At 67.7% G+C, this 57671-nt stretch carries 49 protein-coding genes, 2 tRNA genes and 1 pseudogene (2 of these 52 only partly in view); 21 read left to right on the top strand and 31 right to left on the bottom strand.

Annotated features, from left to right (window positions below; genetic code table 11):
• From AC1D2F_RS10600 to AC1D2F_RS10665, 14 genes are all read right to left on the bottom strand, one after another.
• Positions 1-541, bottom strand: partial view of a fumarylacetoacetate hydrolase family protein gene (locus tag AC1D2F_RS10600; protein WP_364748032.1) — the 5' portion only. It extends 236 nt beyond the left edge of the window; only the first 541 of its 777 coding nucleotides appear in the window; it begins with the start codon at positions 539-541; its stop codon lies off the left edge, out of view.
• 50 nt (positions 542-591) lie between these two features.
• A complete protein-coding gene (locus AC1D2F_RS10605; RefSeq protein ID WP_476966688.1) occupies positions 592-1383 on the bottom strand; it encodes an MBL fold metallo-hydrolase in 792 nt (263 codons plus the stop codon).
• A gap of 24 nt (positions 1384-1407) precedes the next feature.
• Positions 1408-1782 carry a DUF1304 family protein gene (locus AC1D2F_RS10610; protein ID WP_476966689.1) on the bottom strand — a complete coding sequence of 125 codons (375 nt, stop codon included), beginning with the start codon at positions 1780-1782 and terminating at the stop codon, positions 1408-1410.
• A 142-nt stretch (positions 1783-1924) separates the two neighbouring features.
• Positions 1925-3037 (bottom strand): branched-chain amino acid aminotransferase, encoded by a 1113-nt coding sequence (locus tag AC1D2F_RS10615; protein ID WP_364748036.1) that lies wholly within the window; start codon positions 3035-3037, stop codon positions 1925-1927.
• A 141-nt stretch (positions 3038-3178) separates the two neighbouring features.
• Positions 3179-4231, bottom strand: coding sequence for a 3-isopropylmalate dehydrogenase (locus AC1D2F_RS10620; RefSeq protein ID WP_364748037.1), 1053 nt, complete (start codon positions 4229-4231; stop codon positions 3179-3181).
• 125 nt (positions 4232-4356) lie between these two features.
• On the bottom strand, positions 4357-5916 hold the full coding sequence (gene metG, locus AC1D2F_RS10625) for a methionine--tRNA ligase (protein ID WP_476966690.1): 1560 nt from the start codon (positions 5914-5916) through the stop codon (positions 4357-4359).
• Positions 5917-5925: 9 nt separating this feature from the next.
• Positions 5926-6693, bottom strand: a complete 768-nt coding sequence (locus AC1D2F_RS10630) for an ABC transporter ATP-binding protein (protein WP_414645550.1) — start codon at positions 6691-6693, stop codon at positions 5926-5928.
• Entirely contained in the window at positions 6690-9476 is a 2787-nt protein-coding gene (locus AC1D2F_RS10635; protein WP_364748041.1) for an ABC transporter permease, read from the bottom strand. Before AC1D2F_RS10635 ends, AC1D2F_RS10630 begins: the two co-directional genes overlap by 4 nt.
• A 205-nt stretch (positions 9477-9681) precedes the next feature.
• Complete coding sequence (serA, locus tag AC1D2F_RS10640; protein WP_476966691.1) at positions 9682-11277, bottom strand: phosphoglycerate dehydrogenase; 1596 nt, start codon at positions 11275-11277, stop codon at positions 9682-9684.
• A gap of 136 nt (positions 11278-11413) precedes the next feature.
• A complete protein-coding gene (ilvC, locus tag AC1D2F_RS10645; RefSeq protein WP_026538933.1) occupies positions 11414-12439 on the bottom strand; it encodes a ketol-acid reductoisomerase in 1026 nt (341 codons plus the stop codon).
• An 85-nt stretch (positions 12440-12524) separates the two neighbouring features.
• Entirely contained in the window at positions 12525-13037 is a 513-nt protein-coding gene (ilvN, locus tag AC1D2F_RS10650; protein WP_018773531.1) for an acetolactate synthase small subunit, read from the bottom strand.
• 2 nt (positions 13038-13039) lie between these two features.
• A complete protein-coding gene (locus tag AC1D2F_RS10655; RefSeq protein ID WP_364748045.1) occupies positions 13040-14938 on the bottom strand; it encodes an acetolactate synthase large subunit in 1899 nt (632 codons plus the stop codon).
• Positions 14939-15385: 447 nt separating this feature from the next.
• A complete protein-coding gene (gene ilvD / locus AC1D2F_RS10660; protein WP_229994596.1) occupies positions 15386-17107 on the bottom strand; it encodes a dihydroxy-acid dehydratase in 1722 nt (573 codons plus the stop codon).
• Positions 17108-17236: 129 nt separating this feature from the next.
• Complete coding sequence (locus tag AC1D2F_RS10665) at positions 17237-18175, bottom strand: LysR family transcriptional regulator (protein ID WP_229994595.1); 939 nt, start codon at positions 18173-18175, stop codon at positions 17237-17239.
• 109 nt (positions 18176-18284) lie between these two features.
• On the opposite strand from AC1D2F_RS10665, the gene AC1D2F_RS10670 reads away from it, so the two are divergent.
• The 3 genes from AC1D2F_RS10670 to AC1D2F_RS10680 all read left to right on the top strand — a co-directional run bounded on the left by AC1D2F_RS10670 (position 18285) and on the right by AC1D2F_RS10680 (position 20679).
• A complete protein-coding gene (locus AC1D2F_RS10670) occupies positions 18285-19319 on the top strand; it encodes a sunset domain-containing protein (protein WP_229994594.1) in 1035 nt (344 codons plus the stop codon).
• A 45-nt stretch (positions 19320-19364) separates the two neighbouring features.
• The gene (locus AC1D2F_RS10675) at positions 19365-20486 is read left to right on the top strand and encodes a PQQ-dependent sugar dehydrogenase (RefSeq protein WP_476966692.1); all 1122 of its coding nucleotides are present in this window, start codon (positions 19365-19367) and stop codon (positions 20484-20486) included.
• Between the two features lie 117 nt (positions 20487-20603).
• A tRNA-Lys gene (locus AC1D2F_RS10680) sits at positions 20604-20679 on the top strand.
• Between the two features lie 787 nt (positions 20680-21466).
• On the opposite strand, the gene AC1D2F_RS10685 is transcribed toward AC1D2F_RS10680, so the two are convergent.
• Positions 21467-21655, bottom strand: coding sequence for a hypothetical protein (locus tag AC1D2F_RS10685; RefSeq protein ID WP_229994592.1), 189 nt, complete (start codon positions 21653-21655; stop codon positions 21467-21469).
• A 370-nt stretch (positions 21656-22025) separates the two neighbouring features.
• On the opposite strand from AC1D2F_RS10685, the gene AC1D2F_RS10690 reads away from it, so the two are divergent.
• Positions 22026-22655, top strand: a complete 630-nt coding sequence (locus tag AC1D2F_RS10690; RefSeq protein ID WP_229995742.1) for a DUF2510 domain-containing protein — start codon at positions 22026-22028, stop codon at positions 22653-22655.
• A gap of 53 nt (positions 22656-22708) precedes the next feature.
• Here the strand turns inward: AC1D2F_RS10690 and AC1D2F_RS10695 are convergent, their stop codons facing one another.
• Complete coding sequence (locus tag AC1D2F_RS10695) at positions 22709-23227, bottom strand: MarR family winged helix-turn-helix transcriptional regulator (RefSeq protein ID WP_356815854.1); 519 nt, start codon at positions 23225-23227, stop codon at positions 22709-22711.
• A gap of 109 nt (positions 23228-23336) precedes the next feature.
• Here AC1D2F_RS10695 and bcp point away from each other — a divergent pair, with 109 nt between their 5' ends.
• The 6 genes from bcp (at position 23337) to AC1D2F_RS10725 (ending at position 31661) form a co-directional block, all read left to right on the top strand.
• Positions 23337-23813 carry a thioredoxin-dependent thiol peroxidase gene (bcp, locus tag AC1D2F_RS10700; protein ID WP_229995737.1) on the top strand — a complete coding sequence of 159 codons (477 nt, stop codon included), beginning with the start codon at positions 23337-23339 and terminating at the stop codon, positions 23811-23813.
• A gap of 60 nt (positions 23814-23873) precedes the next feature.
• Positions 23874-23955: transfer RNA gene (locus AC1D2F_RS10705), tRNA-Leu, on the top strand.
• A 236-nt stretch (positions 23956-24191) separates the two neighbouring features.
• Positions 24192-24869 carry a fasciclin domain-containing protein gene (locus AC1D2F_RS10710; RefSeq protein WP_476966693.1) on the top strand — a complete coding sequence of 226 codons (678 nt, stop codon included), beginning with the start codon at positions 24192-24194 and terminating at the stop codon, positions 24867-24869.
• A 254-nt stretch (positions 24870-25123) separates the two neighbouring features.
• Positions 25124-26779 carry an ABC transporter substrate-binding protein gene (locus AC1D2F_RS10715; RefSeq protein WP_414645559.1) on the top strand — a complete coding sequence of 552 codons (1656 nt, stop codon included), beginning with the start codon at positions 25124-25126 and terminating at the stop codon, positions 26777-26779.
• A gap of 78 nt (positions 26780-26857) precedes the next feature.
• On the top strand, positions 26858-28360 hold the full coding sequence (locus AC1D2F_RS10720) for a malate:quinone oxidoreductase (RefSeq protein WP_364748052.1): 1503 nt from the start codon (positions 26858-26860) through the stop codon (positions 28358-28360).
• Positions 28361-28478: 118 nt separating this feature from the next.
• Positions 28479-31661: an efflux RND transporter permease subunit gene (locus AC1D2F_RS10725; RefSeq protein WP_476966694.1), complete on the top strand. Its 3183-nt coding sequence runs from the start codon at positions 28479-28481 to the stop codon at positions 31659-31661.
• A gap of 377 nt (positions 31662-32038) precedes the next feature.
• Here the strand turns inward: AC1D2F_RS10725 and AC1D2F_RS10730 are convergent.
• Positions 32039-32242: pseudogene (locus AC1D2F_RS10730) on the bottom strand (MFS transporter); the annotation flags it as partial.
• A 234-nt stretch (positions 32243-32476) separates the two neighbouring features.
• Here AC1D2F_RS10730 and AC1D2F_RS10735 point away from each other — a divergent pair.
• Together AC1D2F_RS10735 and AC1D2F_RS10740 are read left to right on the top strand one after the other, a co-directional pair.
• Complete coding sequence (locus AC1D2F_RS10735; RefSeq protein ID WP_476966695.1) at positions 32477-33607, top strand: LLM class flavin-dependent oxidoreductase; 1131 nt, start codon at positions 32477-32479, stop codon at positions 33605-33607.
• Positions 33607-34068 (top strand): MarR family winged helix-turn-helix transcriptional regulator, encoded by a 462-nt coding sequence (locus AC1D2F_RS10740; RefSeq protein WP_229995744.1) that lies wholly within the window; start codon positions 33607-33609, stop codon positions 34066-34068. The genes AC1D2F_RS10735 and AC1D2F_RS10740 overlap by 1 nt, the downstream gene beginning before the upstream one ends.
• 54 nt (positions 34069-34122) lie before the next feature.
• Here AC1D2F_RS10740 and AC1D2F_RS10745 read toward each other — a convergent pair whose 3' ends face one another.
• From AC1D2F_RS10745 to AC1D2F_RS10755, 3 genes are all read right to left on the bottom strand, one after another.
• A complete protein-coding gene (locus tag AC1D2F_RS10745) occupies positions 34123-34926 on the bottom strand; it encodes a transglutaminase-like domain-containing protein (RefSeq protein WP_476966696.1) in 804 nt (267 codons plus the stop codon).
• Between the two features lie 87 nt (positions 34927-35013).
• A complete protein-coding gene (locus tag AC1D2F_RS10750) occupies positions 35014-35847 on the bottom strand; it encodes a hypothetical protein (RefSeq protein WP_364748059.1) in 834 nt (277 codons plus the stop codon).
• Positions 35848-35877: 30 nt separating this feature from the next.
• Entirely contained in the window at positions 35878-37323 is a 1446-nt protein-coding gene (locus AC1D2F_RS10755) for a M20/M25/M40 family metallo-hydrolase (protein WP_229993868.1), read from the bottom strand.
• Positions 37324-37435: 112 nt separating this feature from the next.
• Here AC1D2F_RS10755 and AC1D2F_RS10760 point away from each other — a divergent pair, with 112 nt between their 5' ends.
• Together AC1D2F_RS10760 and AC1D2F_RS10765 are read left to right on the top strand one after the other, a co-directional pair.
• Positions 37436-38110 (top strand): DUF1684 domain-containing protein, encoded by a 675-nt coding sequence (locus AC1D2F_RS10760; protein WP_476966697.1) that lies wholly within the window; start codon positions 37436-37438, stop codon positions 38108-38110.
• Positions 38111-38114: 4 nt separating this feature from the next.
• Positions 38115-38600, top strand: a complete 486-nt coding sequence (locus AC1D2F_RS10765; RefSeq protein ID WP_476966698.1) for a GtrA family protein — start codon at positions 38115-38117, stop codon at positions 38598-38600.
• Here the strand turns inward: AC1D2F_RS10765 and AC1D2F_RS10770 are convergent.
• The 5 genes from AC1D2F_RS10770 to AC1D2F_RS10790 form a co-directional block, all read right to left on the bottom strand.
• Positions 38554-39741: a cysteine desulfurase family protein gene (locus AC1D2F_RS10770; RefSeq protein ID WP_476966699.1), complete on the bottom strand. Its 1188-nt coding sequence runs from the start codon at positions 39739-39741 to the stop codon at positions 38554-38556. The two genes, AC1D2F_RS10765 and AC1D2F_RS10770, sit on opposite strands and share 47 nt — an antisense overlap.
• An 8-nt stretch (positions 39742-39749) precedes the next feature.
• Positions 39750-40604 (bottom strand): carboxylating nicotinate-nucleotide diphosphorylase, encoded by an 855-nt coding sequence (gene nadC / locus AC1D2F_RS10775; protein ID WP_229993873.1) that lies wholly within the window; start codon positions 40602-40604, stop codon positions 39750-39752.
• A 116-nt stretch (positions 40605-40720) separates the two neighbouring features.
• Positions 40721-42478, bottom strand: a complete 1758-nt coding sequence (nadB, locus tag AC1D2F_RS10780; protein ID WP_476966700.1) for an L-aspartate oxidase — start codon at positions 42476-42478, stop codon at positions 40721-40723.
• Positions 42475-43782, bottom strand: coding sequence for a quinolinate synthase NadA (gene nadA, locus AC1D2F_RS10785; protein WP_476966701.1), 1308 nt, complete (start codon positions 43780-43782; stop codon positions 42475-42477). Before nadA ends, nadB begins: the two co-directional genes overlap by 4 nt.
• Entirely contained in the window at positions 43779-44495 is a 717-nt protein-coding gene (locus tag AC1D2F_RS10790; protein WP_229993872.1) for an NUDIX hydrolase, read from the bottom strand. The genes nadA and AC1D2F_RS10790 overlap by 4 nt, the downstream gene beginning before the upstream one ends.
• 217 nt (positions 44496-44712) lie before the next feature.
• Between AC1D2F_RS10790 and AC1D2F_RS10795 the strand changes: the two genes are divergently transcribed.
• Complete coding sequence (locus AC1D2F_RS10795) at positions 44713-45357, top strand: maleylpyruvate isomerase N-terminal domain-containing protein (protein WP_229993862.1); 645 nt, start codon at positions 44713-44715, stop codon at positions 45355-45357.
• A gap of 13 nt (positions 45358-45370) precedes the next feature.
• Here the strand turns inward: AC1D2F_RS10795 and AC1D2F_RS10800 are convergent, their stop codons facing one another.
• A complete protein-coding gene (locus tag AC1D2F_RS10800; RefSeq protein ID WP_229993861.1) occupies positions 45371-45859 on the bottom strand; it encodes an Lrp/AsnC family transcriptional regulator in 489 nt (162 codons plus the stop codon).
• A 186-nt stretch (positions 45860-46045) separates the two neighbouring features.
• Here AC1D2F_RS10800 and AC1D2F_RS10805 point away from each other — a divergent pair, with 186 nt between their 5' ends.
• The 5 genes from AC1D2F_RS10805 (at position 46046) to AC1D2F_RS10825 (ending at position 50830) form a co-directional block, all read left to right on the top strand.
• A complete protein-coding gene (locus AC1D2F_RS10805; RefSeq protein WP_229993860.1) occupies positions 46046-47446 on the top strand; it encodes an amino acid permease in 1401 nt (466 codons plus the stop codon).
• Positions 47447-47572: 126 nt separating this feature from the next.
• On the top strand, positions 47573-48610 hold the full coding sequence (locus tag AC1D2F_RS10810; RefSeq protein WP_229993859.1) for a thiamine pyrophosphate-dependent enzyme: 1038 nt from the start codon (positions 47573-47575) through the stop codon (positions 48608-48610).
• On the top strand, positions 48603-49676 hold the full coding sequence (locus AC1D2F_RS10815) for an alpha-ketoacid dehydrogenase subunit beta (protein ID WP_476966702.1): 1074 nt from the start codon (positions 48603-48605) through the stop codon (positions 49674-49676). The genes AC1D2F_RS10810 and AC1D2F_RS10815 overlap by 8 nt, the downstream gene beginning before the upstream one ends.
• On the top strand, positions 49669-49998 hold the full coding sequence (locus AC1D2F_RS10820; protein ID WP_018775751.1) for a biotin/lipoyl-containing protein: 330 nt from the start codon (positions 49669-49671) through the stop codon (positions 49996-49998). Before AC1D2F_RS10815 ends, AC1D2F_RS10820 begins: the two co-directional genes overlap by 8 nt.
• A 4-nt stretch (positions 49999-50002) precedes the next feature.
• The gene (locus AC1D2F_RS10825) at positions 50003-50830 is read left to right on the top strand and encodes an alpha/beta fold hydrolase (RefSeq protein WP_229993857.1); all 828 of its coding nucleotides are present in this window, start codon (positions 50003-50005) and stop codon (positions 50828-50830) included.
• Between the two features lie 97 nt (positions 50831-50927).
• On the opposite strand, the gene AC1D2F_RS10830 is transcribed toward AC1D2F_RS10825, so the two are convergent.
• The 3 genes from AC1D2F_RS10830 to AC1D2F_RS10840 all read right to left on the bottom strand — a co-directional run bounded on the left by AC1D2F_RS10830 (position 50928) and on the right by AC1D2F_RS10840 (position 54477).
• Positions 50928-52262, bottom strand: a complete 1335-nt coding sequence (locus AC1D2F_RS10830; RefSeq protein ID WP_229993856.1) for an MFS transporter — start codon at positions 52260-52262, stop codon at positions 50928-50930.
• A 163-nt stretch (positions 52263-52425) separates the two neighbouring features.
• Positions 52426-53880: a 4-hydroxyphenylacetate 3-monooxygenase, oxygenase component gene (gene hpaB, locus AC1D2F_RS10835; protein WP_476966703.1), complete on the bottom strand. Its 1455-nt coding sequence runs from the start codon at positions 53878-53880 to the stop codon at positions 52426-52428.
• A gap of 57 nt (positions 53881-53937) precedes the next feature.
• Positions 53938-54477 carry a flavin reductase family protein gene (locus tag AC1D2F_RS10840; protein ID WP_229993854.1) on the bottom strand — a complete coding sequence of 180 codons (540 nt, stop codon included), beginning with the start codon at positions 54475-54477 and terminating at the stop codon, positions 53938-53940.
• Positions 54478-54678: 201 nt separating this feature from the next.
• Between AC1D2F_RS10840 and AC1D2F_RS10845 the strand changes: the two genes are divergently transcribed.
• Complete coding sequence (locus AC1D2F_RS10845) at positions 54679-55395, top strand: IclR family transcriptional regulator (RefSeq protein WP_229993853.1); 717 nt, start codon at positions 54679-54681, stop codon at positions 55393-55395.
• Between the two features lie 112 nt (positions 55396-55507).
• Here the strand turns inward: AC1D2F_RS10845 and AC1D2F_RS10850 are convergent, their stop codons facing one another.
• Both AC1D2F_RS10850 and AC1D2F_RS10855 read right to left on the bottom strand, forming a co-directional pair.
• On the bottom strand, positions 55508-56917 hold the full coding sequence (locus AC1D2F_RS10850; RefSeq protein ID WP_476966704.1) for an MFS transporter: 1410 nt from the start codon (positions 56915-56917) through the stop codon (positions 55508-55510).
• A 136-nt stretch (positions 56918-57053) separates the two neighbouring features.
• Positions 57054-57671, bottom strand: the 3' end of a protein-coding gene (locus AC1D2F_RS10855; RefSeq protein ID WP_364748080.1) for an SMC family ATPase. 2454 nt of this gene lie beyond the right edge of the window; only the last 618 of its 3072 coding nucleotides appear in the window; its start codon lies beyond the right edge, outside the window; it ends in the stop codon at positions 57054-57056.

Genomic DNA, 57671 nt, shown 5'->3' on the forward strand with positions numbered 1-57671 from the left:
CCTCTGTGTCGAGCTCGGTCTCGATCCACGGCCCGAGCGGGGCCGAGGTGTCGAAGCCCTTGGCCCGGGCCCACTGCAGGTCCGTCTTCTGGACGTCGCGCGCGGTGAGGTCGTTGCCGCAGGTGTAGCCGAAGATCACGTCATCCACCCGGTTCTCGGGCACGTCCTTGCAGATCCGGCCGATGACGACGCACAGTTCGGCCTCGAAGGAGACGTCCTCGGAGAACTCCGGCAGGACAATCGGATCGTTCGGCCCGATCACGGAGGTGTTGGGCTTGAGGAACAGCAAGGGCTGCGCCGGGACCTCGTTGCCAAGTTCCCGGGCATGCTCCGCGAAGTTGCGGCCGACGCCGATGACCTTGCTGCGCGGGATGATCGGCGCCAGCAGGCGGACATCCTCCAGCTTGTGCCTCATGGGGGTTCGTTCCACGCCATGGAAGAACGGGTCGCCCTTGATGACAGTGACTTCCTCACTGCCGGGCTCACCTTCCACGATGCCGTAGAGGGGATCAGAATCGACTACAAACCGGGCGATACGCATGGTTCTTAGCCTACCGTCCCGCAGGCCGGGCCCGGGGTCAGTCTGTCCGTTCAGCGCCGCCCGCTGCGCAGGTAGTCCAGCTGCGCCGCGACGGAGAGCTCCGCGGCGCGGCGGACGGAGGGACCGACGTCGGCGTACACGGCGTCCGTGACGGCGCCGATGCCGGCATCGGCCCCCAGCGCCGCCAGTGCCGCCCGGACCTGCTCAAGCCGGCCCAGCCGGTGATCCCGGTAGGCGCGGGCGACGGCGTCCAGAGCCGGCAGCACCGGGCCGTGGGCCGGCAGCACCGTGGCCGGACCGAGGCGCTCCAGCCGGTCCAGCGATTCGAGGTAGTCGCGGAGGGTGCCGTCAGGGTAGTCCAGCACGGTGGTTCCGGAGCCCAAAATCGTGTCCCCGGTCAGCACCGAGCCGTGCGGGCCGTCCTGCGGCAGGTGGAAGCACAGCGAATCCGCGGTGTGGCCCGGCGTCGCCAGAACCCTGATCTCTGTTCCGGCCGCCAGGATCGTTTCGCCGTCCTGCAGCGCGGGTGCGCCATGGCAGTGGGCGGGATCCGCGGCCCGGACAGGTGCGCCCGTCAAAACCGAAAACCGTGCGGCGGCCGCGGTGTGGTCCGCGTGCCGGTGCGTGATCAAGATCAGTTCGATTCGCCCGTCCCCGGCCAACGCCTGCAGGTGCGGCTCGTCGAGGGGCCCGGGGTCGACGGCGACCCTGCCTGCCGCCCCCGGGGCGGCAATGAGATAGGAGTTGGTTCCGTCCAGGCTCATGGGACCCGGGTTCGGGGCGAGGCGGAACCGGGTCAGCTCGCTGCTGCGGACAAAGTCGCGGGATTTCTCGGTGGTCACGGTCCCATCCTTGCAGAGGCGTCCTCAGACGAGCAGCAGGATGGAGATCAGGAGCGGCAGGAGGGCCTCGGCAATGGCATTTCCCCAGAGCCGACGCTCGGAAAGGAACAAAATGAGGCCCAGGGCCACATGAGCCACGCATGTGAACAGCAGGAGTGACTCACCGGCCGCGACGTCGGTTCCCCCCAGCATGAGGGCGCCCGCAATGGCGCCGATCCCCCAAATGACGTTGTATATGCCGAGGTTGAACGTCCACAGCCTGACTGCTTCGACGTCGTCCGGTTCGACGAGGAACAGGCGGTGCAGGCGCTGGTGCCGGATGAAGAAGGACTCCATGATGCCGACACTGATGAGCAGGACGCCAAAGACCACGCCCAGAACTTGGATCAGCCCCGTCATGTGCCCATTGTGCACGCCGGGCGGACGGGTGAAAAGGGCCCGAAGACTGCCGGGCGTGCGGATGCAGACGCCGACGGCGGCCGCCACCGGAAGGTGGGGACCGCCGTCGTGCCGGACGCTCCGGCTCTAGATGCCTTGGGTGCTAGGCGAGGCGGGTCAGCCAGCCGTGGGTATCCTCCACGGTGCCGGTCTGGATCCCCAGCAGCTGGGCGCGGATGGCCAGGGTGGTCTCACCCGCCGTGGCGTCTTCGGAGCCGATGAACTCGGTGGCGTCCTTGAGCACGCCGATGGGGGTGATGACCGCGGCGGTGCCGCAGGCGAAGACCTCGGCGATGTCCCCGGAGGCAACGCCGTCGCGCCACTCATCCAGGGTGATCTTGCGTTCGGTGACTTCCCGGCCCATGTCCCGGGCCACCTGCATCACGGACATCCTGGTGATCCCCTCCAGGATGGTTCCGGACAGCGCGGGGGTGACCAGCGAGCCGTCCTTCATGACGAAGAAAACGTTCATGCCGCCGAGTTCCTCGACGGCGTTGTCGTTGAACTGGTCCAGGAACAGGACCTGCTTGCAGCCGTGTGCCTCGGCTTCCTGCTGGGCGATCAGCGAGGCGGCGTAGTTGCCGCCGCACTTGGCGGCGCCTGTTCCGCCGCGGCCGGCGCGGGCGTACTCACGCGAGATCCAGATGGAGACGGGCTTGAGTTCGCCGCCGAAGTAATTGCCGGCCGGGGAGGCGATCACGCGGAAGGAGACCTCGCGCGCTGCCCGCACGCCCAGGAACGCCTCGGTGGCGATCATGAAGGGCCGCAGGTACAGGGCTTCGCCGTCACCGGAGGGCACCCAGTCCTTGTCTGCCGCGACCAGTTCGCGGATGGCGCCGAGGAAGTACTCTTCCGGGAGTTCGGGCAGGGCCAGGCGCCGCGCGGACTTGTTCAGCCGGGCGGCGTTGGCCTCGGCCCGGAACGTCCAGATCGAGCCGTCGGCGTGGCGGTAGGCCTTGAGGCCCTCGAAGATCTCCTGGCCGTAGTGCAGCACTGCGGCGGACGGGTCCAGGGAAATCGGGCCGTAGGGCTCAACCCGAGCGTTGTGCCAGCCACCGTTGCCTTCGGCGTCGACGCTGTAGTCGACAATCGAGGTGTGGTCGGTGAAATAGTCGCCGAACCCCGGGTTCGCCAGGATGGCTGCACGCTCTTCAGCAGACTTCGGGGTCTCCGACAGGTGCTGGGTGAATTCGACGCCATGGGCAGTCTGAGTCATGGTTCCTCCACGATCGGCTGCCTGGTGTGGGAACGTCGTTCACCCTCGGACCACGGCAGCATATTGGTGATTCGAAACAAGCTTACGCCCGTTGGCAGCGGGGTTTAGCGGCACCTGCAGGGCAGAGAATACGGCCAGGACCTACAGCGCCGCCGCGATGGCGTCGCCCACCGCGCTGGTGGTGCGGACGGCGCCGTCGCGGGCCTCGACGTCGGCCGTCACGGCCGCCTCGATCTTCCGGGCGGCGCCGGCGAAGCCGAGGTGGTCGAGCAGGAGCGCCGCGGAGAGGATGGCCGCGGTGGGGTCGGCCTTCTGCTGGCCGGCAATGTCCGGGGCGGACCCGTGGACCGGTTCGAACATGGACGGCGCGGTGCGGTCCATGTTGAGGTTGCCGGAGGCGGCGAGGCCGATCCCGCCGGTCACGGCTGCCGCGAGGTCGGTGATGATGTCGCCGAACAGGTTGTCGGTGACGATCACGTCGAAGCGGGCCGGATCGGTGACCATGAAAATCGTGGCGGCGTCGACGTGGAGGTAGTCGTGCGTGACCTCGGGGAACTCCTGGGCCACAGCCTCAACCGTGCGCTTCCAGAGCTGGCCGGCGAAGACCAGGACGTTGTGCTTGTGCACCAGCGTTAGCTTCTTGCGGGGGCGTTCGTTGGCCCGGCGGAACGCATCGCGGACCACGCGTTCCACGCCGTGGGCCGTGTTCACGGAGACCTCGGTGGCCACCTCGTGGGGGGTGCCGGCGCGCAGTGTGCCGCCGTTGCCCACATAGGGGCCTTCGGTGCCCTCGCGGACCACGATGAAATCGATCTTGCCCGGGTTGGCGAGCGGGCTGCCGACGCCGGCGTACAGGCGGGAGGGCCGCAGGTTGACGAAGTGGTCCAGGCTGAAGCGCAGCTTGAGCAGGAGCTCACGCTCGATGATGCCGGACGGGATCCGGGTGTCGCCGGGGGCCGCCCCGACGGCGCCGAACAAGATGGCGTCGCGCGTGCGAAGATCGGCGAGGGTGGCCGCGGGCAGGGTCTCCCCCGTCTCGAGCCAGTGCTCCGCGCCCAGCTTGTAGTGGGTCTGCTGGAGCACGATCCCCTCGGCGGCCGCGGCCTTCTCAAGGACCTTCAGGGCTTCGGCCGTGACCTCCGGACCAATGCCGTCGCCCGGGATGACTGCCAGATCAATCGTGGATGCGCTCATGTTTTCAGCGTAGCCAAGTGATCCACATTCTGGTCAAGTCGTCTCACTATCCGATCATGCCTCCTGACGAAGAACGCTCCCACACCCCAATTCAGGGGTGCGGGAGCGTCAGGCGGCKGACCGGCTCAGGCCTCGGCGGGTTCCTCGTACTTCGGGAACACCGGGGCCGGGGCCGGCAGTTCCGTGCCGGCGACGATCGGCGAGCCGACGGCCGTGAACTGGCGCGCCGCGCCTTCTGGCTGGCCGAGCGTGTGCAGGATCGCCGCCGTCGCCGTCGGCATCACCGGCTGGGCCAGGATCGCGACGATCCGCAGCACCTCGAGCGTCACGTAGAGCACCGTGTTCATGCGTTCGACGTCGGTCTTGCGCAGCACCCAGGGAGCCTGCTCGGCGAAGTAGGCGTTGGTGTCCCCCAGGACAGTCCAGATGGCCTCCAGGGCGCGGCTGAACTCCTGCTTCTCGAACGCGGCCCGGGCGGCGTCCAGCAGCCCGTTGGCCTGGGCCAGAATCGCGGTGTCCTCGGCCGAGGACGCGCCCGGCGCGGGCACGCGGCCCTCGCAGTTCTTGGCCACCATCGACAGCGACCTCTGGGCCAGGTTGCCGAAGTTGTTGGCGAGGTCGGAGTTCATCCGGCCCACGATTGCCTCGTGGTTGTAGTTGCCGTCCGCGCCGAAGGGGACCTCGCGCAGGAAGAAGTAGCGCACCTGGTCCAGGCCGTACTGGGCCACGAAGTCCGCGGGCGCCACCACGTTGCCCAGCGACTTGGACATCTTGACGCCGTTGTTCTGCAGGAAGCCGTGGATCATGATCCGCTTCGGCAGCTCCAGTCCGGCGCTCATGAGGAACGCCGGCCAGTAGATGGCGTGGAAGCGGGAGATGTCCTTGCCGATCACGTGGACGTCGGCCGGCCAGAACTTTTTGAAGGAACCCGAGTCGACGTCCGGGTAGCCGACCCCGGTCAGGTAGTTGGTCAGCGCGTCGACCCACACGTACATGACGTGCTTGTCGTTGCCGGGCACGGGAACGCCCCAGTCGAAGGTGGTGCGGCTGATGGACAGGTCCTCCAGCCCGCGCCTGACGAAGCTGATGACCTCGTTGAAGCGGGACTGCGGGGCGCCGAATTCGGGGTGGGCCTCGTACAGCGCCAGCAGTTTGTCCTGATAGGCGGACAGCCGGAAAAAGTAGCTCTCCTCGGCCGTCCAGGTGACCTCGGTGTCCGATTCGCGCGAGTAGCGGATGCCGTCGTCCTTGACCACGGTCTCGTCCTCGACGTAAAACGCCTCGTCGCGGACCGAATACCAGCCCTCGTACTTGGACAGGTAGATGTCCCCGTTGGCCTCCATCTTCTTCCAGATGGCCTGCGACGCCGCGTAATGGTCGGCGTCCGTGGTGCGGATGAAGCGGTCGTACGAGACTCCCAGGGCGGCGTGCGCCCCCTTGTAGATCTCGGCGTTCCGGTCCACCAGTTCCTTGGGCGTGACGCCTTCCTTCTCGGCGGCCTGGGCGATCTTCATGCCGTGCTCGTCCGTTCCGGTCAGGAAGAAGACGTCGTACCCGTCCAGGCGCTTGAAGCGGGCCATCGCATCGGTGGCGATGTACTCGTACGCATGGCCGATGTGCGGCACCCCGTTGGGGTACGTGATGGCCGTGGTGATGTAGAACGGGGTCTTATCAGTTGAAGTCACGGTCTAAATCTAGATCAGTTCTGTGAGGGTATCGCTCTGGCGGACCAGTTCGTGGTCATGTGAAGCCACCAGCACGGCAATGCCGTCCGAGGTGGTGTCCTTGAGGATGCTGATGATGCGGTTGGCCGCGGCACGGTCCAGGCTGGCCGTGGGCTCGTCGACCACCAGGACGCGGGTGCCGAGGATGAGCGCCCGGGCGATCGCCACGCGCTGGCGTTCACCGCCGGAGAGCTGCGCCGGGCGGTGGCGCATGCGCCGGCCGAGGCCCACGAGGTCCAAAAGGTCCTTGGCCATGTCGCGGCGCTGCTCAACCTCGCCGTCGGGCACGGCCGGCAGCAGGACGTTCTCGAGTGCGCTCATCCCGTCGATCAGGGCGCCGCCCTGGTCCACGTAGCCGATCAGGGCGCGGCGGCGGTCGGCGATCTCGTCGTCGCCCATGGTCTCCAGCGAGTCGCCTTCCCAGAACACCCGGCCCGACGTCGGCAGGGTCAGTCCCGCGCCGACGGTCAGGATGCTGGTCTTGCCCGAGCCGGAGCGGCCCGCGACGCAGTGCATTTCGCCGGCGTGCAGCGTCATGTTGAAGTCGTCCACCACGTTGACGGCCTCGGCACCGCCCTTGCCGCCGCCGTAGTGGATGGTGATGTTGCTCAGTTCCAGCGGCGTGGCGTGGTCCGTGGCCTTCACGATCGTGTTKGCGCGGGTCTTGTGTGCACCGCGACGGGTGCTGGCGGTCATCCGGTCGTGTGCCTCCCGGTCAAGGTTCAGCTCGTTAGTCATTGGACCACTTTCGTTGCAATCGGAATCCAGCAAAGTACAGCTACGAGACCGGCAATTGCGGCCCACAGCGCGGCATAGGGGGCGAGGAGGAGGCCGATGCCGAGGGCGCCCACGACACCGAGGGGCAGCGCGACGGTTCCCACCATGGCGTTTTCAAAGAAGCGGACCTGGCCCAGCATGTCAGGGTTCCAGCCCATGGCCCGCAGCGTGCCGAGGTACTGGCGCTTGGCCTGCAGCTCGAAGCGCCCGGTGACCATGGTCAGCAGCAGCCCGACGGCAACGCCGGACACAGCCAGGATGATGCTCGGGAGCGCGATGCTGGCCGCGGCCAGCCCGCTGAGGGCGCTGGCGCCGGCGGCCCGGGGAATGTCGATCAGCAGGGCGACCAGTCCGCCGACGGCCGCGGCGAAAACACCGACGGCAACGGCGAGTGAGATGGTGTTGAACTTGTTGGCGCTCAGCTGCCGGTTGGCGAAGGTCAGCGGGGAATCGACCGCAATGAGCCGTTCATCGTGTTGCGGCTCCTGGTCCACTACCTCGCGGTGGCGCAGCTGCTGCGCAGCGACGAACGCCGCACCTACGTACAGCACCAGGACCGACGCCGAGACCACCGCGGTGGCGGTGCTCCAGCTGATCAGGCTCAGGGCGATTCCGGCGACGGCCAGCAGCGCGGCGCCGACGCCGAATTCGGCCAGCACCCAGGAGCGGATCCTGCGCTGGGTCCAGCCCATGGCACGCAGGGTTCCGGCCTCGCTGCGCCGTTTGCGGATGTAGCTGACGGTGGAGGCGCCGGTCAGGAGGGCGGCGCCGCAGAGGGTCAGGAACAGCAGGGTCAGGTTCGTGGCGGTCAGGGAGCCGGAAACGGCGTCCGCGGCGTCCTGGCGGACCCACGACTGCTGCACGGTGCCCAGCGGCGATTCCTTGCCGGCGTCGTCCTTGGAGTAGCCGGGAACGGCGATGCTGGCGTCCTCGCGGGCCGAACCGGCCACCACGGTGGCCTGCAGGCCCATGTCGCGGATCTCGTTGGCGAGCTTCTCCACCTCGGGCTGCGCCTGCTTCCAGCTGCCCGGAACCTTGGCGCGGACCCGGACGGCGTCGATCACGGAGGCGTTCTGCTCATAGCCGCGGGCGGCGGCGAGGCCGTAGAAGTCGGTGATGGCACCGGCGGACTGGCTGACCAGTCCCGTGGCGCTCAGCGAAGGCTTGAGCTCGGTGTTGACGTCGGTGCCGGACGCATCCTTGGTCAGGGTGAACGGCGCGGGGTCGTAGCCGCCCAGGGGCAGCCGGTTGACGTCGCCGGCGGCATCCTTGACGCTCGCGGCGTCGAACGTGCCGTAAACCATGGCCAGCGGCGTGGCCAGCTTCTTGCCGGTTTCGAGGTTCTCCCGGTAGGAGCGCTCATCGACAGGATTGCGCTGGGTCTGGTCGACGGCGGCACCGTTGGCGGCCTTGTCCGGCAGGCGGTTCACGGTGACCCAGTCACCGGGCGAGGCGCTCTTGTCCACGGCGCCGTTGGCGGCGGTTTCGCCGTCCTTGTACGCCGGGGCGGCGGCAAAGTTGGTGCTCCAGGTGGCGGGGTTGTAGAGGCCCTGGCTGAAGGAGCCGGTGTCGCCCATGAGCTGGGAGAGGTCCTTGGACCCGGGCCAGGCGAGGGCGAACGGGGACTTCGAAACGAACGGCAGGTAGTCCTTGTCCAGCGAGCGGGTCACGGTGCCGACGTCGTTGGTGACGTTGCCGGAGTCGTCGATTTCCTCGATCTTGACCGAGTACTTCAGATCCACGGCGGTGCCGGAGCGGACGATCAGCGGGATGGCCTGCGAATCGGCGGTGAGCTGGCCGTCACGCTTGGCCTGCTGGTACTGGGTCATCAGCGGTGCCCAGTACTTGAGTTTGACGCCGAGGAAGTCCGGGCCTTCCTTGAGTTCGTCCATGGAGATGCCGTTGGTGAAGAGGCTCTCGAAGTGCCGGCCAATGGCGCCGGCGTTGCGGGCGTCCGCGGGCGGGGCTTTCTCCAGCGGGGCCAGGAAGTCACCGGCCGTGCCGAGCAGTGCGCGTTCGGAGACGGGGTCGACGGCGACGACGGACTCGGTCACCTGCGGCGCCATGGGCAGGGAAACGGAGAGGTTGAATAGGTTGTGCTCGGAGCCGCCGGCCGGGGTGGGGAACTTGATGCCGGTCTCGCCCTCCGGGCCCTGGATGCGGACGTTCTGGCCGCCGGCGACCTGTTCCTGGATCAGCTTCGCCTTGCCGACGGAGCCCTCGGCCGTGGTCTTGAACAGGGTCTGGTCCGAGTGGCCGTCGGAGCTGACGGCGCTGGCGGTCAGACGGTACTTCTTCGGCGTGTCGCTCAGCACCGATTCCGCGGCCGGCCACTTGCTCGGGTCCGTGGCGGTCGGGTCGCCGGAAGTGCCCGCGAGGCCCGCGTTGAAGCCGAGGTAGTCGGTGGCATCCAGCCGCGGCGATTCCAGGTTCTGCGTCACGCGCGAGACCAGGCTGATGGGCGCGGCCACCGAGGTGCCGGAGAGCTTGCGGATCGAATCCAGCTGCTCGAAGCTGACGCCGCCCTGGCCGGTGGCGATGTCCGGCTGCATCAGGCCGCCGTTATCATCGGCCTTGGCCTGGACCAGGACGTCATAGAGCCCCCGCGAGTTTTGGTCCACGGTCCTGTTCAGCGCCGCCTGGGACTGACCCTGGACGAGCACGGACAGGCACATGGCCACGATCAAAATGGACGCGGTCAACAGAAGCACTCTGCTTCTGATGAACCTCTGGACGGCGTTCATTGGGCTCCTGAAAGCTGGATTGCGTGCGCACGCCGCAGTTCATTTCCTGCGGAATTGAGGGCGTCCCGTGCCGGGCGTGCAAAAGTAAAGGCCGGTCTGCCGGCCGCGGACCGAAATTCGGTCCTAGCCATTGTACGCAGACCGGCCGGCCGCTTGTGGCCGCCGGCGGCGGTCATGCCGCCGCCGGCGGCCTGCGGGGAGGATTTTAGTCCTCGAGGTCAACCTCACGGACCATGTCAGCGCCGATCCCGGCCTTGATCGCGTCAAGGACCTGCTGGGGAACGGAGCTGTCGATGGTCAGCAGGGCCAGCACCTGGCCGCCCTCTGTCTGGCGTGCCACCTGCATGCCGGCGATGTTGATGTTGTTCATGCCCAGGATGTGGCCGATTGTGCCGATCACGCCGGGGCGGTCCGAGTAGGCAACCACCACGAGGTGTTCGCTGATCGGGATCTCCACCTCGTAGCCGTTGACGCCGACCAGTTTCTGGATCTGCTTCGGGCCCGTCAGGGTTCCGGCGACGGAGATCTGGCTGCCGTCGCTGAGGGCGCCGCGCAGGGTCAGGACGTTGCGGTACGACTCGGTGTCCGGCGTCGTGATGAGCCGGACGTTGATGCCGCGCTGCTCGGCGATCACGGGGGCGTTGACGTAGGAGACCTGCTCGGTCACGACGTCGGCAAAGATGCCCTTGAGTGCCGCGAGTTCCAGCACCTTGACATCGAGCGAGGAGATCTCGCCTGCCACCTCGACGTCGAACTGCGTGAGGGAGGCATGGGTCAGCGCGGTGAAGATGCGGCCCAGCTTTTCCATCAGCGGGATGCCGGGGCGGACGTCCGGGGCGATGACGCCGCCGGCGACGTTGACGGCGTCGGGGACCAGTTCGCCGGCCAGGGCCAGGCGGACGGACTTCGCGACGGAAACGCCGGCCTTTTCCTGGGCCTCGTCGGTGGAGGCGCCCAGGTGCGGGGTCACCACGACGTTGTCGAGCTTGAAGAACGGCAGGTCGGTGCTGGGTTCCTTGGAAAAGACGTCGACGCCGGCGCCGGCGATGTCACCGGCCTGCAGCGCGGTGTAGAGGGCTTCCTCGTCCACCAGGCCGCCGCGGGCGACGTTGACGACGTACGCCGTGCTCTTCATCTTCTTGAAGGCGTCGGCGCCGAGCATGCCGACGGTCTCCGGGGTCTTGGGCATGTGGATGGTGATGAAGTCCGACTGTGCAAGGAGCTCATCGAGGGTCACCAGCTGCACGCCGAGCTGGGCGGCCCGGGCGGAGGTGATGTAGGGGTCGTACGCGAGGATCTTGGTGTCGAAGCCCTTCAGGCGGGCCGCGACCAGGGCGCCGATCCGGCCCAGGCCGATGATGCCGATCTTCTTCTCGAAGAGCTCGATGCCGGTGTACTTGGAGCGCTTCCACTCCCCGTCCTTGAGGGCGGAGCTGGCCTGCGGGATGTGGCGGGCGAGGCTCAGGATGTGCCCGACGGTCAGTTCGGCGGCGGAGACGATGTTCGAGGTCGGCGCKTTGACCACCATGACGCCGGCCTGCGTGGCCGCTTTGATGTCGACGTTGTCCAGGCCGACGCCGGCGCGGGCGATCACCTTGAGGTTCTTGGCGGCGGCGATGGCCTCGGCGTCCAGCTGGGTGGCGGAGCGGACCAGGATCGCGTCGACGTCGGCGATCGCGGAGAGCAGCTGGGAACGGTCGGAGCCGTCAGTCTGGCGGATTTCAAAGTCCGGGCCGAGGGCCTCGACTGTGGCGGGCGAAAGTTCCTCAGCGAGGAGTACGACAGGTTTGGTGCTTGTCACCGGTGACCTCTTTAGCTCTCTTGTGTATCTGGTGGGGATTTTGGTGAATCGGGTGATGCTGGTGATGCGCGTGGTGCTGGACAGCAGGGAAGCCGGACCCCAGGATGTGGTGTCCGGCTCCCCTGCCGGGCAATGCCTAGCGGGCGACTGAACCTTCGGTGTAGTCGTCCTCGTTCTTGATCCAGGAGAACAGCTTGCGCAGTTCGCGGCCGGTGGCCTCGATCGGGTGGTCCTCACCCTTCTTGCGCAGGGCCTTGAACTCCGGCGCGCCGGCGTCCTGGTCATCGATGAAGCGCTTGGCGAAAGTGCCGTCCTGGATGTCCGCCAGGACAGCCTTCATGTTTTCCTTCACCTGCGGGGTGATGACGCGCGGGCCGGAGACGTAGTCGCCGTATTCCGCGGTGTCGGAAACGCTCCAGCGCTGCTTGGCGATGCCGCCTTCGACCATGAGGTCGACGATCAGCTTGAGCTCGTGCAGCACCTCGAAGTAGGCGACCTCGGGCTTGTAGCCGGCCTCGGTGAGGGTCTCGAAGCCGTACTGGATCAGCTGCGAGGCGCCGCCGCAGAGGACAGCCTGCTCGCCGAAGAGGTCGGTTTCGGTCTCTTCGGTGAAGGTGGTCTCGATGACGCCCGCACGGGTGCCGCCGATGGCCTTGGCGTAGGACAGGGCCAGTTCCTTGGCCTTGCCGGACGGGTTCTGCTCGACGGCGATCAGGTCCGGCACGCCGCGGCCGGCTTCGAACTCGCGGCGCACGATGTGGCCCGGGCCCTTGGGGGCAACGAGGGCGACGTCGACGTCGGCCGGGGGCTGGATGTAGCCGTAGCGGATGTTGAAGCCGTGGCCGAAGAACAGGGCGTCGCCCGGCTGCAGGTTCGGGGCGATGTCCTCGGCGTAGACGTGGCGCTGGACCTGGTCCGGGGTCAGGACCATGATGAGGTCGGCCTCGGCGACGGCGTCGGCAACGTTCAGGACCCGCAGTCCCTCGGCCTCGGCCTTGGCACGGGACTTCGAGCCTTCCTTCAGGCCGACGCGGACGTCAACGCCGGAATCGCGCAGGCTGAGGGCGTGGGCGTGGCCCTGGGAGCCGTAACCGATGACGGCGACGGTGCGGCCCTGGATGATCGACAGGTCGGCGTCGTCGTCGTAAAACATTTCAGTCACTGGGGTGTCTCCTTTTGAGTGGATTCTTCGTAGATATTCTCTGTGGTGCTGCGGTACAACGGGGCGCCTCCGTCTATGCGGTGTCTTAGGCGCTGCGGAGGGCCCTGTCACTCATGGAGCGGGATCCCCGCCCAACTGCCAAGGTGCCGGACTGCACGATTTCGCGGATGCCGAAAGGCTCCAGCACTGACAAGAGTGCCGTGAGCTTCTCGGGGTGGCCCGTTGCCTCAATGACCACCGACTCTGTGGAGACGTCGACCACTGAAGCGCGGAACAGGTCTGCAGCCTGGGTGACCTGCAGGCGTGTTGCGGCATCCGCACGTACCTTGACCAGGATGTGGTCGCGCTGTACGGAAGATTCTGAGGTGAGCTCGACGATCTTGATCACGTTGACCAGCTTGTTCAGCTGCTTCGTGACCTGCTCGATCAGCTCGCCATCGGCGTCGACCACCACGGTCATCCGGGACATGCCCGGGACTTCGGTGGGGCCGACGGCCAGGGAATTGATGTTAAAGGCCCGGCGGGCGAAGAGGCTGGCGACGCGGGTCAGCACACCGGGCTTGTCTTCGACCAGAACGGACAATGTGTGGCGGGTCATGTTCAGTCCTCCTCTTCCCATTCCGGGGTCATGTTGCGGGCAACCTGGATCTGGTCGTTGCTGACCCCGGCGGGGACCATCGGCCACACCATCGAGTTGGGGCTCACGACGAAGTCGATGACCACCGGGCGGTCATTGATCTCCAGGGCCTTCTGGATGGTGGCGTCGATGTCTTCGTCGCGTTCGCACCGGAAGGCAGCGCAGCCGTAGGCGTCCGCCAGCTTGACGAAGTCCGGGATGCGGACCGTGTCATGTCCCGTGTTGAGGTCGGTATTGGAGTAGCGGCCCTCGTAGAACAGGGTCTGCCACTGCCGGACCATGCCGAGGGAGGAGTTGTTGATGATGGCGACCTTGATCGGGATCTTGTTGATCGCGCAGGTGGCCAGTTCCTGGTTGGTCATCTGGAAACAGCCGTCGCCGTCGATCGCCCAGACCACGCGGTCCGGTTCGCCCACCTTGGCGCCCATGGCCGCCGGAACGGCGTAGCCCATGGTGCCGGCGCCGCCGGAGTTGAGCCAGGCGTGCGGGCGTTCGTACTTGATGAACTGCGAGGCCCACATCTGGTGCTGTCCGACGCCGGCGACGTAGACGCCCTCGGGTCCGGTCAGGGCGCCGATGCGTTCGATGACGCGCTGGGGGGCACTGAGCCCGTCCTCGGGTTCGGTCCAGCCGAGCGGGTAGGTTTCCTTGAGGTTGTTAAGGAACGCCCACCAGGTGGTCAGATCCGGGGTGCCGAAGGCCTCGAACTGCAGGCGCAGGGCCTCGGTCAGCTCCGGGATGATCTCCTTGACCGAGCCAACGATCGGGACGTCGGCCGTACGGTTCTTGGAAATTTCCGCCGGATCGATGTCGGCGTGGATGACCTTGGCGTTCGGGGCAAAGGACTTCAGGATGCCGGTCACGCGGTCATCGAACCGGGCGCCGAGGGTGATCAGCAGGTCCGACTGCTGCAGGGCCGTCACGGCGGAAACCGTGCCGTGCATGCCCGGCATGCCCACGTGCTGCGGGTGCGAGTCCGGGAACACGCCCCGGGCCATCAGGGTGGTCACCACGGGAGCGCCCGTCAGCTCAGCGAGTTCGCGCAGTTCGGCCGAGGCGTGGGCCTTGACCACACCGCCGCCGACGTAGAGCACGGGCTTGCTGGCACCGGCAATGAGCCGGGCGGCCTCACGGACCTGCTTGCTGTGGCCGCGCACCACCGGCCGGTATCCCGGGAGATCGATCTTGGGCGGCCAGGAGAACGTCATCTGGCCCTGCTGGGCGTCTTTGGCGACGTCCACGAGGACCGGGCCCGGGCGTCCGGTGGAGGCCAGGTGGAAGGCTTCGGCCATCACATGCGGGATGTCGTTGGGGTCGGTGACCAGGAAGGAGTGCTTCGTGATCGGCATGGTGATCCCGACGATGTCCGCTTCCTGGAAGGCGTCGGTGCCGATCACCCCGCTGGAGACCTGTCCGGTGATGGCCACTATCGGCACGGAGTCCATGTGGGCATCCATGATGGCGGTGACGAGGTTGGTGGCACCGGGGCCCGAGGTGGCGATGCAGACGCCAACCCGTCCGGTGACCATGGCGTAGCCTTGCGCGGCGTGGCCGGCTCCCTGTTCGTGACGGACCAGAACGTGGTTCATTTTGGAGGCCATCAAGGGGTCGTAGGTGGGCAGGATCGCGCCACCGGGCAAACCGAAAATGTCCTGGACGCCGAGTTCTTCGAGCGAACGGACAATTGCTTGCGAACCGGTCATGACCGTCGGGGGTACGACGTTGTTCGGTCCGAGGACAGGAGAGACGGCAGCAGAGTCGACGCCGGCGTCAGCCGGACGTTCGACGCGTTCCGGAGCCTTGTGGGCTCCAGTGGACTTGGTGGCCATCAGCGAGGGGCTGATCGGCGATCCTTTGCTCATCGGACTCTTCCTTTGTGGATCTTCGGTGATCGTGGAACTACGGTGTCTTACTGGTGGTGCGGCTGGTGATGCAGGAAATAAAAAAACYCCTCAGCCGGCGGGCTCTTCGAGGGGTTGCGCGTGACGGTTCGTTACCAGTGAAGGCTATTGAGCCACGCGCTTGGTAAGTACGACGACGACGCCGGCGGTAACGATCTCGATCATGCGTTCAGTTTTCCCTCTGAGTGAGACAGGTGTCAACGGGCCCGGCCTCTGTCTCACTATTTGGACAACACTGTCCACTGATTGGTCCTCCTAGTTTCCCTCTTGCCTTGGACGCCAAAACGGCGAGCCGCCCAATTTGGCGGCAGGCGGGAGTCTCCTACCCCGAGTGGACGGCGCGGACGCCGCCCACTCGGGGCCCCTCGGAGCCTCCCTTATTAAGCGTGGTCACCCACGCTTAGAGAATCAGCCGCAGTAGGCGCCGGTGGAGGCGCTGTGGACGAGCTTGGCGTACTTGGCGAGGACGCCCTTGGTGAACTTGGCCGGGAGCGGCTCCCAGCCGACCTTGCGGGCCTCGAGCTCGGACTCGTCGACCAGGAGGTCGAAGGTGCGGGCCGCGATGTCCACGCGGATCCGGTCACCGTCCTTGACGAAAGCGATGGGGCCGCCGTCGACCGCTTCCGGCGCGACGTGGCCGATGCACAGGCCGGTGGTTCCGCCGGAGAACCGTCCGTCGGTCAGCAGCAGGACGTCCTTGCCCAGGCCAGCGCCCTTGATGGCGCCGGTGATGGCGAGCATCTCGCGCATGCCGGGGCCGCCCTTCGGGCCTTCGTAGCGGATCACCACGACGTCGCCCTTATGGATCTCGCCCTTGTCCAGGGCGTCCAGGGCACCCTGTTCGCGCTCGAACACGCGGGCCGTGCCCTCGAAGACGTCGGCGTCGAAGCCTGCGCTCTTGACGACGGCGCCTTCAGGGGCCATCGAGCCGTGCAGGATGGTGATGCCGCCGGTCTTGTGGATCGGGTTGTCCAGTGCACGCAGGATCTTGCCGTCCAGGTCCGGCGGGTTGATCGCGGCGAGGTTCTCCGCCACGGTCTTGCCGGTGACGGTGAGGCAGTCGCCGTGCAGCAGGCCGGCGTCGAGCAGGGCTTTCATGATCACCGGCACGCCGCCGATCTTGTCGACGTCGGTCATCACGTAGCGGCCGAACGGCTTGAGGTCGCCCAGGTGCGGGATCTTGTCCCCGATCCGGTTGAAGTCTTCCAGCGTCAGCTCCACCTCGGCTTCGCGGGCGATCGCGAGCAGGTGCAGCACGGCGTTGGTGGAACCGCCGAAGGCCATGGTGACGGCAATCGCGTTCTCGAACGCCTTGCGCGTCATAATGTCCCGGGCCGTGATGCCCAGGCGCAGGAGGTTGACCACGGCCTCGCCGGACTTGTGCGCAAAGGCATCGCGGCGGCGGTCCGCGGAGGGCGGTGCGGCGGAGCCGGGCAGTGACATGCCCAGGGCCTCGCCGATGCAGGCCATGGTGTTCGCCGTGTACATGCCGCCGCAGGCGCCTTCGCCCGGGCAGATTGCTTTTTCGATGCGGTCCAGGTCCTCGCGGCTCATCTTGCCGGCCGCGCACGCGCCGACGGCTTCAAACGCGTCGATGAGGGTGACTTCCTTTTCGGAGCCGTCCTCAAGCTTGACCCAGCCGGGCATGATGGAGCCGGCATAGAGGAACACAGAGGCCAGGTCCAGGCGGGCCGCCGCCATCAGCATGCCGGGCAGCGACTTGTCGCAACCGGCCAGGAGCACAGAGCCGTCGATCCGTTCGGCCTGCATGACCGTCTCGACCGAGTCGGCAATGACTTCGCGGGACACCAGGGAGAAGTGCATGCCCTCGTGGCCCATGGAGATGCCGTCGGAGACGGAGATGGTGCCGAACTGCATCGGGAACCCGCCGCCGGCGTGGACGCCTTCTTTGGCGCCCTGGGCCAGCCGGTTCAACGAAAGGTTGCAGGGGGTGATCTCGTTCCACGAGCTCGCCACGCCGATCTGCGGCTTGGCGAAGTCGTCGTCGCCCATGCCGACTGCCCGGAACATGCCGCGCGCCGGGGCGGCGTGGATTCCATCGGTAACGACCCGGCTGCGGGGCTTGATGTCCGGCTTGGTGTCTGCTGCTGTTTGGGTGTCCTGACTCATGGCTCAAAGTCTAGGGCTCCGCCGCAGACGCCAACGACCCCACAACGGAGCGTTAAGCGGAAAACCGGGAATATTTCGATCAAATAGTGGACTCTCGTCTCACATCATGAACCGCGAGGCCGGTTTGCCTCAGATCCGGTGAGCCGTGTCACGCAGTTCCGGGGCTTCGGCGACACTCTGGGCTTCGGCCTTGAGCATCGCCAGGACCTGCTGGATGGTGGTCCGGGCCGCGACATCCGGACGGGCCAGCGCAACGATGCTCCGGCTCGCCTTCACGCCCTTGAGCGGGCGCAGGACGAACCCCCGGCCCTGGTTGCTGACCGCCGTGTACCGCGGCAGCAGGCTCAGCCCATGCCCGGCGCTGACCAGGGCTTCCAACACCCGCAGATCCGGGAACTGCTGGGCACGGACGGCTTGCGAGTCGGCACGCACCTCGATCTGGCGCAGCACGGTGTCGAAGGGAAAGCCCTCGGGAACTCCCATCCACGGGAAGCCGACGACGTCCTCGGCGCACAGCGTGGCCTTGCCGGCCAAGGCGTGCCCGGCCGGCAGTGCCACATCCAGCGGTTCGTCCAGCAGCGGCACCACAGTCAGGCCCTGGCCGCCGAAAACCTCCGGACCGTCGACGCTGTGCGCCAGGACGATGTCGTAGTCCGCGGTCAGCCCGGCGAACCCGGCAACGCCCGGGTCCTCGAAATGCGCTTCGAACCGCAGCCCTTCCACGGACTTGACCCGGTGGAGCATGCCCGGAAGGAACATCTCCGCGGCGCTGGGAAAGAAGGCCGCCACCACCCTCGTCTGCCAGCCGCGCCGGTACGTGTCGATTGTTGCTTCTGCCCGCGCCATGGCCGTCGACACGTCGGCGGCGGCCCCGGCCATGGCCAGCCCTGCCTCGGTTAGCCGAACTCCCCGGCCGGACTTCTCCACCAGTACGACGCCCAGTTCCTCCTGCAGGGTCTTTAGCTGCTGCGACACGGCCGATGGCGTGACCTTCATGGCCTCGGCGGTGGCGCCGACGGTCCCCCGGCCGGCGAGTTCGCGCAGAATCTGCAGTCGCTTGAAATCCATGAGGCGAGGCTACACGCCGGGGCCAGGTTTGATTGCTGGACAGCCGGCTTCGCCCGGACGTAACGTCAAGCATCGGCAACCCATGCCTCCTGGACTGAAAGGCTCTGCTATGGACTGGATAGTCTGGCTCGTCGTCATCATCGTGGTGGTCGCTGTCATTTGGTGGCTGCTGAACCGCAATAAGAGCCGCCCGGGCGCAGGATCCGCATCCGCTGCAGGCACCGGCACCAGTACCCCGGCCGGCACTTCTGCCGGTCCGACGGCGGCGGCAGGATCTGCTGCCGGTCCGACGGCGGCAGCCATGGCCGCGCCGGACGCAGCGCCGGCGCCTGAGCCGGCCGCGACTGCCCGGGAGTCGGCGCCCGCCCCCGAGGCGCCCGAGTCCCCGGCGGCCACAGCCGCCCCTCCGATCGAGCCGGCCGCCACCGAGGCGGCACCGGAAGCAGCAGGCACATCGGGCAATGCCGAGTGGGAGACCCAGTGGTCCGAGACCGCCCCGCCGGCGGACACCCATACTCCAGCGGCCCATTTTGATCCGGCCCACGGCGCACACGCTGCGGCGGCGGAACCTGGTGCGGGTGCGGAACCGGCAGCCGCGGCGGGCCTTCCGGTCCACCACCCCGAATACACCGAGCCCCACGCGCCGACGCTGCCCGGAGCCGAATCGGCAGCCGCGGAACCGGTCGAGGACGAAAACGCCGCTGCCGGCGGCACCGGCACTGTGTCCGGTACCGGCAGGAGCACGAGCACCGGCACTGGCACCGGCACTGGCACCGGCACCGGCACCGGCACCGGCACCACGATGCCTGCCGCGGCCGGCCCCGTGACGCAGCCCGCGCCCCTCCCTGGCGCAGAAACGATGCAGACAGCAGCATCGTCCGCGGCGGCCGAGGCCTCCGCAAGCCACACGGCCGAGCCCACCGGCCATCTGGCCACTGAGCAGCCCTACGGCGAGGGGTCAGCGGCTCCGGCGGCGGACGGAAGCGGCCCCGAAGGATTCACCGTCAAGGGCAATGCCTCGTCGATGATCTACCACGACGAGACCAGCCCGGCGTATGACGAAACCCGGGCGGAAGTGTGGTTTGCCTCCGCGGCGCACGCCGAAGCGGCCGGGTTCCGGCCGCCGCGCCGGACGCGGCAGTAGCCGCCGGCCCGGCCGGCGTCCCGCACGTTCTCACCATCTCCCTTGATGCTCCCCCGCTTCGCTGGCAGGCGCTTCTTTTCCAGGGCAGCAGCCCGGGCCACCGCCCTGGCCGTTGCGCTGTTGTTCCTGGGCGCCTGTACAGGTGGCGGCCCAACCACGCCCGTGGTTCAGTCAGGCGACGGCACCGCAACCGGCCCAGCAGCCACACCGCCTGAACCGACCGTTGCGGGCCGGATCGACGGGCTGAAACTGCCGTGGTCCACGGTCTACCTGCCCGACGGCACCGCGGTGATCTCCGAGCGCGACACCGCACTGCTCAGGACCATCAAAGGCGGCCAGCTGGGTACGCTCGGCAAAGTGCCCGGCGTCGTACCCGGCGGAGAAGGTGGCCTCTTGGGCCTTACCCTTTCCCCCGACTTTGCCGCGGACCGGTACCTTTACGCGTACTTCACCGCGCCGGCGGACAACAGAATCGCCCGCATGCGGCTGGAGGAGCGCGGCGGCCGGCTGGAGCTCGGTGCCCTGCAACCCGTTTTCACCGGGATTCCAAAGGCCGGCACGCATAACGGCGGACGGATCCGCTTTGGGCCCGATGGCTTCCTGTATGTGGGAACGGGCGACTCGCAGCGCCGCGAACAGCCGCAGGACAGCGGCGCCCTGGGCGGAAAGATCCTCCGCCTCACCGCGGACGGCCGGCCGGCGCCGGGAAACCCGTTCGGCGAGAACCCGGTCTACAGCCTTGGCCACAGGAACGTCCAGGGGCTGGCCTGGGACAGCGCGGGCCGGCTGTGGGCCAGCGAATTCGGCCCCGACGTCAACGACGAGCTCAACCTGATCGTGCCCGGCGGCAACTACGGCTGGCCGGACGTAACAGGCGCCCCGCACCGCTCCGGCTTCCTGGACGCCAAAGTGGTGTGGCCGTCGACGGCGGAGTCGTCCCCCAGCGGACTGGAAATTGTCGGCAGCACCGCCTACCTGGGCGCCCTGCGCGGCCAAAGACTCTGGATTGTTCCCCTCAGGGGCGAATTTGCCGAAGATCCTGTGAGCTATTTCACGCGAGAGTACGGCCGGGTTCGCAACGTTTCACTCGCTCCTGACGGCCGGCTATGGCTCCTCAGCAACGGCCAAAACCCTGATTTTGCGCTGATTTTGGACCTTCACAGCTAGCCGCAACCGGCCCGCACCCTCCGATTTCACAGGACAGCCAATCTCGTGTAGAGTTTCATGTCGTTGCGGAGAACAACGAGGGAAATAAAAAGCCCGCGGTGAACGAAAACAACAGATGCACCTCTAGCTCAACTGGCAGAGCAATTGACTCTTAATCAATGGGTTCCGGGTTCGAGTCCCGGGGGGTGCACCACCGAGAATCCCCGTCCTGCAGGCCTACCGGCCCGCGGGACGGGGTTTCTTTTTTGTTGGCGAAAGCAGCCTCACCGGGCCCAGCTTCCCGACCGGCCGGAGGTGTAACCCTACGATGGTGAGGATGAACTCCATCCGGAAGGCCTGTTACGTGTCCGCCGTGGCAGTGGTGCTCGGGGCATCGCCTCTCGTCCTGGCGTTGCCCGCAGCGGCCGATCCTTGCGGGCCAGCCGGCCTCCTCCCGGCGAAATTCTGTCCGGCACGGCCGACGCCGGGGCCGCCGGCCGCCTCCCCGACGCCCAGCCCGACTGTCCCGGGCAACGTTGCCCCGCCACCGTCGGGAGCCGTGCCTCCCCCAGCACCCTCCCAAAGGCCGACGCCAGCGCCGTCCCAGGGGCAGCCCGTCCAGCCCCCGCAGGTCCCGGCGCCGCCGACGTCGGACCCAGTTCCAGCAGCGGACCAAGACAATGCGGCCCCACCGGCCACGGCGTCTGTTCCGGCTGCTGTCACGACTGGGACCTCCGCGCCTCCAGCGGCGGATGCGAGCCAGCACCCGGACCCCTCAGCGGAGCAGCCGCTGGGTGCCGTGGGCAGCCAAGGTGATTCGGGACCGGACGGGCAGCTCGGCATAGCCGGGTCCCTGCTGGCACTAAGTGGCCTCCTCATCGGGCTCTCCGCGGCAATTGGCCTCCGCCGGCCGGCCCAACCGTGAATCGGCCGCCGGACCGTCACATTTCGGCTGTCACACTTCAATGTGGGGTCGGCGGCCGTCGAGTCACGCCGTGTCCCTAGACCTTCTCGCGGGGCCGGTCAACTACCGTGTCCGGCTCTTCGACTGTGAACTCCTTGCTGCGGCGCGGGAAGCCCCAGAACCTGCTGTCCTTTGCCTCCACGCGGGGCTCCGGGCGATCCTCAGATTCCTTTGCGGCATCCTTCCGGACATCCCGCCAGGAATCCCTGTTGTACGGATAGCACATCACTGACCTCCTTCATGGTGATTGCCCTTTAATCGTCCCTCCGATGCGGTGGCGCGTCGATACTCCGGGCCTGCCCATTTCCGCCTGAACGGCGAGCCGGGCCTGGGGTTCTCTGGGAGCTGTCCGTCGACGCCGCGCGGTCTTCCCGCCGCCATGGGCCGCGGCTAGACTCGACCCAACACACCGGCAAATGGGGGAATCATGGATTTCGTCAGTCTCGACAACACCGGTCACCGCCGCTGACGGCCACTCCCCGCGCTCACAGCCGTCCCCATGTACCCTCTGACCTAGAGAACCAGAGAGTGCATGGAACAACCGCACTCGCCCTGCCACGCCCCGCCCCGCCCCGCCCCACGAAGGATGAACAGCCATGACCGTCCCGCCCAACGCTTCAGCCCCTGGCCCGGGCTGGTATCCAGACCCTGCCGGCTCCGGCCGGCTTCAGTGGTGGAACGGTTCGGCCTGGACCGGGCAGTTCAGTGCACCCCAGTTCCATGCGGCGCCGGCCCAACACCCGGTGGCACTGCGCAGGCGCATCAGTGACCGGACGCCGGTCTACAACCCGTACATCTGGACGATTGTGGCTCTGCCGCTGGTCTCGCTCATCCTGCTCATGTTCTGGAACCCGGCGCTCCGGCTGCGAACCGTGGGCACGCGGCAGATCCCGACAATTGATCCGGCGTCGATCTTCACGGCGCCGTATTTCCTCCTGGTGGCCACCAGCTTCGTGATCTTCGGCGTGTCCGCACTCCTGGCTTATCTGGACTGGGACCGGCTGCGCAAGGACGGCGTGGTCCGTCCGTTCCACTGGGCGTGGGTGTTCCTCAGCCCTGTGCTCTACGTGATTGGCCGCTCCGTGATTGTCCACGAGGTGGCCCCGCGGCGCGGGCTGGCCCCCGTGTGGGCCACCATCAGCGTCACTCTGCTCACCGTGGTGCTCACCGGACTCAAGATGTCCGCCATCTTGGCCACCCTGGCGAACCAGGCCGCGACGATATAGGACTTCGTCGGGCGAGGTTGGCCTGAGGGATGTGCAGCCCCTTGAGCCGGCGGCTAGTTCAGCGGGGCGGTCTCGGCGGCAACGCCCGACTCGGTAGCGGCACCCGGCGCCGCAGCGGCGCCCGGCTCGGCGCCCGTAACGATGGCCGTGGCCTCCGGGGACGTGGATTTGGTTGCCAGCACCCTGACCACGGCCTGGAGCTCCTGGCGCAGCAGATCCGGGTCAATGGGCGTCGCGGCGAGCACGGAGCGTTCCATGTCGGCGGCCGCCGTGACGGCCTGGCGCCCCTGGTCAGTCAGCGACACCACATGGCTGCGCCGGTCGGAGGTGCTGCGCTGCCGCGAAATGTGGCCGTGCGCTTCCAGCCGGCTCAGTGTCTTGCCCATGGTCTGGGCCTGGACCCGGACGAGTTGGGCCAGTTGGGCTTGTGTCATAGGCCCATTCGCCGAGAGCACCTCCATGGCGATCACCCCGGCATGGGTCAGGCCAATGGCCCCCAATTTTTCGTTCCAGGAGTGTTCTACAAGACGTGCTGCCGTGGACAATAGGCGGCCCGTGGGCCAGCGATCCATATCAGGCATACCCAAGAGTATAGCGAGCAGCGGATTCGTCCGGCGCCGATCGCCTCACTAGGCTGGATGATCACCCCACTTCACGACACACCTCACCAAGGAGATACCCGTGCCTGAGCAACTCACCGCCGGTGCCACAGCACCGGATTTCACCCTCAAGAACGCCGAAGGACAGGACGTCAGCCTCCGCGATTTCCGGGGCCGGAAGACAGTGATCTACTTCTACCCGGCGGCCGCCACACCCGGATGCACCAAGCAGGCCTGCGATTTCCGGGATTCCCTCGGCGCGCTTCAGGCCGCAGGTTATGACGTGGTGGGCATCTCCCCTGACCCTGTCCGGAAGCTTGCGGCCTTCGCGGCCGCCGAAGGGCTGACCTTCCCGCTCCTCTCCGACGAGGACCACTCCGTTGCCGAGGCGTACGGGGCCTGGGGCGAAAAGAAAAACTACGGCAAGACCTACCAAGGCCTCATCCGTTCCACCATCGTTGTCGACGCCGACGGCCAGGTCGCCGTCGCGCAGTACAACGTCCGGGCCACCGGGCATGTCGCCAAACTTCGCCGGGACCTGAAACTCGACGCCGGATAGGTACAATAGAGCCTGGCGTCCGCCGCCGGGGTTCTTATCCCGGGACGACGACGGCGCCGCGCGCGAGTGGTGAAATTGGCAGACACGCAGGATTTAGGTTCCTGTGCCTTCGGGCGTGGGGGTTCAAGTCCCCCCTTGCGCACAGAGAGAACCCCGGTCTTCGGACCGGGGTTCTCGTGGTTTCCGGCGTTATTCCGGGGTTTTTCAGGAGTTTTGAAGAGGCCAAAAAGAATTTCACATCCGCACCCATCCGTTTCCTCCGAGCAGCCGAATACCCATTGAGACACCAACCAAGGGTCGGTGCCCAACAGTCGGGAAAGGGCCGCAGCGGCAAAGTTCGCCGCCGGCAAACATCGGCACAACAAAGGAGAAACCGAAATGCAGAACATCAAGCGCACCACGTTCGCCGTTGCAGGTATCGCAGCTGCCGCCATGCTCAGCCTCAATGCCTGTGGTGGGGCCACCGCCTCGTCGGCCCCCGCCTCCTCGGCACCGTCCTCCGCACCGGCGGAATCCAGCATGGCATCCCCTTCCACGACCGCCTCCGCCGCAGCCATGGATCCGGCCGCCAACCTTGTCGGCTCCGGTTGCGCCGCCTACGCCGCCCAGGTTCCCAGCGGTGCCGGCTCCGTCTCCGGCATGGCACTTGACCCGGTGGCCACCGCGGCGTCCAACAACCCGATCCTCACCACCTTGACCGCCGCTGTTTCCGGCAAGCTCAACCCCAAGGTCAACCTGGTGGACACGCTCAACGGCAGCGAATTCACCGTCTTCGCCCCGACGGATGACGCCTTCAAGAAGATCGACGCCGCCACGATCGAGGCCCTGAAGACGGATGACGCCACGCTGAGCAAAATCCTGACCTACCACGTAGTCCCCGGCAAGATCACCCCGGACCAGATCGTCGGCACCCACAAGACGGTTCAGGGCGGTTCGGTAACGGTAACCGGCACCAAGGATGCCCTCAAGGTTGACGACGCCAACGTTGTCTGCGGCGGCGTCCAGACTGCCAACGCCACTGTCTACATGGTCGACTCAGTCCTGATGCCCAAGTAGGCAGCTTCAAGCCCTCCTGCCCGGCTCCAGCCTGACTCCCTGGACCACTAGGAGAAGCGAAGGCCCGCACCCCCAGGTGCGGGCCTTCGCTTTTTGTGGTGCCGTGCCGCAGGGGGCTGATGGCAGGAGACGGTGTGCCACAAAAGCTGGCGGACCCGGCCGTCAACTAGACTGGGGCTGTTCCGCAGCCGGCGGACCATCCAGTTCTTAGAGGTGATTCTCGAGTGCCCAGCAGTACAGTGCCCAGCAGGACAGTGCGGCGGATTGCCGCCGGCATCGGGGCCGCTCTCCTTGTGCTGCCGCTGGCGTCCTGCACGGGCAATCTCGGCCCGGCACCCAGCTCCGCAACCGCCTCTCCCACCTCCACCGCGGCACCCACCGCGGTCTTCACCTTCGGCACCGGCTCGGAGCCGCTGGGGCTCGATCCTGCCCTGGTCTCCGACGTCGAGTCCTACCGCGTCACCCGGCAGGTCCTGGAAGGCCTCGTTGGCGTGGACCAGACCACCGGCCAGCCCACGCCGCTTCTGGCCACCGAATGGTCCCAGAGCGATGAAGGCCGGACCTACGAGTTCAAGCTGCGCGAGAACGTCACGTTCCAGGACGGGACGAAGTTCGATGCCGCCGCGGTCTGCACCAACTTCAACCGCTGGTTCAACTTCTCGCAGGCCCTCCGCGACCAGGCCACGGGCACCACATTCAAGGGTGTGTTCAAGGCCCATGCGGACCAGGCCCCGCTGTCCATCTACAAGAGCTGCACCGCGGTGGCGCCGGACAACGTGCGGATCGGCCTCAGCCAGCCCTTCACAGGATTTCTCCAGGCGCTCACCCTCCCGGCCTTCGCGATCTCTTCGCCCAAGGCCCTCGCCGCCGGGAACGCGGACGTCCTGAACCAGAACCGGGGCGGGCAGCCGGTGTCCGCCTACGGCCTCCACCCGGTGGGCACCGGACCATACGTCTTCGGCTCCTGGGACCCGGGCAGCGTCACCCTGGGCAGCAACAAGGACTATTGGGGCGAGAAGGGACAGATCGGGACCATCAAGTTCGTGACCTACGATCACCCGCAGACCCGGATGCAGGCACTCCTGGAAGGCAAGATCGACGCGTACGACGCCGTCACTGTGGGAAACTTCGACCAACTGGTCAAGAGCGGAAAGCAGATCATCCAGCGGGACCCCTTCTCCGTGATGTACCTGGGCATGAACCAGGAAGTCCCTATCCTGCAGAACCTCAAGGTGCGCCAGGCGATCGAGATGGGGCTGGACAAGGACACGCTGATCCGCCGGTTCTTTATCGACAACACAGCCCAGGCGTCCCAGTTCGTTCCGCCCAAGCTCAGCGGCTTCAACAACAACGCCGCAGCGCTGGGCTACAACCCGGGCAAGGCCAAGGAACTCCTGGCCGAGGCCGGCTACAAGGGTGAGGAGCTGAAGTTCTACTATCCGCTCAACGTCACCCGGCCCTACCTGCCGACACCGGAAAAGGTGTACGCCGAAATCAGCCGGCAACTGACCGCCATCGGGCTCAACATCAAGCCCGTGCCCGTGGACTGGGCAGACGGCTACCTGCAGAAGGTCACCTCTCCGGGCGACCACGCCCTGCACCTGCTCGGCTGGAACGGCTCGTATTCGGACCCTGACAACTTCGTGGGCCCGCTCTTCGGCGAGAACACCGGCGAATTCGGCTACCAGGATCCCCAGGTCTTCTCCAAGATCGCCCGGGCCCGGGGCTTGCCGGACGGCAAGGACCGCACTTCGCAGTACCAGACCATCAATGGGCAGATCGCGGCCACGGTGCCCGCGGTTCCCATTGCCTTCCCGATCTCGGCACTGGCGCTCTCGGACCGGGTCCTGAAGTACCCGGCGTCGCCGGTGCTTAATGAAGTTTTCACAAAGGTCGAGCTAAGGCCTTGACGCCCGGGGTCAATTTCAGTTAGTGGGCGGTGCGGGATATTCTGTGACAGCCAGAGCCGCTGCTATCGGAGACTGATTGTGACTTTCATTTCCAAGACCCAACATGCCGACGTCGTCCTGATTGGCGGCGGCATCATGAGCGCCACGCTCGGTGCTTTCATCAAGCAGCTTGAGCCGAACTGGACCATCTCGCTGTTCGAGAAGCTCGACGAACCCGGGCTGGAAAGCTCCGGCCCGTGGAACAACGCCGGCACCGGACACGCGGCGCTGTGTGAGCTTAATTACTCCCCCGCAGCCAAAGACGGCTCGGTGGACCCCGGCAAGGCCCTGAACATCAACGAACAGTTCCAGCTGTCCCGCCAGTTCTGGTCCCATCTCGTCTCGAATTCCCTGATCGGCTCCCCCAAGGGCTTCATCAACACCGTTCCGCACATGAGCTTCGTGATCGGCGAGGACCACACCAAGTTCCTCCGCACCCGCTACGAGGCCCTCAAGCCGAACCCGCTGTTCCGCTCGATGGAGTATTCCGAGGACCACGCCCAGATCGCCAAGTGGGCACCGCTGATCGTCAAGGGCCGCGACCCGAAGCAGCGGGTCGCGGCAACCCGCGCCGCCGAGGGCACCGACGTCGATTTCGGTGCCCTGACCCGCGAGCTGACCACGTACCTGGGCAACAACGGCGTGGAGATCAACTACGGCCACAACGTCAGTGACATCAAGCGCGCGTCCGGCGGCGGCTGGGACCTGGCGCTCAAGCACCCGCGCTCCGGTGAGCACGGCTCCATCCACGCGAAATTCGTGTTTGTCGGTGCCGGCGGCGGCGCCCTTCACCTGCTCCAGGCCTCCGGCATTCCGGAAAGCAAGGGGTTTGGCGGTTTCCCGGTCTCCGGCCAGTTCTTCCGCTGCACCGACGAGGCCCTCGCGGCCCAGCACAGCGCGAAGGTCTACGGCCAGGCATCCGTCGGCGCCCCGCCCATGTCCGTGCCGCACCTGGACACGCGCTACGTCAACGGCAAGCGCTCCCTGCTGTTCGGCCCCTACGCCGGTTTCTCCACGAACTTCCTCAAGAACGGCTCCTACCTGGACCTGCCGCTGTCCATCCGCCCCTCCAACATCATCCCGATGCTGGCCGTGGCCAAGGACAACATGGACCTCACCGCCTACCTGATCAAGGAGGTCGCCAAGCGCCACGGCGACAAGGTCGAGGCCCTGCGGGAGTACTACCCCGAGGCCCAGGACGGCGACTGGGAGCTCATCACCGCCGGCCAGCGGGTCCAGATCATCAAGAAGGACCCGAAGAAGGGCGGCGTGCTGCAGTTCGGCACCGAGGTCATTGCCGGACGCGACGGCACCATCGGCGCCCTGCTCGGCGCCTCCCCCGGCGCGTCCACGGCCGTGCCGATCATGATCGAGCTGCTCCAGAAGTCGTTCCCCAAGAACTTCAAGGGCTGGCAGTCCAAGCTCAAGGACATGATGCCCGGCTACGGCATCAAACTCAACGACAACCCTGAGCTCGCCGCGCAGCTGGAGGCCCAGACAGCCAAGACGCTGCAACTCGAACAGGTCACCGCCCGCAACTAAGCCGGGGCCGGGCCACGGCTGGTCTACACTGCTGGTTTGGGACCGCTGCAACTCGTTGACGTCCCCGTTTTGATGTCCCGTTGTGCAGGACGCCCTCGACCCACCAGGAGACCATGAGATGTTCCGGCTTGCAAAGCTGTCTCTCGCCAACAGGGCCCTGATCGCGCTGATCACGGTGTTCGCGTCCGTGTTCGGCGTGATCACGATGTCCTCGCTGAAGCAGGAGCTCATCCCCTCCATCGAGTTCCCGCAGATCACGGTCATCTCCTCGATGCCCGGCGCGTCGCCGGAAGTGGTGGACAAGCAGATCAGTGCCCCGCTGGAAAAGGCACTGAACAGCGTCGAGGGCCTGGAGTCGACGTCGTCGACGTCCCGGAACGGCGTCTCCCAGATCTCCCTGGCGTTCACGTACGGCTCCAACCTGGACCGGGCGCGGAACCAGATCGACCGCGCCATCTCCAACGCCAAGCAGGCCTTGCCGAAGGACGTCCAGCCGCAGGCGATCGCCGGGAGCATCAGCGACTTCCCGATCGTGTTCCTGGCCGTGTCTTCGGACAAACCGCTCAGTGAACTCAACGCCGATCTCGCCCGGCTCAGCGTCCCCCGACTGCAGAAGCTCGACGGCGTCAGGGGCGCCGACGTGACCGGCGGCGCCACGCAGCACATCCAGATCCTGCCGCGGCCCAAGGACCTGGCCGCGTCGGGCGCGGGCATCCAGTCCATCAGCGACGCGCTGAAGAACAACGGGGCGTTGGTTCCGGCCGGCACCATCGAGGAACAGGGCAAGACCCTCTCGCTGCAGATCGGCAGCCCGGTGGACTCCCTCGACGCCATCAAGGCCCTCCCCCTGGGCGCGGCCCGCGATGCGGCGACCATCGGCAGTGTGGCAGATGTCAGCCTCGTCGAGGACGCCCGCACGTCCATCACACGGACCAACGGCAAGGAAACCCTCGCCCTGTCCGTGACCAAGAAGCCCGAGGGCGACACCGTCGCGATCTCCCATGCGGTCAAGGACGCCATCGCGCAGCTCGAGGCCGAGCTCGGCTCCAATGCCAAGTTCACCCCGGTCTTCGACCAGGCGCCGTTCATCGAGAAGTCCATCAAGGACCTCACCACCGAGGGCCTGCTGGGACTGGGCTTCGCCGTCCTGGTGATCCTGGTGTTCCTGATGTCCGTGCGAGCAACCCTGGTCACGGCCGTGTCCATCCCGCTGTCCCTGCTGATCACGTTCATCGGGCTCTCGGCCACCGGCTACTCGCTCAACATCCTGACCCTTGGCGCGCTCACGATCGCAATCGGCCGCGTGGTGGACGACTCGATCGTTGTCATCGAAAACATCAAACGGCACCTGAGCTACGGCGAGGACAAGATCACCGCGATCGTGACCGCCATCCGCGAAGTCGCCGGCGCCATCACGGCGTCCACCCTGACCACCGTGGCCGTCTTCCTGCCCATCGCCTTCGTCGGCGATCTGGCCGGTGCGCTGTTCCGGCCGTTCGCCCTGACCGTGACCATCGCCCTGCTCTCCTCGCTGCTGGTCTCGCTGACCATCGTGCCGGTGCTGGCCTACTGGTTCCTGCGCACACCCGCCGTCACAGGCTCCCCGGCCGGTTCTGCCGCTGACATTGCCGCCAAGGCGCACGAGGCCGAGCAGAGCACGCTGCTGCAGCGCGGCTACCTGCCCGTCCTGGCCGGTACGCAGCGGCACCCGGTCCTCACACTTATCGCCGCGGCCCTGGTGCTTGCCGGCACCGTGGCGATGTCACCGCTGCTCGCCACCGACCTCCTGGGCCGCTCCGGCGAGAACAGCATGACCGTCAAGCAGGCCCTGCCGGCGGGGACCAGCCTTGACGAGGCCAGCGCATCGGCGATCCGGGTTGAGGACACCCTGCGGGGCATCGACGGGATCAAGGACGTCCAGGCCACCACCGGCAACGCCCAGACCGGCTTCTCGGCCCTGCTCTCGTCCGGCGCGTCGAATTCGACCTTCACCGTGGTGACGGACGAGAAAGCCAACCAGGGCAAGCTCCAGGACACCGTCCGCAGCGAACTCTCCAAGCTCGGCGACGCCGGAAAGATCACGGTCGGTTCCCAGCAGGGCGGCTTCGGCACGTCGTCGACCGTGGACATCACCCTCAAGGYCGCCACCACCGCCGATCTCCGGACCGCCAGCGACGCAATGGTCAAGGCCATGGACGGCGTTCCCGGCAGCAGCGAGGTGGCCACCAACCTGGCCGCCAGCCAGCCGGTGGTCCAGGTCAAGGTGGACCGGGCCAAGGCCGTCGCGGCCGGCCTGAACGAGGAGCGCGTGGCCGGGGTGCTGGCCGCCACGATCAGCCCGATTCCGGCCGGGACTGTCCGCATCGACACCAACGACTTCCCGGTCCGGATCGGCGAGGGAACCCGCTTCACGAGCATCGACGCGGTCCGGGAGATCCCGCTGCCGACGGCGGCCGGCACCGTCCCGCTCGGCAGCGTCGCCTCGGTGGAGCAGGTGGACGTCCCCGTCTCCATTACCGCCAGCAACGGCCAGCGCACCGCGCGGGTCTCGGTGACGCCGTCGGGCTCCAACCTCGGCGCGGTCAGCACCGAGGTGCAGAACCGGCTCAAGTCAGTGCAGCTGCCGACCGGGGTGACCGCCACGATCGGTGGCGCCACGACGCAGCAGGCCGATTCGTTCCGCCAGCTGGGACTCGCGCTGCTGGCCGCCATCGCGATCGTCTACGTGATCATGGTGGCTGCGTTCAAATCCCTCATCCAGCCGCTGATCCTGCTGGTCTCCGTCCCGTTCGCCGCGACAGGCGCCATCGCCCTGCTCGTGGTGACCGGGGTGCCGCTGGGGCTGCCGTCGCTGATCGGCATGCTGATGCTCGTGGGCATCGTGGTGACCAACGCGATTGTGCTGATCGACCTCATCAACCAGTACCGCCAGCCGCGCAACGGCGAACCCGGGATGAACGTGGCGGACGCTATCACGCACGGCGCCCGCCAGCGCCTGCGCCCCATCCTCATGACGGCGCTCGCCACGGTGTTTGCTCTGACACCAATGGCGCTCGGACTCACCGGCGGCGGCGGATTCATCTCCCAGCCCCTGGCGATCGTGGTGATCGGCGGCCTGATCTCCTCGACCGCCCTCACACTCATCCTGGTCCCTGTGCTGTACCGGCTCGTGGAAGGCCGGCGTGAGCGCAAGGCGCTACAGAAGTCGCTGCGCCGCGGACGCCATTCCGGGCCGGCCGTGACCGAGGACTTCCCGGACGACTTCCCCGAAGACGCTCCCGTGCCAACCGGTTCGCACTAGGAACCAGAACTCGGCGTTCCTGCCTTGTCCCGCGTTGCCCGGTGCGTCCCGTGGGCCGCGTTGGCTGCAGCACGGGCCGCGTGGGCACCGTGGGCTGCGTGGGTTCCGTGCGTTCCCTTCGAGAGCTTCAGGCGCCCACCAGTTGCCGCGGCGGCGTCCCTGTGGCGGGGCCCGCTGGACACCAGGGCCGCGAGGGCTGCGGGTGCGGCGGGGATCATCACTTCGCGCGACGGGTTGCCGGAAAATGTTGCGTTCTCCGGGACGTCTTCACCCTTCATCAGAAAGGCGTCGGCCCCGAGTGGCGAACCTTCGCGCATCGTCGCCCCGTAGTTGACCCAGGCGTCCACGCCCATGGAGCAGCGGTTGCCGATCACGATGTGGTGCCCGTACATGTCCCCCAGCTTGGCCAGTACCGGCACGGCGAGGGCGCTGACCATGAGCTGAGCGGCCTCGAACCAGTTGACGTCGGCGTCGTGGATCCCCAGGTGCCGGGCTATATCGGTGAGGATGGGCGTGTAATAGCCCTGCAGGATTCCGCTGGTGAGCTCCACCAGACACAGAAAAGCTACGACACGTCGCATGGGGCCTTCCGGGCGGGCCGGGCACCTCACGGCCAGCCGATTGATTGCATCCTAGGCCCGGGCTCCTGCCACAGGCGGCAACGCGGCCGGGAAGACGAGCCGGGAAACCCGGCCGGGACGGTGCGGGAATATTCCCCCGTGGCGGGCGTTATACCCGTCGATAGATGCAAATGCATGTAAATTGGTTATAGTAGAAGCAGATCCCGGATCACCCCGGCCACGGAAAGGCACACCATGCAGATCGGCGTATTCAGCGTCAGCGACATCACCACCGACCCCACCACGGGCCGCACACCGACCGAGCACGAGCGCATCAAGGCCGCCGTGGCGATCGCCAAGAAGGTCGAAGAGATCGGCATGGACGTCTACGCCCTGGGCGAGCACCATAACCGGCCGTTCTTCTCCTCCTCCCCCACCACCACGCTCGCGTACATCGCGGCCCAGACCGAGCGCATCATCCTGTCCACGGCCACCACACTGATCACCACCAATGACCCGGTGAAGATCGCCGAGGACTTCGCGATGCTCCAGCACCTCGCGGACGGACGCGTGGACCTGGTCCTGGGCCGGGGCAACACCGCCCCTGTCTACCCCTGGTTCGGCAAGAACATCCAGGACGGGATCGAACTCGCGATCGAGAACTACTCCCTGCTGCGCCGCCTCTGGGATGAGGACACCGTCAACTGGTCCGGCAAGCACCGTACCCCGCTGCAGAACTTCACCTCCACCCCTCGTCCGCTCGACGGCGTCGCCCCCTTCGTGTGGCACGGCTCGATCCGCACACCGCAGATCGCCGAAGTGGCGGCGTACTACGGTGACGGTTTCTTCGCCAACAACATCTTCTGGCCCAAGGAGCACTACCAGCAGCTGATCGGCCTCTACCGCGAACGCTACGAGCACTACGGCCACGGCAAGGCGGACCAGGCCATTGTGGGACTCGGCGGCCAGTTCTTCATGCGGAAGAACTCCCAAGACGCTGTCAAGGAGTTCCGCCCCTACTTCGACAACGCCCCGGTCTACGGCCACGGCCCCTCGCTGGAGGACTTCACGTCCCAGACCCCGCTGACGGTCGGCAGCCCGCAGGAAGTGATCGAAAAGACCCTCACGTTCCGGGAGTACTTCGGCGACTACCAGCGCCAGCTTTTCCTGATCGACCACGCCGGCCTGCCGCTGAAGACCGTCCTGGAGCAGCTGGATCTGTTCGGCGAAGAAGTGCTGCCGGTGCTGCGGAAGGAGTATGCCGCGCTCAAGCCCGCGCATGTCCCGGAACCGCCGACGCACGCCGGCCGGGTGGCCGCCGCGCTGGCAGCGGGACCCACCGACGCCGACGCCGCCGCGGCAGAGACCACCAGCAAGGGCTCATGATGGCGGCCAGGACCACAGAATCGCCGGTACGCCTGGCCGCGGAAACGTGGGAATCCCTGTTCCGGGCCCAGGTGGCGGTGATGCGCAAGCTGCAGGCGGCGCCGGCGTTCAAAGCCCTGGCGCTCAATGAGTACGACGTCCTGTTCACGCTCTCGCGCTGCCCCTCCGGGTGGCTGCGCCTGAACGAGCTCAACGACAACGTCCTGCTGAGCCAGTCCAGCCTGAGCCGGCTGGTGGAGCGGCTCGAAAAGCGCGGGCTGGTCGAACGGACACCGGCCCCCGAGGACGGCCGCGGGATCCTCATCCGGCTCACCGATGCCGGACGGGACCTGCAGAAGCAGATCGGCCGGGAACACGTGCGCGACATCGCCGCGCTCGTGGGCCCGGCCCTCTCCGCCGCCGAACAGCAGGAACTGCTGCGGCTGACCGAAAAGCTCCGCGCCTCGGTCGCCGTGCGCTAAGACCGTCTGAAACCCTGCGCTAAGACCCTGCGCCGGCCCGCTGGCCGGCGCAGCCTACTGGATGGTGACGAGCTTCGCCGGGTCTTCCAGCGGCAGCTCATCGACGACGGCGGTGACGCTGAGTTCCTTCAGCGACAGGCTGCCGCCGACGGTGGACAGGAATGCGGTGTCCGAGGAATCGCGCCCGGCTGTGATCCGCAGCATGCTCTCCCGCGGCGCCAGCCCCGTCGGGTCGATGACGTGCCAGGCGCCGTTGATGTGCGCTTCGGCGACGGCGTGAAAGTCCATCGGGGTCAGGCCCGGGGCATAGACAGCCGCCAGCCGGGCCGGGACGTTCTTGGAGCGCAGCAGGGCAATGGCGAGGTGGGCAAAGTCCCGGCAGACGCCGCGGCGGTGCAGCAGGGTTTCGACGGCGCCGTCGGTCCCCCGCGAGGATCCGCTGACGTAGCGCAGTTCGCTGAAGACCCAGTTGCGGATGGCGTGGAGCAGCTCTTCGCCCTGAAGCCCGCCGAATTCGGCATAGGCAGTCGGCAGCAGCCGGTCCGACTCCGCGTAGCGGCTGGGCCGGACATAGCGGATCAGTTCCATGAGCCCAGGTTCCTCGGGCCGGGCGAAGCCGGTGACGGTGGCCGAATACTCAACCAGCACTTCGGTGGGTTCGGCGAATTCCATGTAGTGGAAGCGCCCGCCGTGATGGTCCGAGAGTTCGGTCACCGGCACGTCCTCGCCTCCCGCGGTTACCGTGAGCGACTCTTCGACCGACCCGTACCCGCCGTTCCGGGCCACGGCCACGGCGAGAGCCACCTTGGTCTCGGCAACGGTCTTGAAGGCCAGGCGGGCGGCTACGGCGCGTTCCATGTATCTCCGTATCTCCGGGATGTGGGATGTGAGGTGGGTGCAGGGGAAGTCGCCGCCAACGGCCCGGGGATGTGCGGGTGGGCGGGACTAGTTTTTGATCTTCAGAGACATTAGCATCCGCTGGACGTTGGCGAATTCGGACCCCTCATTGACGTACTTGGCCGCCTGGTCGAGAGTGTCGAACGCCTTTGCGGGGGCGACCTTCTGGTCAGGCGCCAGCGTTTTCAGCACCGTCAGGTCCCCAAACGAATAGTCCCCCTTGCCGGCCACGCCACGGACCACATTCTGCAACGCGCAGCTCTTGCCGCCGGTGCCGCCCACCACGTTGGTGATGCCGTAGGAGCCGAAGTACTTGTAGCCCTGGATAACCCGGAAGACCACGTGCGGGTCAATGGTTCCCTCGCCGCCGGCGTGCGGGAGGTCAACGGGCACGCTGCTGACCACGACGTAGTCCCGTGCGGCGCCGTCAGCGCAGGCCGGCGCAGGCTGCGGCGGCAGACCGGTCTGCAAGGTGGCCAGGTAGCCGCCTTCAGCGTCCTTCACGGTGATCTTCAGTGCCCCCGGCAGCGCACCCGAGTCTGGAGCAACGGATTGGACGATCCAGTCCTGCGGCACCTCAAAGCTGACGGTCTTTGCCGGGTCGGTAAAGACTTTCCAGGCCCCCGCGCTCGAGCCGGGGGTGGCGGCAGCGCCGGCCGAGGATGGCGGGCCCGACGGTGCGGGACCAGTGGTGGCAGACTGCCTCTCGCTGTCAGTGGTACCGTCCGCCGCGCTGCTGCCTGCAGTCCAGACCGGCGTCCCCTTGCCGTCGCTGCTGCAGCCCGTCAGGGCTGCCGCCACCGCGAGCGCCGCGCCGGTGCGCAGCAGAGCGCTCCGGACTCCGGCGGTGCCTGATCCTCCGAAAGGGGCCGTCCCAGTCATGGTGCCAGCGTAGCCGGGGCGCCGCATGACTCAGAGTTCCCGCATCAGTGTTTCGTAGAAGCGGACGCCCCGGTCCAGCGTCTCCAGGGAAATTTTCTCGTCAACGGCGTGGATGGAACCGCGGGCCCGGACATCCATGAAGAACGGCGCGAAGCGGTACACGGTGCCGCAGATCCCGGTGAAGCGGCGCGAGTCCGTGCCGCCCATCATGATGTAGGGGGTGATGATCGCCTCGGGGAAGACCTGCCCGATGCAGTCCGCCAGCAGTTCCCACTGCGCGGAGTTCGGGGAGACCGGGGACGGGCCGTTGCCCTCCACGACGCGCAGTTCGACTTTCGGGTCGCGGATGATTTTCCGCAGTCGTGCCACGGTGCCCTCGACGGTCTCCCCCACCGCCACCCTGATGTTGGCGTTGGCCTTGGCCGTGGCGGCGAGGACGTTCGCCCCGGAGCTGCCTTCGAGGGTGGTGATGGCGACGGTGGTTCGGGTCATCGCGTTGGTCTCGTTGCCGAGCCGGCCAAAGAGCCAGGTGATCGGCGCCCGGAGCAGGGCGACGTTAGCGAACACGGTTCGCAGCGGCGGCGGCGTGTGCGGGCAGAAGCGGCGCAGCATCTCCGCGGTCACCTCCGGCAGCGACTGCGGGAACGGGCTGCGCTCGATCCGGGTGATGGCGCGGGCCAGCCGGGCCGTCGCGCCCATCCGCGGCGGCGTGGAGGCGTGTCCCCCCTGGTCCCGGGTCAGCAGCTCCACGTCCAGGATTCCCTTTTCGGCCACGCCGACGACGGCGGCCGGGCGGCTCACCCCCGGGAAGGCACCGCCGGCGACGGCACCGCCCTCGTCCAGCACGAGCCAGGGCAACACACCGCGGCCGGCCAGCAGGTCTGCGGCGGCCGCCGCGCTGTTGCCGGCCGTCTCCTCGTTGTTGCCGAACGAGAAGTAGAGGTCATGCGCGGGGGCATGCCCCGCCCGGAGCAAGCTCTCGGCCGCCTCCAGGATGGCAACGAGCTGGCCCTTGTCATCGAGTGTCCCGCGGCCCCACAGGAAGGTGCCGTCGTTGTGGCCGGAGAACGGCGCCTGCGTCCACTGTCCTGGGTCGCCCGCCGGGACGACGTCGTAGTGCGCCATCAGCACCGAGGCGCGCTGCGCGGCCGCTGGGTCCTCCGCCAAGGCGCTGCCGGGCCAGCGGTACAGGAGGGCGTGGCCGTTGACGCGCTCCAGTTCCAGGGCGGCATGGACGGCCGGGTACAGCCGTGGCAGTGCCGCGATGAAGGCCTCGAACTGGTCTGTCTCCACCCCGGCCACGGCCCGGGAGGATACGGTCCGGTACGTCACGAGCTCCGCCAGCGACGCTGCCGCGCGCCCGGCGCTGCCCGGTGTTTCGCCGGCGCTGCCCGGTGTGTACCCCGCGCTGCCCGGCGTGGCCCCGGGGCTCTTGAGGGTATTGCCGGCGGCCGCGTTCTGCAGGGGGTTGCGCATGGGCGAAAGTCTACGGCTGGATGGTCCGCCGGAACGGGTTATTCGGCGCGGGGGTCCGGCCCGGAATCCGGGGCCCAAATTTCGGCCCCGGGAAAGCGGATACGCTGGGGGCATGGCCGAACATGACATTGACCGAACGCACTTTGGGGACCAGGGCGACGTGGCAGGCATGTCAGCGCTCGATATCGCGGACTGGCGGCTGCGGACCTTTGCCCTCTATGCCACCACGCGGAAGATTGCCGCGGACAGCCCGGCGGAGGCCCATTCGTACTGGCGCCAGGAGCGGGACCGCATGTTCGGCACGCACCCGGCCTCGGCGCTGACGGCAGAAGCCAAGGCCAGCTTCGGCGGCCTGAAGACGGCGGACTACGATCCGATCTACCGTTTCCATGTCCCGCTGACCCTCGAGGGCGCCGGCCGGGAGATGAATGTGGAGACCGGGACTGACGGCCTGGTCCGGTTTGTGCGGCTGGGCACCTTCGACCTTCCCGAGATGGGACAGCTCGCAGTCTGGAAGCTCAGGGGCTACGGCGGCGGCATCTTCGTGCCGTTCCGTGACGCCACCGCCGGCCAGCCCGGCGGCAGCTACGGCGCGGGACGCTACCTCCTGGACACCATCAAGGGGGCTTTCCACGGCGTGCGGGGCTCCGGGCCCCAGGCCGAATTCGTCCTGGACTTCAATTTCGCCTACAACCCCTCCTGCGCCTACAACGAAGCCTGGGCATGTCCCCTTGCGGGCCCGGAGAACCGGCTGGCCGTGGACATCCCCGTGGGCGAACTGTACTGAGCGGATGGAGACCCAGCTCGAACAGCAGGCTCCTGCCGCCGCCGTCGTCCGCGGCCAGACCGCCCGCCGCCACCGCGGAATCCTCCGCTACCCGGTGGTCCGGCAGCTCATCCGGTTCACCGGCGTCGGGGTTGTCTGTACCCTGACTTCCTTGGCCCTGTACGCCCTGTCCCGGCCCTGGCTCGGGGCCCAGCCGGCCAACGCGGCGGCCCTGGTCCTGACATCGTTCATGAATACCGCCCTCAACCGGCGCCTGACGTTCAAGATCACCGAGCGCCGCCGGATGAAGCGGGACCACCTCAACGGCCTGATCGTGATCCTCGTCGCGCTCCTGATCACCGGCGGCAGCCTGGCCGTCCTGCACTGGATCGACCCGGATGCCACCGTGGCCGAGGAGCTGTGGACCACCACGATCTCCGGCTTCGCCGCGACCGCGGTGCGGTTCACGATGCTGCGGCACTGGATCTTCCGCCGCGCCCGCCACCGCTAGCTTCCCCAAGGGAGCGGACGCTGCCGACGGCCGTGCGGACCGCGGCCGCCGCCTCCTGCAACTGCGCTGCCGTGACGGTCGAGTCGAAGCTGAAGCGCACCGCCGACTGGGCGACCTCGGGCTCGATGCCCATGGCCAGCAGCACGGGCGACGGCGCATCCGAACCTGCCGCGCACGCGGACCCGCTGGAGCAGATGACGCCCTGGCGCTCGAGTTCCAGCAGCACGGACTCGCCGCTGGTGCCCGGGAAGCAGAAAGATGCCACCGAGGGCAGCCGCTCGGTGGGGTGCCCGGTGAGCAGCGCACCGGGAACACCGGCCAGCACGGCGTCTATAAACCCGTCGCGGAGGGCAGAGACCCGCCCGGCCGGTTCCCGGGGCAGCGTCAGGGCTGTCGCCAGCGCCACGGCCCCGGCGACGTTTTCCGTTCCCGAACGGCGGCCGCGCTCCTGCCCGCCGCCGTGGACCAGCGGTTCAAGCCGGACCCGTCCGCGGACAAACAACGCGCCGCTGCCTTTGGGCGCGCCCAGCTTGTGGCCGGAAATGCTCAGCGCGTCAACGCCCAGTGCGCCGGTGTCCAGCGGCAGCCAGCCGGCCGCCTGGACGGCGTCGGTGTGGAACGGGACGCCGTGGGCGCGGGCCAGCGCCGCGAGCCAGGCGATGGGCTGGACCGTGCCTACCTCGTTATTCGCGTACATGATGCTGACCAGGGCCGTCCCGGGCTGCAGCACCGCGGCAAGGGCCTCTTCCGTCACCTGCCCGAAGCGGTCCACAGGGATCACGTCGACCGCGAAGCCGTGCACCCGTTCGAGGTACCTGGCGGATTCTTCCACCGCGGGATGTTCGACGGCGCTGATCGCCACCCGGTCCAGGCGCGGATCGGCGGCGCGCCGGGCCAGGGCGATGCCCTTGACGGCGAGGTTGTCAGCTTCGGTGCCGCCGGAGGTAAAGACGACTTCCCCGGGGCGGCAGCCCAGGGCCTTGGCGGTTGCGGTGCGTGCCCCGGCGAGCGCCGTGGCGGCCGCCTCACCCAGGGAGTGATGGCTTGACGGGTTGCCGAACTCGCCCGTGAGGTATGGCCACATGGCCTCCAGCACCTCTCGGCGGACCGGTGTGGTGGCCGCGGCGTCGAGGAAGATCACGGTGCGCCTCAGCCGGCCGTCTGTTCCGGGGCAGGAACGGGCTCGACATCCAGCTCAATGTCCAGGCCGAGGTCCAGGGCCGTGACGCTGTGCGTCAGGGCCCCGATCGAGATGACGTCCACCCCCGTGGCCGCGATGTCCGCCACGGTGGCGAGATTGACGTTGCCGCTGGCTTCGACACGGGCCCGGCCGCCCACCAGTTCGACGCCGGCCGCCAGCTCGGCCAGGGAGAAGTTGTCCAGCATGATGGTGTCCACCCCGGCCGCAAGTACGGGCTCGATCTGCTCGATGGTGTCCACTTCCACTTCGAAGTGTGTTGTATGGCCAAGCTGCGCCTTGGCGCCCCGCAGCACCGCGGTCAGCTTCGCCGGATCACCGCCGGTGAGGACCGCCAGATGGTTGTCCTTGGCCAGGACGGCGTCAGACAGGCTGAAGCGGTGGTTGGCGCCGCCGCCGCAGCGCACGGCGTAGCGTTCCAGCACCCGCAGCCCCGGCGTCGTCTTGCGGGTATCTGTGATCCGCGCCGCGGTGCCGTCCACGAGCGCCACGAACTCGGCCGTCCTGGTGGCGATGGCGCTCATCCGCTGGACCAGGTTCAGGCCGACGCGTTCGGCCAGCAGCACGGCGCGGGCGTTCCCGGTCACCCGGGCCAGTGCGGTTCCGGCGGCGAAGGCCTCGCCGTCGTTGACCAGCAGTTCGACGACGGCGCCCGGGTCGGTCAGCTTCATCGCCGCGGTGAAGACCTCCCCGCCGCTCAGCACGCCGGGAACGCGGGCATTGAGCACCGCAGTCGCCCGCGCCTGCGCGGGGATGAGCACCTGCGAGGTGATGTCCCCGTACGGGGCGTCCTCGTCCAGCGCCATGCGGAGGACGGCCAGGACGGCGGCCTCGGGCAGGCTCCCGGCGAGCGCCGCGGCACGGGAGGGCACGGCTTCCGGGGCTGCGGTTTCCGGTGAAGCGGTTGCGTGGGCAGTGGTGGTCACGAGGAAATCCTTTGCATGGAATGGGTGAGGGCTGAGGTGGCGTCCGTGTCGGCCCGGTAATGGGCACCGACGGATTGTGTGCGCTGCCGGGCCGCCGCCACGAGGAGTTCCGCAGCCAGCAGCAGGTTCCGGTCCTCATGGGCATCCTGGCCGAGACAGGCGCTGTGTCCGGCGCTGGGCCCGGCGTGGACTCCGCATTCAAGGCCGGCGGTTTCAGGGCCGGCGGCCCACTGCGCCAGCTGGAGCGCGGCGGCGTCGAGGCCGGCGCCCGTGCGGGTGACTCCCGCAGCCGCGGTCATGAGTCTCCCCAGGGCCGCGCGGGTGAACGGAACCTCCGCCGCGCCGGTGCCGCCTGTCTCTGGGGTAGCAGCCTCTGGGGTAACGGCCGCCGCGGGCGGGACATGGCTGCCCGGCTGGAGGTCCCCGCGTGCCGGCGAGAGCCAGGCCGCCTCCGGCACGGGCGCACGCAGGAAGTCCTCCACCGCACGGCGGCCGAACACGAGGCCCTCAAGCAGCGAGTTGCTCGCCAGCCGGTTTGCCCCCTGCGCGCCCGTGCGGGCGACCTCGCCGGCGGCATACAGGCCCGGAACCGATGTGCGGCCCTTCAGGTCGGTGCACACGCCGCCCATCCAATAGTGGGCGGCCGGGGACACGGGTACCGTCTCCGCGGTCCAGTCGTAGCCGGCGGCGAGGGTGGCGGCCGTGATGGTCGGGAACCGCCGGGCCAGGAAGCCCGCACCCTTCTCTGCCTCGACGCCACGGGCGTCCAGGTAGACCGGGCTGTCCAGCGCGGCCCTGGTGGCCGACAGGTGCAGGGCGATGCTGCGGGAGACGACGTCGCGGGGGGCCAGCTCGGCATCGGGGTGGTAGTCCGGCATGAAGCGGTATCCCGCGGAATCCAGCAGCACCGCCCCCTCGCCGCGGACCGCTTCGGAGATGAGCAGGGCCGGCGGGCCGCCAGGGACCTCCTGGGCGGCAAGGGTGGTGGGGTGGAACTGAAAGAACTCGAGGTCCCGCACCGCGGCGCCGGCACGCCAGGCCAGGGCCAGCCCGTCGGCGGTCGCGACGGAGGGATTGCTGGTGCGGGCAAACAGCCGCCCGGCACCGCCGGTGGCGAGCAGGACGGCGTCGGCAGCGAGCTGCTGGGGCCGTCCGCCGGCCAGGTAGGCCACGCCGGTGACCCGGGCCGGCGTCGGGGGCGTGCCGCCGGGCTGTGACAGAGCATCCGGTTCCGTCAGGAGTTCGGTGACGAACGCGCTGGTCTCCACCCGGAGCCGGCCGTGGACAGCACGATCCAGGACTGCGCGTTCCAGGACGGCGGCGACGAGCCCGCGGGCGATGCAGGCGCCCGTCGCGTCCCCGCCGGCGTGCAGGATGCGCGGCGCCGAGTGCGCCGCTTCCAGGCCCAGGGCCGGTCCGCCGTCGGGACCCGCGTCGAAATGCACGCCATAGCGGCCCAGGCCGGCGATGTCCCGGACGGCCTCGGTGCATAGGACACGGACTGCCTCGGCGTCGTTGAGCCCGGCACCGGCGGCGAGCGTGTCCGCGATGTGTGCTGCCACGGAGTCCCCGGGGGCGGCATCCTCCGGGGCCAGCACGGCGGAGATGCCGCCCTGGGCGTAGAAGGTGTTGCTCTGCTCCAGCGTCCCCTTGCTCAGGAGGACCACCTCGATGTCACGGCCGCTTCCGGTGGCGAGCAGCGCGGCGTAGAGCCCCGCAACCCCGCTGCCGACAATCACCAGCCGCCTGGTCACGGCCGCGCCGCCAGCATGCGTTCCAGCGCCACCTTTGCCGGGGCGGCAACGTCCTCTTCCACGGTGATGCGGTTCAGCACCTCACCGCGGACGAGCGCTTCCAGGACCCAGGCAAGGTAGCCGGGGTGGATGCGGTACATCGTGGAGCAGGGGCAGATCACCGGGTCCAKGCAGAAGATGGTGTGCTGCGGGTATTCCGCCGCGAGGCGGTTCACCATGTTGATCTCGGTGCCGATCGCAAACGTGGTGGGTTCGGTGGCCGCGGCGATGGCTTTCTTGATGAAGTCGGTGGAGCCCGCGGAATCGGCGGCGTCCACCACCTCCATGGGGCATTCCGGGTGCACGATCACCTGCACGCCGGGGAACTCTGCGCGGGCCTTTTCGATCTGGCCAACGTTGAAGCGCTTGTGCACCGAGCAGAAGCCGTGCCAGAGGATCACCCGGGAATCGAGCAGGGTCTGTTCGTCATTGCCGCCGAGGTCCTTGCGCGGGTTCCACATCGGCATCTGCTCCAGCGGCACCCCCATGGCTTTGGCGGTGTTGCGGCCCAGGTGCTGGTCCGGGAAGAACAGCACGCGCTGGCCGCGCTCGAACGCCCACTCCAGCACCGTCGCGGCGTTCGAGGACGTGCAGACGATCCCGCCGCGCTCGCCGCAGAAGCCCTTAAGGGCTGCGGAGGAGTTCATGTAGGTGACCGGGATGACCGGGACCCGGCCGTCGGCGTCGGGCTCCGTGCCGAAGACTTCCTCAAGCTGTTCCCAGCACTCGGTGACCGAGTCGATGTCCGCCATGTCGGCCATGGAGCAGCCCGCGGCGAGGTTGGGCAGGATCACGGCCTGGTCCGGCCGGGACAGGATGTCCGCCGTCTCGGCCATGAAATGCACGCCGCAGAAGATGATCGCTTCCGCGTCCGGCCGGGTCAGGGCCGCATTGGCGAGCTGGAAGGAATCGCCCACGAAGTCGGCATACTCGATCACTTCGTCGCGCTGGTAGAAGTGCCCCAGCACGACGGCGCGGTCCCCCAGTGCCGCTTTGGCGGCGCGGATCCGGGCGTCGAGTTCGGCGTCGCTGGCAAGCTTGTACTCCTCCGGGAGCTGGCCCTGCCGGGGCGTCGAGGCCGGCGCGGCGTCGGCGGAGGAGGCGCCCGGCCCGTAGGCGGGGACACCGGCGAGGGCTTCGGCGAGGTCGTAGTCCCAGGGCCCGCGGGCCAGCGCGGGGCTGCAGGTGGAGGCGGCCGCGCGCCCCGTCATGGTCGTGGCCTGCTCGCGCGTGATCAGCTGGATTGCCGTGTTGACGCTGCTCATGGTGTGCTCCTGTTGTCTGGGTCAAGGCCTGGGCGGCCGGTAAAGCGGTAGAGGCGTGGCGGGCGGTGCTTGCCGCCCTGCAGATAGTGATCGGTTTCTTCGATTTCCGGCGTGGCCTTGACCTGCCGGCGGAAGTTGGCGGGATCGAGTTCGCGGTCCAGGACGGCCTCGTAGACTTCCCGGACCTGGGCGAGGGTGAAGTACTCGCCCAGCAGGTGGTAGGCGATGGATCCGTAGGCCATCTTGTTGCGCAGCCGCCACAGGGCGTAGTCGATGATCGCGTTGTGGTCGAAGGCCAGCTCGCCGAGCCCGTCGGCACGGAACCAGCGCACGTTCTCCGATTCGTCGGCGAGCGCGGCCTCCGTCGGCTGGACGAGCGCCCAGTACACAATCGAGACGACGCGCTGGGTGGGCGAGCGGTGCAGCCCGCCAAAGGCGTAGAGCTGTTCGAGGTAGTTCGGGGCCAGCCCCGTGGTCTCGCGCAGGTTCCGCGAGGCGGCGTCCTGGAGTGACTCGGAATGCGTGAGCGGGCCGCCCGGCAAGGCCCAGAGGCCTTTGAACGGCTCGCGGATCCGGCGCACCAGCGGAATCCACAGCGTGGGCCGTCCGGACCGCTCGCTGGGGCGCAGCGCAAAGATCACAGTGGAGATGGCCAACGACGGCGGAGCGGTCTGGCGCTCCGAGACGTTGGCTGCTGTGGTGTAAACGGTGATCCACCCGCCCTCTTGGGTCCCGGGCGGGTCCGCGATGGACTGCCCGGACAGATCCGGTCCGACCGCCGGATTAGTTATAGTCAATTTGACTAGAACTAATGATACGGCGACGCTGGCCGGGCGCAAAATGTTTCAGGTCACATGCCCGGCCCTGGGGCGGCCCGGGCGTTCGGCCCGGGCTTGCCTGCGGGTGCCGGCACCGGTATTAATCGGGGCTATGGACTCAGAAGATATGGACCCGGAGGGTATGGACGCAGCAGCAGTCAGGGCCTGTTACGCGGGAGCGGCCCAGGCGTTCCTGGAGGTCGCCGGACGGGTACCGCATCAGGGGTGGTCGCGGCCGGCACTGGGTGAATGGGATGTCCGGGCACTGACCGGCCACACGAGCCGCGCACTGACAACCGTGGAGACCTACCTCGCCACCCCGGCCGCCGGGGAGCGGGTGGCGGGTCCGGTGGAATACTTCCTGGCCGTTCGGGGCGTCGCCTCGCCGGATGCGATCGCGCAGCGAGGCAAGGAAACCGGGGACGCCCTGGGCGAGGATCCAGCCGCAGCGGTGCGGGAGCTGGTCCAACGGGTCACCGCCCTCGTCAGGAACACGCCGGACGATGCCCTTCTGGCCACCCCCGCCGGGGTAATGACGCTCGTCGACTACCTTCCGACCCGGACCTTCGAGCTGGCCGTGCACACCCTGGACCTGGCGCGCGCCCTGGGGCTCCCGGCGCCCGCTTCCCTGGCCCCGGCGGTCGCGGCCTCGCTGGAGCTCGCCGGAGCCATCGGCTCCCGGCTGCCGTCCGCCGGTGAGCTGCTGCTCTTGCTCACCGGCCGGACCGGCCTGCCCGGAAACCTGAGCGTCCTCTAGCCCACGGCCCGGTTCACCCGCCTGGCTTCTCACTGCTTGCGGCCGCGGCTTCGAGCAGCGGCAGGGTGCGCCCCTGGAAGTGCGTGTTGAGGACGATCACGGAGGAGGACCGCAGGATCGTCCGGGTGGCAATCATGGCATCGAGGACGCGCTGGAGGTCAGAGTTGGACCGTGCCGCGATGCGGGCCATGAGGTCCGAGCTCCCGGACACGGTGTGGATCTCAATCAGTTCGGGGATCCTCGCCATGGCCTCCACGACGGCGTCGTGCCCGAGATCCTGGTTGATCGTGAGGGAACAGAACGCCACCACCGGGAAGCCGAAATGTGCCGGGTCCGGCTGCGGCACCCAGGAGCCGATCACCCCGCCGGCCTGCATCCGGTCCAGCCGCGACTGCACCGTCGCCCGGGCCACCTTCAGCACCCGGGAGGCTTCCAGGACCGAGGCCCTGGGAGAATCCGTGAAAAATCGGACAATCTTTGCATCCAGCGGATCAACGTCCATGGATTTTTCCTTTCCACGCGGCCCGGGTGGGACAAACCGCCGCCAATACCCTGATTCAGTTAGCAAACTGCCATCATGCTCTCACGCCGCCGGCGCCCCGGCGATCGTTAGCGCCGGCATAAAGACGGTAAATTCAATAGGTCCCATAAGGACGCACAGATCCAAACCACACAAAGGTTCGCCAGTATGACAACGAAGTCCATAGCGAAGTTGCCCACTGCCCTCCCGGCCCCGAAATTGGGGCACAGCATGAAGCCGCGCCAGCTGACCATGATGGGATTGGGCAGCGCGATCGGCGCCGGTCTGTTCCTCGGCTCGGGGGCCGGAATCCAGGCGGCGGGACCCGCCGTCCTGATCTCCTACCTCGTCGCCGGAACCCTGATCATCCTGGTCATGTGGGCGCTCGGCGAGATGGCCGCGGCCAACCCCAACAGCGGCGCCTTCTCCGTCTACGCGCAAAAGGCGATGGGCAAGACCGCCGGCGCGACCGTCGGCTGGCTCTGGTGGCTGCAGCTCGTGGTGGTCATCGCGGCCGAAGCCCTGGGTGCGGCTGCGCTCCTGTTCACCGTGTGGCCGGTGATTCCCGTCTGGGCGCTGTCACTGATCTTCATGGCCCTGTTCACGGCAGTCAACCTCGCCGGCGTGAAGAACTTCGGCGAGTTCGAATTCTGGTTCGCCATCCTCAAGGTCGCCGCCATCGTGCTGTTCCTGGCCATCGGCGCGGCCCTGCTGCTGGGCTGGCTGCCGAACGTCCCGTCCCCCGGGCTCAGCAATTTCACCTCCGACTTCGCCCCGGCAGGCCTGGGCGGCATCGCCACCGCACTCTTTGTGGTGATCTTCGCCTTCGGCGGCACCGAGATCGTCAGCGTGGCCGCAGCCGAGACGGAGAACCCGGCGCACAGCGTCGGCCAGGCGATCCGCACCGTTGTGTGGCGGATCCTCGTGTTCTACATCGGCTCGGTATTCGTCATCGCCGCCGTCCTCCCCTCGACCTCGGCGGCCTTGAAGTCCCCGTTCGCCGGCGTCCTCGACGTCGCCCGCATCCCGGGTGCCGGTGCCGCGATCACCCTGGTCGCCGTCGTCGCGCTTCTCTCCGCGCTGAACGCCAACCTCTACGGCGCGTCCCGGATGGTCTTCTCGCTGTCCGAACGCGGCGAAGCCCCGCGGTTCCTCTCGAAAGTCAACACGGCACGCGTTCCCGTGGTGGCCGTGGGCGTCTCGGTGGCCTTCGGCTTCCTCGCCGCCGTCCTGGAACTGCTCTTCCCCGACCAGATTCTCCCGGCACTGTTCCAGCTTGTCGGCTCCACCTGCCTCGTGGTCTGGGGCACGGCCCTCGTGTCCCAGCTGATCCTGCGGCGCCGGGCGGACCGTGACGGCACCGTGCTGCCGCTGCGCATGAAAGGCTTCCCCGGGCTGACGGTCTTCGGACTGGTGCTCCTGGCGCTGATCTTCGCCGTCGGCTTCAGCAGCCCGGAAACCAGCACGCAGCTCTTCAGCACCCTGGCATTGGTGGCCGGCATCGCTGCGGCGTGCTGGATCAGCGCCCGGATCACCCGCAACCGCCGCGCCAGCGTCGAGGCTGACTAGCCGACCAGCCGGGGCGCTAGACAAATTGTAAGGCGTCCCGGCGCTACGGGCGGCAGAAGTGTGCAGTCTGGGCACCCCGGCCTAGGCTGATTGCCCACCCCGCCGCCGGTGACTAGGGTCACAGGCATGGATACACTTCTCCCCGTGGCTTCCGGCGGCGCTGCCGGGCCGCTCACTGCCGACGAGCTCCGAGAGCTCTATTCGCTGATGGTGGCCGTCCGGCACCTCGACACCTCGGCCATCGCCTGGCAACGGCAGGGCATCATCCCCGGCTACGCCCCCGAGCTCGGCCAGGAGGCGGCCCAGGTGGGCAGCGGCTACGCCGTGGACACCACCCGGGACTTCGTCTTCCCCACCTACCGCGAAATGGGCGTCGCCCGGACCATGGGGGTGGACATGGTGGCCTACATGTCCACCCACAAGGCCACGTGGCACGGCGGCCTGTACAACCCGATGGAATCCCGGCTGGCCCCGATCCAGGCGGTCGTCGCCGGGTCCGTCCTGCACGCCGTCGGCTGGGCCCACGGCCAGACGCTCGATCAGCAAGACGGCGTCGCCCTGACCTACTTCGGCGACGGCGCCTCCTCGCAGGGCGATGTGCACGAGGCGATGAACTTCGCCGCCGTGATGAAGGCCCCGGTGGTGTTCTTCGTCCAGAACAACGGCTGGGCCATCTCGGTCCCCACCGAACGGCAGGTCGCCGGCGGCTCCGTCGCGGCCCGCGCCGCAGGCTACGGGATCCCGGCGCTGAAGATCGACGGCGACGACGTCGTCGCGGTCCTCGAGGCGACCCGCCGCGCCTTCGCCCATGCCCGCTCCGGCAACGGCCCGGTGCTCATCGAGGCCATGACCTACCGCCGCGGCCCGCATTCCACCTCCGATGATCCGGGCCGCTACCGCTCCCTCGACGAGGAACGCGACGGCGCCGGCATTGACCCGCTCGAGCGGCTCCGGCAGCGGCTGCTGGCCGAGGGAATCGCGGACGAGGCATTCTTCGCCGAGGCGCTGGCCGCGGCCAAGGCCGAAGAGGAGCAGATCCGCACCGGCATCCAGGCTCTCGGCTCCCGTCCCGGAACTGAAATGTTTGACCTGGTCTTCCAGGAAACCACCCCTGCCCTGCAGGCCCAGGCCGCCAACTGGCGCGAGGAGTCCGAACATGTCTAACTCGATACTCGAAGGCGCAAACGCCACCGGCGACGACACTGCCACCAACACGGCCGCAGACAGCCCCGCACCAACCACCGTGATGTCGATGCAGCAGGCGCTTAACCGTGCCCTCGACGAGGTCCTCGCGGACAACCCCAAGGCCGTCATCTTCGGCGAGGACTGCGGCCGGCTCGGCGGCGTCTTCCGCATCACCGACGGATTGCAGGCCAAGCACGGCGCGCAGCGCGTCTTTGACACCCCGCTGGCGGAATCGGGCATCCTCGGCATGTCCGTGGGCCTGGCGATGGCCGGGTTCCACCCCATTCCCGAGGTCCAGTTCGACGGCTTCGCCTACCCGGCCATCAACCAGATCGTCTGCCAGATCGCCCGGATGAACTACCGCAGCCGGGGCACCATGCCGATGCCCATTACCCTGCGCGTGCCCAGCTTCGGCGGCATCCGGGCCCCCGAACACCACGGCGAAAGCCTCGAGGCGCTCTTCGCCCACGTGCCGGGCCTGAAGGTGGTCTCGCCGTCCAACCCGCATGAGGCCTACCACCTGCTCAAGTACGCCGCCACGCGGCCGGACCCGGTGATCTTCATGGAACCGAAGTCCCGTTACTGGCAGAAGGGTGAGGTGGACGCCGCCACGCACGATGCAGGCGGCGGCTCCCCCACCGGCGCCAAGGTGATGCGCGAAGGCCGCCACCTCACGCTCGTCGCGTGGGGCGCCATGGTCTCCCGCTGCCTGCAGGTGGCCGAGCTCGCCGCCGAGGACGGGATCGACATCGAGGTCCTGGACCTGCGCTGGCTCAAGCCGATCGACGCCGAAGCTTTGACCGCGTCCGTGCGCAAGACGCGCCGCGCCGTCGTCGTCCACGAAGCGCCGCTGACCTCCGGCCTCGGCGCCGAGGTGGCGCAGCTGATCACCCAGAGCTGCTTCGACACCCTCAAGGCACCGGTGGAACGCGTCACCGGCTTCGACGTCCCGTACCCCTCGGGCGACCTCGAAGATGAATACATCCCGAACATTGACCGGATCCTCTTCGGCATCCAGCGAGTATTGGAGTACAAACGTGGCTGAAATTTCCTTCCCGCTCCCCGATCTCGGCGAGGGCCTGATCGAGGCAACCGTGCTGGAATGGCTGGTTTCACCGGGCGAGCAGGTGGAGCGCAACCAGCCGCTCGTGGAGGTCGAAACCACCAAGTCGGCCGTTGAATTGCCCAGCCCGCAGGCAGGTAAGGTAGTGCGTATCTACGGCGGGCCCGGTGACAAGATCAATGTCGGCGAGCCCCTGATTGTGTTTGAGGTGCCGGACAACACCGCCGGCATCGTGGGCACGGTCCCGAAGGAAGAGGCACCAAAGCGCCGGGTCCGCCTGAGCGCAGTACTTGATGAGGACTAAGAGCATGAGCGGCAGACACACCGGCGAACTGCATTCCCACACCGTGGAGGGCACCGACCCCCAGCTTTACGTGCAGGTGCATGAGCCCCAGAACGACGCCGGGCTCCGTCCGGTCCTGCTGCTGCACGGGTTCTCCTCCTCCTCCAAGCTCAACTGGGAGGACTCCGGCTGGCTGGCCGCGCTCCTGGAGGCCGGCCGGCGCGTCATTACCGTGGACCTGCCCGGCCACGGCCGCAGCGGTGCGCCCGAGGACATGGACTCCTACTCCCCCAGCCGGATCCGCGCGGACCTGCTGCAGATCGTGTTCGACGCCGGCGTGCGGCCGCTGCGCGACGGCGACCCGTCCAGCGGGCTCGACCTGATCGGCTATTCGCTGGGATCCCGGCTTGCCTGGGAGTTCGGCGCCACCCAGCATGAGCTGGTGCACCGGCTGGTCCTGGGCGGCCCCAACGTCGCCGACCCCCTGGCGGACTTCGACCTGATCGCCGCGCAGCGGTACTTGGCCGACGGCACGCCGATCGCGGACGAATCAACCGCCGGGCTGCTGAAGATGGCCATGCTGCTGCCCAGCAACAACATCTTCGCCCTGCTGTCCCTTATCGAGGCGATCAAGACCGAGCCGTACGATCCCGCCGAGGCGGTCCCGCACATGCCCATGCTCCTCGTAGCGGGGGAACAGGACGACCGGGCCGCCTCCATGCCGGAGCTCGCCGCCCTCGGCGCCAAGGCCGGCGGCATGGTCGAACAGCTGGTGCTGCCGGGCCGCAACCACACCAACGCCATCACCAGCCGCGCCTTCAAGCAGGGTGCCATCAGCTTCCTGGGCGTCTAGGCCGACAGGCAGCCGCCAACACAGGCCAACACAAAAAGAGGCACGGACCGCGGTCCGTGCCTCTTTCGTGTCTTGCCTTGCCTACCGGGACAACAGCCTAGTGGTGGCTGCTGACGCCGAGCGGGCGGCCCTTCGTCTCCCCGGCCAGCAGCACGCCGACCGCGGAGATGACGCAGAGGATCATGATGTAGATACCGATGGAACCGGTCCACCCGGTGCCCTGCAGCAGGACCTCAGCGATGGTGGCAGCGAACGCACCGCCGAGGATGGCGCCGAAGGCGTAGCCGATCGAAATGCCCGAGTAGCGGACGTTCGCCGGGAACATCTCGGCGTACATCGCGGACATCGGGCCGTAGGAGAGGCCCAGGCCGATCGTCAGGACGAACAGCGCGACGCCGTAGAGCACGATGTTCTTGGTGTCGATCAGCGCGAACATCGGGATCATCCAGGCAAAGACAATTCCGTAGCCGAGCAGGAACGTCTTGACGCGGCCGATCTTGTCCGACAGCCAGCCGCCCGCCAGGGTGAAGATCAGCCAGCCGAAGGAAGCCAGCGTGGTGGCCAGCAGGATCTGCGCGGTAGGCATTTTCAGGGACTTGGTGGCGTAGGAGATGAAGAACGCAATCAGCAGGTAACCGGCGGCGTTGTTGCCGATGAAGATCATCGTCGAGTAGAGGACGGCCTTCTTGTGGTTGCGGAGAAGCTCGCCCAGGGGCGCCTTGCTCCCTTCCTTGCGCTCCTGCATCTCCTTGAAGACGGGGCTCTCGGCGACCGCCCGGCGGATCAGGTAGCCGACGACGATCAGCACGATGGAGAGCAGGAACGGAACCCGCCAGCCCCAGGCCGCGAAGTCTTCCTTGGACATGGACGTGTTGAGGAAGAACAGCAGGCCCGTCGCGAGGATCATGCCCACGGGCACGCCGATCTGCGGGTAGGCCCCGAACAGGCCACGCTTGCTCTTGGGAGCGTGCTCGACTGCCATCAGCGCGGCACCGCCCCATTCGCCACCGGCGGAGAAGCCCTGGACAACACGGAGCAAGATCAGCAGGACCGGGGCCCAGAAACCGATCTGGGCGTAGGTCGGCAGCAGGCCGATCAGCGCCGTGGCGGCACCCATCATGATGAGGGTGAAGACCAGCATGGCCTTGCGGCCGAGGCGGTCACCGAGGTGGCCGGCGACGATGGCGCCGAGCGGGCGGAACAGGAAGCTGATACCGATGAGGGCAAAGGACAGGATCTGTGCCAGGCCCGGGTTGGAGGCGTTCAGCGGTGCCAGGAACAGCGGTGACAGCAGCGTTGCCGTCAGCTGGGCGAAGATGAAGAAGTCGTACCACTCAATGGTGGTACCGACCAGTGTGCCCGCGAGGACCTTGCGTTCCTCATGCTTGCTGCTGGGGCCCGCCTCGGTATCGACACGTGAAGTTGCGGTCATTGAAACTCCGTTGCTGGGGGCAGAAATACTGCCCGGGGGTGGGTGCGAAGTGGATAACTGATTGCCTCGTGAATTACTGATTGAACGGTCAGTTAGTAACCTGAATACTACTATGAAATGTGTGATAGGGCACACATATTCGCTGAGGAATGTCTTCCGCGGATCAGTCCGCGCGGTTGAGCAGTTCGCGGACCCTGGCCCGGACCGGCTCGCGGTCGTAGCTGTTCACGAGGGCGCTGGCCATGCGGACCGGATCCCCGAAGAAGAAGTACTCGTACAGCGACTGGCGCCCGGAGAACCCGGAAATGGAGGCGTCGAAGGCCAGTTTGAAGAGCCGGACGCGTTCGGGGCCCGTCAGGGACTTGCCCTGCAGGTACAGCTCGATGTCCGCCCGGGCCTCGCTGTTGACGTCCGCCTCGCCCGGCAGGGCCATGAGGCCCGACGCCGAGAACTTGCGGATGATCTGCGGGAAGCGCTGGGCCATCTTCGGATACCAGTTGCGGGCGGCATTCAGGGTGGTCCACTTCGGCAGCATGACGCCGGCGTCGTTGAGCCCGGCGTCGGCCTCGGAGGCGCGGACCAGCGCCTTGCCGATTTCGACGTCGATAATCAGCTCGGCGATGTCTTCCTGAATGTGCTGGAAGCCGTCAATGCCGATCGACTCGGCCAGTTCCGACGCCAGGCCCAGGAAGAACTCGCTCTTGGCGATGGTGCGGGTAACCACCTGGTGGGTCATCAGCGCGCCGGCGCCGGTTTCGGCGTAGAAGCTGTTGCACAGCTGCGGGTTGCCGAGCATGAAGATGCGCTCGTTGKGCACGAAGACGTGGTCAAAGACTGCGACGGCGTCCATTTCCTCATAGCGGGAGGCCAGCGGCTCGTCGTGGGTGCTGCCGCCGTTGTACAGCGAGGTACGGCAGAGGTAGCGCAGGCCCGGGGAGTCGTTGGGGATGGCGAACGCGTAAGAGTAGGGCGCGTCTTCCGGGGTGCCGCGCAGGACGGTGGACGGGAACACGAGGAGCTCGTCTGCGATCGGGGCGATGGTGGCGAGCATGCGTGCGCCCTGGATGACGACCCCGTCCCCGCGCTCCTCCACGATCCGGGCCGAGAGCTGGCCGCCGAGCTGCTCCGAGCCGGAGACCGAGCGGTTAACCTGCGGCGGGATGAGGGTGTGCGTGGCGAGGACGTCGTTTTCCCGGGCCCACTCGTAGTAGTTGCGGATGTTCTCGCCGAACTTCGGATCCGCCTGCGCGAACCACTTGCCGGCCGTGCCCAGCGCCGTGAGCGCGGAGTTCATGTAGTCCCCGGAGCGGCCAAGGAAGCCGTTGGAGGACTCGGCCCAGGTGGAGATGGCGCGGCGGCGCCGCTGGAGGTCCTCAATGGTCTTCGGCACCAGGAAGGATGCGTTGACCAGGTCCCCGGTGCTGGGCGAGGCGTAGGTGAGCGCCTCCTGGTACTTCCGGTCGTGCTGCATGTCGAAGAGCCCGGCGTAGGAGCGGGCCACATTGCGGAAGGCCGGGTGTTCGGCGATCTTCTCGCTGACCACCTCGCCGTCGATCACCACGTGCGGGGTCATGGCGTTGAGCTTGTCCAGGTACTGCCGTCCGGTACGGATACCCATTGGTCTTTCCTCCAGTCGTCGTTGAGCTGAAACGCGTTGAATGGATGTGGTGCGGCGCTAGAGCAGGTCCTCCATGCCCAGCTGGCTTTCCGGGATGGTGGTGAAGGTGCTGTTGGCGAACGCCAGGGCGTCGCCGTTGCGGTAGTTAAAGTCCACTACCTCGCCGATATACAAGGTGTGGTCCCCGCCGTCGTACGCCGCCCAGGGCTTGCATTCGAAATAGGCGAGGACATTGGACAGCCGCGGCGCCGTGTCCCCTTCCACCCACAGCGGCTCGGGGCCGGGGCGGCCGGCGAAGTGCATGGCCAGGTGCCGCTGCTCGGCGCCGAGGATATTCACCGTGAAGGGCCGGCCGGTGAGTTCATTGTGGGCCTTGGCAGTGCGGGCGATGCTCACCAGCACCAGCGGCGGCTCCATCGAGACCGACGTGAAGGAGTTCACGGTGATGCCGTGGCGCTTCGTTACCCCGTCGAAGGTCACGATCGCGACGCCGGTGGCAAACCTGCCGAGGCTGCCCCGGAAGTGGCTCGCCCGCGGCGCAGACAGCGGGCCCTGGCCCTGGACACCCCCGGCGTGGTCGCGTGGCTTGGCAATCATCACTGATCCCCTGCGTTCGTTGCGGTCTTGTTAGGCTGCGGTTTGTATGACCTATGTTTTGGGTCACCTGTGCTTTGAACCCTTGGTGTTCTATAATCGAACAAGTAGTTCCCATATAGAACGCTAGCGGACCGTGAGCCGGAACACAAGGGTTGCCCGGCACGCCCGGCGTCCAGCGACCCCGCACCTAGGATGGACCCCATGACCCCGAACGCCGGCACCGCCCAGGCTTCCCCGTCCCAGACGCTGTCCCGCGGCATCAGGGCGCTGGAGATCCTCGCCGAGGCGCAGCAGCCGCTCACCATTGCCGAACTCGCCGATGCCATGGGCGTCCACCGCTCTGTGGCCTACCGGATCCTGCGCACCCTGGAGGACCATTCGCTGCTGGTGCGCGATGACGGCGGCCGCGTCCAGCCCGGACCGGGCCTCGCCGTCCTGGCCCGCGGGGTCTCCCGCAACCTGCAGTCGGCGGCCCTGCCGGAGCTGACCCTGCTGGCCAACACCCTGACCATGAGCGCCTTCGTGGCGGTCTGGGACCGGGAGGAGTGCGTGACGCTGGTGACGGTGGATCCGCGGCACAGCGGCGCCGCGGTGGTGCAGCACCCGGGGTCGAGGCATCCCATCAGCGCCGGGGCACCGGGCATCGCCATCCAGTCCGCCTTCCCGGAACAGGAGTGGCGGGCCTTGGTCCCGGGCATCCCGTACCGGGCCGAAGCGGCCGAGGCCCGGCGCCGCGGCTTTGCCGCCAGCCATGACGAGGTGATCCCCGGTGTGTCGTCCATTGCGGTGCCGCTGCGCGTGCCGGGCAGCCGGCCTGCCGCCCTCGCCGTCGTCTATATCCGCGCCGCGCAGGATCCGGACGAGGTCGCCGGGGCCCTCACGGAGGCGGCCCGGCGCATCGAGGCGCAACTGGGCTAAGTGCGTGGAACGTGCCGCCGTCGCCCGCTCCCTCCGATGCCCTATCAGTAGATGTCCCCTTGATTGACTTTGCCGCCGTTTTAGGGACCACAAGTGATAGCGCAACGGCGGGTTAGCGGGGGTAGGCGGCCGGTGCCGGCTTCCGCCCGCGTTGCCGCAGTACGACGGCGGCGGCCGTTCCCAGCAGGAACAGCGCCGTGGCGGCGCACACCGGAACCAGGAACGCCGCCGAATACCCGAAGTTCTGGGCCAACTGCCCGGCGATGGAGGATCCGAGCGCGGTGCCGGCGACAATGCCGCTGGCCAGGGCCGTCATGACCGTGCCGAGCTTCCCGGCCGGTGCCACGAGGCCGCCGATGGCGAAAACCGTGACCATGAGCGGGCCGACGGGCAGGCCCAGGACGAACAGCACAAGGACCATGGGCATCGCCGTCGTGGGCAGCAACAGCAGGGACGCGAGCCCGGCCATGAGGGCCGCGCAAGCAATCCAGCGGACGTTCACCGTGAGGCGGCGGGGCCAGTACGCGACCGAGAGGGCGGCAGCCGCAGAGCTCAGTCCCATCGCGGCGTAGAGCAGGCCCGCGAGCTCGGACGTGGCGAAGCTGGCAGAGAAGGAACTCAGGGATGTCTGGGTGGAGCCGAAGAACGTGCCCATGCACACCATCGCCAGCACAGGAAGGGCGACGGCGGCGAAGGTTCTGGCGCGCTGGGCGGCCGTGCGGCTGCCCGCGTGCCGGTCCCCCGCCGCGGCGGGAGCCGTGCCGGCGGGCCGACGCCGCGCTGTGCGGATCACCGCGTGGTGCGTGGGGTGCACGGCGAAAGCGGGTACGAGGACGACAGTCAGCGCAGCGGCGAGGGCCAGCGGCAGCCACGGCGCGAGCAGGCTCGCGAGGATGCCGACCAGTGCCGGGCCGAGCACGAACGTGAGCTCGTCCGCGGTGCTCTCATAGGACAGCGCGGTGTCCAGGTCCGCGGAGTTTGCGGCCGCCCCTCGCCCGGGTGTCCGGGAGGTCAGCGCCATCCAGCGGACGCGGGCCAGCGGACCGACCTGCGGGCAGCTGGCCCCGGCCACGAAGGCCGCGGCCAGCACGGGGACAGCGGCGGCGAGGTCCTGCGCCCCGGGACTGAGGTATGCCGCGAGGATCAGGGCGATGATGGCCACGGTGTTGGCGATGGCGGACACGAGCAGGACGCGGCGCTGGCCGAGCCGGTCGGCGAGGACGCCCAGGACTGGAGCGCCCAGTGCGGAACCGATGCCGACGGCTCCGGCGGCGGCGCCGCCCACGGCGTAGGAGCCCGTGACGGCGGTGACGAGCGTCAGGGCGCCGACGGTGAGCATGGCCAGCGGCAGGCGGGCGAAGAGTCCCAGCGGGATGAAACTGCGGCCGGCGAGCAGCGGCAGCCGCGCAAAGCGGCCGCCCTTGGCGGGCGCGGGGGCCGGCAGTGCGGCAGTCGAAATGAGGGCGTCGGTCGAAAATGGGGCGTCAAGAGTAGACGCCAAAGAAGACGGTGAAGGGTTCATGGTTTCCGGGTTCGCTCAATAGTGCGCATCGTCCCTCCTCCCGATGCGCGCGACCCGGTAACAGATCAATGATAGCCGATGCCCGGACGGCCGGCCCGGGACGGGGGGTCGGCGACGAGGGGTCGGAAACGAGAGCTCAGACCCGGGTGTCGTCGCTGATGTGCAAGGTGGAGCCGCTGCGGCCCTTGACCACCTGGAGCTGGGTGCCAATGCGCTGTTTCATTTCCGCCACATGGCTCACGAGCCCCACTACCCTGCCGCCGTCGCGGAGGCCTTCGAGGGCGTCCATGACTTGTTCCAGCGCCTGCTCGTCGAGGCTGCCGAAGCCCTCGTCCACGAAGAGCGTCTCGATGTCCACGCCGCCGGACTCGTGCTGCACAACGTCTGCCAGCCCGAGGGCCAGGGCCAGTGAGGCCATGAAGGACTCGCCGCCGGAGAGGGTGGCGGTGTCCCGGCGCTGGCCGGTCCACTCATCCACGACTTCCAGGCCGAGGCCGGACTTCGCGCCCCGAGCGGCCTTGGCATCGGTGTGCTGCAGCGTGTAGCGGCCGTCGCTCATGCCGATCAGGCGTTCGGAGGCAGCGACGGCCACCTGCTCAAGCCGGGCGGCGAGGACGTAGCTGTTCAGGCTCATGCGGTAGGTGTTGTCGCCTCCGCCCTTGGCGGCGTCTGCCACGGCGGCGAGCAACGCGGCCCGGTCCCGCGGTTCCCTGCCGGCGGCGGCGAGTTCGGCGTAGTCACCGGCGATGCGTCC

Source organism: Arthrobacter sp. P1_B3 (assembly GCF_056406615.1).

What these genes read in the sequence shown, in the direction of transcription:
- AC1D2F_RS10620 (WP_364748037.1), bottom strand. Translation starts at nt 4,231, where the DNA reads ATGAGCGCATCCACGATTGATCTGGCAGTCATCCCGGGCGACGGCATT.
- AC1D2F_RS10825 (WP_229993857.1), top strand. Translation starts at nt 50,003, where the DNA reads ATGAGCGGCAGACACACCGGCGAACTGCATTCCCACACCGTGGAGGGC.
- AC1D2F_RS10665 (WP_229994595.1), bottom strand. Translation starts at nt 18,175, where the DNA reads ATGGATTTCAAGCGACTGCAGATTCTGCGCGAACTCGCCGGCCGGGGG.
- AC1D2F_RS10745 (WP_476966696.1), bottom strand. Translation starts at nt 34,926, where the DNA reads ATGGAACGCGCCGTAGCCGCCCGCCTGGCCTTCAAGACCGTTGCCGAG.
- AC1D2F_RS10690 (WP_229995742.1), top strand. Translation starts at nt 22,026, where the DNA reads ATGACCGTCCCGCCCAACGCTTCAGCCCCTGGCCCGGGCTGGTATCCA.
- AC1D2F_RS10800 (WP_229993861.1), bottom strand. Translation starts at nt 45,859, where the DNA reads ATGGACGTTGATCCGCTGGATGCAAAGATTGTCCGATTTTTCACGGAT.
- AC1D2F_RS10685 (WP_229994592.1), bottom strand. Translation starts at nt 21,655, where the DNA reads ATGTGCTATCCGTACAACAGGGATTCCTGGCGGGATGTCCGGAAGGAT.
- AC1D2F_RS10675 (WP_476966692.1), top strand. Translation starts at nt 19,365, where the DNA reads ATGCTCCCCCGCTTCGCTGGCAGGCGCTTCTTTTCCAGGGCAGCAGCC.
- AC1D2F_RS10805 (WP_229993860.1), top strand. Translation starts at nt 46,046, where the DNA reads ATGACAACGAAGTCCATAGCGAAGTTGCCCACTGCCCTCCCGGCCCCG.
- AC1D2F_RS10670 (WP_229994594.1), top strand. Translation starts at nt 18,285, where the DNA reads ATGGACTGGATAGTCTGGCTCGTCGTCATCATCGTGGTGGTCGCTGTC.
- AC1D2F_RS10655 (WP_364748045.1), bottom strand. Translation starts at nt 14,938, where the DNA reads ATGAGCAAAGGATCGCCGATCAGCCCCTCGCTGATGGCCACCAAGTCC.
- AC1D2F_RS10750 (WP_364748059.1), bottom strand. Translation starts at nt 35,847, where the DNA reads ATGACTGGGACGGCCCCTTTCGGAGGATCAGGCACCGCCGGAGTCCGG.
- AC1D2F_RS10850 (WP_476966704.1), bottom strand. Translation starts at nt 56,917, where the DNA reads ATGAACCCTTCACCGTCTTCTTTGGCGTCTACTCTTGACGCCCCATTT.
- ilvN (WP_018773531.1), bottom strand. Translation starts at nt 13,037, where the DNA reads ATGACCCGCCACACATTGTCCGTTCTGGTCGAAGACAAGCCCGGTGTG.
- AC1D2F_RS10840 (WP_229993854.1), bottom strand. Translation starts at nt 54,477, where the DNA reads ATGATTGCCAAGCCACGCGACCACGCCGGGGGTGTCCAGGGCCAGGGC.
- AC1D2F_RS10795 (WP_229993862.1), top strand. Translation starts at nt 44,713, where the DNA reads ATGGACTCAGAAGATATGGACCCGGAGGGTATGGACGCAGCAGCAGTC.
- AC1D2F_RS10735 (WP_476966695.1), top strand. Translation starts at nt 32,477, where the DNA reads ATGCAGATCGGCGTATTCAGCGTCAGCGACATCACCACCGACCCCACC.
- AC1D2F_RS10765 (WP_476966698.1), top strand. Translation starts at nt 38,115, where the DNA reads ATGGAGACCCAGCTCGAACAGCAGGCTCCTGCCGCCGCCGTCGTCCGC.
- AC1D2F_RS10615 (WP_364748036.1), bottom strand. Translation starts at nt 3,037, where the DNA reads ATGACTCAGACTGCCCATGGCGTCGAATTCACCCAGCACCTGTCGGAG.
- AC1D2F_RS10760 (WP_476966697.1), top strand. Translation starts at nt 37,436, where the DNA reads ATGGCCGAACATGACATTGACCGAACGCACTTTGGGGACCAGGGCGAC.
- AC1D2F_RS10830 (WP_229993856.1), bottom strand. Translation starts at nt 52,262, where the DNA reads ATGACCGCAACTTCACGTGTCGATACCGAGGCGGGCCCCAGCAGCAAG.
- AC1D2F_RS10845 (WP_229993853.1), top strand. Translation starts at nt 54,679, where the DNA reads ATGACCCCGAACGCCGGCACCGCCCAGGCTTCCCCGTCCCAGACGCTG.
- AC1D2F_RS10610 (WP_476966689.1), bottom strand. Translation starts at nt 1,782, where the DNA reads ATGACGGGGCTGATCCAAGTTCTGGGCGTGGTCTTTGGCGTCCTGCTC.
- AC1D2F_RS10695 (WP_356815854.1), bottom strand. Translation starts at nt 23,227, where the DNA reads ATGGATCGCTGGCCCACGGGCCGCCTATTGTCCACGGCAGCACGTCTT.
- AC1D2F_RS10710 (WP_476966693.1), top strand. Translation starts at nt 24,192, where the DNA reads ATGCAGAACATCAAGCGCACCACGTTCGCCGTTGCAGGTATCGCAGCT.
- AC1D2F_RS10815 (WP_476966702.1), top strand. Translation starts at nt 48,603, where the DNA reads ATGTCTAACTCGATACTCGAAGGCGCAAACGCCACCGGCGACGACACT.
- nadC (WP_229993873.1), bottom strand. Translation starts at nt 40,604, where the DNA reads ATGGCGCTGGACGAGGACGCCCCGTACGGGGACATCACCTCGCAGGTG.
- AC1D2F_RS10635 (WP_364748041.1), bottom strand. Translation starts at nt 9,476, where the DNA reads ATGAACGCCGTCCAGAGGTTCATCAGAAGCAGAGTGCTTCTGTTGACC.
- AC1D2F_RS10810 (WP_229993859.1), top strand. Translation starts at nt 47,573, where the DNA reads ATGGATACACTTCTCCCCGTGGCTTCCGGCGGCGCTGCCGGGCCGCTC.
- AC1D2F_RS10755 (WP_229993868.1), bottom strand. Translation starts at nt 37,323, where the DNA reads ATGCGCAACCCCCTGCAGAACGCGGCCGCCGGCAATACCCTCAAGAGC.
- AC1D2F_RS10740 (WP_229995744.1), top strand. Translation starts at nt 33,607, where the DNA reads ATGGCGGCCAGGACCACAGAATCGCCGGTACGCCTGGCCGCGGAAACG.
- ilvD (WP_229994596.1), bottom strand. Translation starts at nt 17,107, where the DNA reads ATGAGTCAGGACACCCAAACAGCAGCAGACACCAAGCCGGACATCAAG.